This is a genomic window from Wenxinia marina DSM 24838, assembly GCF_000379485.1.
Taxonomy (GTDB): domain Bacteria; phylum Pseudomonadota; class Alphaproteobacteria; order Rhodobacterales; family Rhodobacteraceae; genus Wenxinia; species Wenxinia marina.
The window spans coordinates 110,667-166,855 of the sequence record NZ_KB902276.1; the positions used below are offsets into that span (position 1 = coordinate 110,667).

Consider the following 56,189-nt stretch of genomic DNA (forward strand, 5'->3'; position numbering starts at 1 on the left):
CGACGTAGATCACGCCGGCCGGCGTCTCGAGAACGACCGAGGCGTGGTGGACGGGATGCACGACCACCTGGCCGCCGTCGGTTTCGAACATGTCGCCTCCCATGTGTGCTTCGGCTCTGGCCCGGAACGGCAGGACCGTGATCGTGCCCGCCGCGGCCGCGGAGGCGAGGAATGTCCGTCTCGTCGTCATCTGTCTCTCCCTGTCTGTCGGTGGACAGGAGGATAGCGCCGCGGGCGCTGACGCAAAGTCAGCACACGAAGCCGTCAGAAGCGGCGAGTTCGGATGGGTTCTGCGGGAGGGAGCCCGGCGACGAGGTCGAGCCGGACAGAGGGCAGTGTCTGGCCGCGGGCAGACGCTCCGACGGTTGTGGTCAGCGATTTACGGCGCGCCCCGCACGACGTCTTTCGTCTCGCAGGTGGAGAAGAAGCGTCTGGCCGGGGGGCGGCCAGACGCTGCCCGGGCCGCTTCGCGGCTGCTTCCGGGCAGGGCGCATTGCAGCAAGGTGCCGATTATCCCGCCGAGCGCCGCGAAAGGGGCGCCGCATTGCCAGGGGACAGCGGGCGGAAGCCGACCCGGACGCGGCCGGCCCCGCTCAGCCCTCGGCGCGGGCCTCGGCCACCAGCTGCTGCATCGCGTCGAGGGGCACGTAGCCGCGCAGCATCTCGCCGCCGAGGACGAATGTCGGCGTGCCATTGATGCCGAGCTGGCTGGCGATGGCGTGGTTGCTCTCGATCACCGACATCACCTCCTCGCTCTCCATCCGGGCGAGGATCGGCTCGGCCTCGAACCCCAGGCCCTCGGCGAGGCGGGTCAGGGTGTCGGGCGTGGCGTCCCCCTCCAGCGTGATGAGCGCGTCGTGGGCGATCTTGTAGGCGTCGTCGCCGTGCAGCTGCTGCACCGCGAGGGCGAACTGGGACGAGATCAGGGACTGCTCGCCGAGGATCGGGAATTCCTTGAGGACGAAGCGAATGTTGCCGTCGGCATTCACCAGCGCCTCGACCTCGTCGAAGGCGCGCCGGCAATAGCCGCAGCGGTAGTCCATGAACTCGATCAGCGTCACGTCGCCGTCCGGATTGCCGCCGATCCAGCTGGTGGACTCGTCCTCCAGCATCGGCGCCAGCGCGGCGAGGGCCTCGGCGTCGGCGCTGGCCTGGGCGGCCTGCTCGCGCTGCTCCAGCACGCCGATCGCCTCCATGAGAACCTCGGGGTTCTCCAGCAGGTACGCACGGACCTCGGCGCGGAACGCCTCGCGCTCGGCGTCGGTCATGTCCTCCAGCCCCTGCGCCGCGGCAGGAAGGGCGACGGACATGGCGAGGGCGGCGGCGGCGAGGCGGCGGAGGACGGGCATGCGGCAGGGCTCCGGAAGAGGGGCGGGGGCGGGCGTTGACGCGGCCCCCCGGCTTGGCATCTGATCCGGGCGAGCATAGAGGGCAGGGCATGACAGGCACAAGACGGCTCTCCGCCAGGGGGGATGTCGATCCCTTCATCGTGATGGACGTGATGGAGGCCGCCCGCGCCGCCGAGGCGGCGGGGCGGTCGGTGATCCACATGGAGGTCGGCCAGCCGGGCACCGCCGCGCCGGTGGAGGCGCGGGCGCGGCTGGCGGCGGAGATCGCTGCGGAGCCGCTCGGCTATACCGTCGCGCTGGGTTTGCCGGAGCTGCGGGCCCGGATCGCGCGGCACTATGGGGAGTGGTACGGCGTCGACCTCGATCCCGCCCGCGTGGTGGTGACGGCGGGCGCGTCGGGCGCGTTCCTCCTCGCCTTCACGGCCCTGTTCGACACCGGGGCGCGGGTCGGGCTGGGGCTGCCCTGCTATCCGTCCTACCGGCACATCCTGTCCTCGCTGGCGCTGACGCCGGTGCCGCTGCGCACGCGGCTGGAGGACCGGCTGCAGCCGGCGCCCGGGGACGTGGCGGGGCTGGACGGGCTGATCGTCGCGGGGCCGTCGAACCCCGCGGGGACGATGCTGGACCGGGACCGGATGGCGGCGCTTGCAGGCGCTTGCGCCGAGGCGGGCGCGGCGTTCGTCTCGGACGAGATCTACCACGGCATCGACTACGGCCAGCGCGCCGTGTCGGCGCTGGAGGTCACGGACGAGGCGTGGGTCATCGGGTCGTTCTCGAAGTACTTCTCGATGACCGGCTGGCGGGTGGGCTGGATGGTCGTGCCCGAGCACGGGGTCCGGCAGGTGGAGCGGCTGGCCCAGAACATGTTCATCTGTCCCAGCCACGCCGGCCAGCGCCTCGCGCTGCATGCGATGGAGTGCGGGGACGAGCTGGCGGCGAACGTGGCGGTCTACGCCGAGAACCGCCGGCGGATGCTGGAGGCGCTGCCGGCGATGGGTCTGGACCGCTTCGCGCCGCCGGACGGGGCGTTCTACGTCTATCTGGACGTGAGCCGCTGGACGGACGATTCGCGCACCTTCGCGGCGGAGGTGCTGGACGAGGCGGACGTGGCGGTAACGCCGGGCGTCGATTTCGACCCCGGGGAAGGCCATCGCTGGCTGCGCCTCAGCTATGCCCGCTCCACCGCGGACATCGAGGAGGGGCTGGCGCGGCTCGGCCGCTTCATGGCCGGCCGGACGCCGGTGGAGACGTCGTGATGCGTATCTGGAGACATGCGAAGGGAGCGGGGCTGGTCCTTCTCCTCGCCCTCTGCGCGGGAGCGGCGGCGGCGCAGGACTTCTCGGCGCTGGCGCGGTTCGATCCGGCGCGCAGCCAGGTGCGGGACGCAGGCGAGGGGCTGTCGGTCGAGATCGGCCTGTCGATCCCGGTGCCCTGGCGGGCCTACACGCTGGACGACCCGCCGCGCCTCGTCCTCGATTTCCGCGAGGTGGACTGGCAGGGCGCCCGGCGCGAGGCGCTGATGAACGCCGACAACGCCACCGGCCTTCGGTTCGGGCCGGTCGCGACCGGCTGGTCGCGGCTGGTCGTGGACCTCGCCGGGCCGCTCGCCATCGACGAGGCGGGGATGCGGGTGGGACCGTCGGGCCGCGCCGACGTGACGGTCCGGCTCGCGCCCGCAAGTCCCGAGGCGTTCGCGGCGGCAAGCGGAGTGCCCGACGGGGCGGAGTGGGCGGTGGAGGCCGAAACCCCGCCGCCGCCCCCGCCCAAGGAGGGCCCGCTGGTGGTCGTCATCGACCCGGGCCACGGCGGCATCGACCCCGGCGCTGCCCGCGAGGGCGCGGTCGAGGCGGAGCTGATGCTGGCGCTGGCGCTGGAGCTGGCGGAGGCGGTGAACCGGACCGAGGGGATGACCGCGATCCTGACCCGCGACGCCGACGTCTTCGTCCCGCTCGCCCGGCGCATGAGCCTCGCCCGCGCCGCGAACGCGGACGTGCTGATCTCGCTCCACGCCGACGCGCTGGAGGAAGGGGCGGCACGGGGTGCGTCGATCTACACGCTGAGCGACGAGGCCGAGGACAGCGCTTCGGAACGGATGGCGGAGAGGCACGACCGCGGCGATCTGCTCGCCGGGCTCGACCTTTCGGGGCAGGACGACACGGTGGCGACGGTGCTGATGGACCTCGCCCGGCTCGAGACCCGCCCGGCGAGCGAACGGCTCGCCATCGCGCTGGTCTCGGGACTCGAAACGGTGGGCGCACCGCTGAACAGCCGCCCCCGCCGGGTGGCGCCGCTGGCGGTGCTGGCGGCGGCGGACTTCCCGTCGGTGCTGGTCGAGACGGGCTTCCTGTCCTCCGAGAGCGACCGCGAGCGGCTGTCGACGCCGGAGGGACGGGCGCCGCTGGTCGAGGCGCTGCTCCTTGGCCTGCAGCGCTTCGCGGCCGGAGAGGAGGCGCGCGCGCCCCTCGTCAGGCAGTGAGAGAGAGGCGCGCGCGGGCCAGCCAGACGGTGTGACCGGCGCAGTCGGGATCCTCGGCCACGTGGGCAAGGACGTCGAAGCCCGCATCGTCCAGACGCTCGCGGTACTCCTCGGTCGACAGGCTCTCGTGGAAGATCGGGCGCCCGCCGACCTCGCCGATGGCGGTGCCCGCCTCGGTGCCCGAGGTGAACATCAGCGCCGCGCCGGGCGCCGCGTGGGCGGCGAAGGTCGCGAACATGCCGCGCTGGTCGGCCGCCGAGAGGTGGAAGAAGCTGTCCCAGGCGAGGATCGCGTCGAACTGCCGGCCGAGGTCGAGGCGGCGCATGTCGCCCTCGATCGCCTCGGCCCGCGGCAGCCTCTCGGCGAACAGATCCAGCAGCTCGGGCGCGGTGTCGACGCCGGTCACCTCGGCGCCCCGCTCGGCGACGTAGGTGGCGATCGGGCGGCCGCCGCCGCAGCCGAGGTCGAGGGCGCGGATGCGCCCGGTGGTGCGGGGCGCCGCGGCGAGCCAGCGGTCCAGCCAGCGGCGCTCCACGAGGCGGCGGTCGCGTCCGGCGTCGAAGTCGGCGGCGACTGCGCGGTAGGTCTTGATCACGTCATCTGCTTGCATGGCGCATCAGGTGCGGCGGCGCCGCGCCGGCTGCAAGGCCTCACCTCACCGTGACCGCGGGATGGGCGTTTTCCGGCCGTCCGGGGGCCGGAGTCCTTTTGACCGGGCGGGGCCGCATCCGTATAAGCGGGAGACTTCTGACCCAGCGATCGGACTCCTCGCCGTGGTGCGTGCCTTCTTCTCCTTTTTCGGCAGCATCTTCTCGATGCTCACGCTCGGCCTCATCATGGGGGCCTTCACGCTCGGCGCGGTGTTCTACATCTATGGCCGCGACCTGCCGAGCCACGAGGTGCTCGCGAGCTACGCGCCGCGGCAGATCAGCCGCATCTACGACCGCAACGGCGAGATCATCGACGAGTTCGCGGTCGAGCGGCGCCTGTTCACCCCGGCCGAGGAGATTCCCGAGCTGGTGAAGCACGCCTTCGTCGCCGCCGAGGACCAGAACTTCTACACCCACCCCGGCTTCGACGTGCGCGGCATGGCGGCGGCCGTGGCCGACGCGGTGCAGAGCCGGGGACGCGACCTGCGGGGCGCCTCGACGATCACCCAGCAGGTGATGAAGAACTTCCTGCTCTCGTCCGACCGGACGGTCGAGCGGAAGATCAAGGAGCTGATCCTCGCGGTGCGGATCGAGAACGCGCTCGACAAGGAGCGGATCCTCGAGCTGTACCTGAACGAGATCTTCCTCGGTCAGAACTCCTACGGCGTCACCGCCGCCGCGCTGACCTACTTCAACGCGCCGCTGGGCGAGCTGACGGCCGGGCAGACCGCCTACCTCGCCGCGCTGGCGCAGCGGCCGGGCAACCTGCACCCGGTCCGCCAGCACGACGACGCGATCGCCCGGCGGAACTACGTCCTCGGCCGGATGCTGGAGGACGGGTACATCGACCAGGAGACCCACGACCGCGAGGTCGCGGCGCCCCTGGAGACGGTGCAGGGCGGCGAGATCGACAGCTTCCGCTCGGCGCTGCCGCCGCGGGACTACTTCACCGACGAAATCCGGCGCCAGCTGTCGGCCCGCTACACCGAGGAGGAGTTCTTCTCGGGCGGCCTGTCGATCCGCGCGACGGTGGACCCCGACCTGCAGATCGAGGCCGCGCACGCCCTGCAGCGGGCGCTGGAGGATTTCGACCATTCCCGCAGCACCTGGCGCGGCACCGGCAAGACGATCGACCCGTCCCTGCTGGACGACGAGGAAAGCTGGCGCGCCGCGCTCGCCGACGTCGAGGTGGCCCGCGACATCACGCTGGACGGGACCTGGTATCCGGCCGTCGTCCTGAACGTCGAGGACAGCCAGCTGACCCTCGGCGTCGAGGGCCGCGAGGAGCCGTCGGTGACGGTCCCGCGCGAGGACATCGCCTGGATGCGCGGCGACTTCTTCGAGAACTTCGAGGTCGGCGACGTGGTCCACGTCCGGCGCATGACGACCGGCGAGGACGGCACCGGCGACCTGATCCGCTGGACGCTGCGGCAGGTGCCGCTGATCGAGGGCGCGTTCATGGCGATGGACGTGAACACCGGCCGGGTCCTCGCGATGCAGGGCGGCTTCAGCTACCAGCATTCGGTCTACAACCGCGCGACGCAGGCCTACCGGCAGCCCGGCTCGGCCTTCAAGCCGTTCGTCTATGCCGCGGCGCTCGATTCCGGCTACAGCCCCGCGACGATCGTCGTGGACGCGCCGATCGAGATCGACACGCCCCAGGGGGTGTGGCGGCCGCAGAACGCGTCCCACCAGTATTACGGCCCCACGCCCCTGCGGACGGGGATCGAGCAGTCGCGGAACCTGATGACGATCCGTCTCGCGCAGGAGGTGGGCATGGACATCGTCGCCCGCTACGCCGAGGAGTTCGGCGTCTACGACGAGATGAACCACGTCCTCGCCAACGCGCTCGGCAGCCAGGAGACGACGCTGTACCGCATCGTCGCGGCCTACGCGATGTTCGCCAATGGCGGCGAGCGGGTGGAGCCGACGCTGGTCGACCGGGTGCAGGACCGCTGGGGCAACACGATCTACCGTCACGACCAGCGGATGTGCACCGACTGCTCGGTGCCGACGCTGCTGCCGGGCGAGGCGCCGAACATCGTCAGCAACCGCGACCGGATCATGAACGCCGTGACTGCCTACCAGCTCGTGTCGATGATGCAGGGTGTGGTGGAGCGGGGGACCGCCCGCGGCGCGATCAACCTGCCGGTGCCGATCGCCGGCAAGACCGGCACCACCAACGATGCCAAGGACGTGTGGTTCGTCGGCTTCTCCAACACCATCGTCGCCGGCTGCTACATCGGCTACGACCAGCCCGAGCCGATGTACGGGGCCTCCGGCGGCGGCGTCTGCGCGCCGGTGTTCCAGCAGTTCATGCAGAGCGCGATCGACGAGTTCGGCGGCGGCCCGTTCGAGGTTCCGCCCGAGTGCCAGTTCATCAAGATCGACCGCTTCTCCGGCGCCCGCCTGCCGGACAGCGCGTCGGGCCCGAACGTCGTGGCCGAATGCTTCCGCGCCGGGGAGGAGCCGGTCTTCGGCATCACCTTCGACGGCGGCTTCTCGGTGGCGGGCGACCTGCCGCTGGTGGACGAGGTCCGCGCCGCCTCGCGCAACGTGACCACCTCGACCGGCGGCACCGCGGTCGTCGGGCCGCGGGCGTCGTTCGGGACGCTGTCCTCGGGCGGGCTGTACTGAACGGAGATGGTGGAGGGGGGCTGTCTGCCCCCCGCGTGCTGGCGCACGCCCCCCCGAGAGGTATTTGAGGCAAGATAGGAGCAGCGGGTCGGCGCTTCTCAGACCCGCTCCGCGAGCTCCTTGACGTGGGCGGCGATGTCGCGGGCGTCGATGGCGGCGGATCGGATGAGCAGGTCGAAATGCTCCGACAGGGCGCGGATGCGCGAGCTCTCGCGGAACGCCAGGTAGAAGCTGCCGATGTAGATGACGCCGATCAGCGGGCCGAAGACGGTGACCGGCGCGCTGAAGATGCGGTGGGCGTCGAACAGGAACAGCCGCAGCGAGGGGTAGAGCTCGTCCGCCTGCCGGGCGAGCCAGTCCAGCTGGCGGCGCCGGACGTCCGCGTCGAGACCGGCGTAGTAGCCCTCGCCCCGGGCCAGCGCCTCCAGCTCGTGCAGGGGCAGGGCGATCTCGTAGTCCGAGCCGCCCGAGCGCATCCAGGCGATGCGGTCCTCCATGGCGCCAATCGCCTGATCGGGCGTCTTGCCGAGGAACGGCGCATATTCCCAGCGCAGTACCTCGCGCGTCTTCAGCATGTCGGGCAGCGTCGCGGGGACGTGGCGGATCTTGTAACCGCTCGCCTCGCGGTGCCAGGCGAGGAGCTGGTCGTCCGACACCGCGCGGGCGGCGCGGGCCATCTCCATCGAGGCGGCGACGATGTCGCCCGGCCGCTCGGGCCGGTCGGTGAGGCCGAGCAGCCAGTCGGCGCTGACGCCGAGGGCGGTCGCGCATTCGGCGGCGAGGTTGGCGTTCGGCAGACGGGCCGCGCCCTCGTCCAGCAGCTGCGAGATGGTGGAGCGGTTGACGCCGCCGGCGCGGGCCAGCGCGCTGCGGGTCAGGCCGGCGGTCTGCATCGCCTGCCGGACCCTGTCGCGGAAGATCGTCGCCCGGTCGCGCTTGTCCACTTAAGCCCCCGTGGTTGCGAATTGTGAACACGCGGCGAGTCCGGTTCACCAGATGCAGAATACAGGCCCACACGGCTGTGAGCTAGTGAGAGGGCGGGGAAGACACGGGGAACAAGAGCAAGATGGACACCACCGCACGCACAATCACCAAGGCCATCTCCTGGCAGGCCTGGGGCCTCGTCACGATGACGCTGATCGGCTGGCTGATGACGGGTTCGGTGCAGCAGGGCGGCGCGCTGGCGCTGACGCTCGCGCTGGTCGGCCTCGTCAGCTACATCCTGCATGAGCGGCTGTGGGCGCGGGTGCGCTGGGGCCGCACGAACGGGGCCGGGGGCTTCACCATCCCGTCGTGAGGGGCGGCCGCTTGCCGCCCGGACGGCTGCGCGATAAGACCGGCGGACCCCGATTACAGGACCGTTCGAGAGATGCGCGCCGAGACGCAATCCACCATCGAGGCGATCGAGAAATCGCTGCAGCTCGTGGCGAAGCGGATGAACTACGACACCGCGCCGCACCGGCTGGAGGAGTTCAATGCCCGCACCGAGGATCCGACCCTGTGGGACGATCCAGAGGCGGCGCAGAAGCTGATGCGCGAGCGGCAGATGCTGGCCGATGCGGTGTCGGGCTACGAGCAGATGCGCCGCGATCTGGCCGACAACGTCGAGCTGATCGAGCTGGGCGAGGCGGAGGAGGACGCGGACGTCGTCGCCGAGGCCGAGGCGGCGCTGCGCAGCCTGCGCGACCGGGCTGCGACGAAGGAGCTGGAGGCGCTGCTCGACGGCGAGGCCGACGGCAACGACACCTTTCTCGAGATCAACGCCGGCGCCGGCGGCACCGAGGCCTGCGACTGGGCCGAGATGCTGCAGCGGATGTACGTCCGCTGGGCGGAGTCCAAGGGCTACGACGTCGAGCTTCTGTCGGAAGAGGCGGGCGGCGAGGCGGGGATCAAGTCGGCCTCCTACAAGATCAGCGGCCCCAACGCCTATGGCTGGCTCAAGACCGAGAGCGGGGTGCACCGGCTGGTCCGGATCTCGCCCTTCGGCAAGGGCACGCGCGAGACCTCGTTCGCGTCGATCTGGGTCTACCCGGTGGTCGACGACAACATCGAGATCGAGGTGCAGGACAAGGACATCCGCCTCGACACCTTCCGCTCGTCCGGGGCGGGCGGGCAGCACGTGAACAAGACCGACTCGGCGGTGCGGATCACCCACCTGCCGACCGGGATCGTCGTCACCTCGTCGCTGAAGTCGCAGCACCAGAACCGCGAGATCGCGATGAACGCGCTGAAGGCGCGGCTGTACCAGATGGAGCTGGACAAGCGGAACGCCGCCACGATGGAGGCGCACGAGAACAAGGGCGACGCCGGCTGGGGCAACCAGATCCGCTCTTACGTCCTGCAGCCCTACCAGATGGTGAAGGATCTGCGGACCTCGTTCGAGACGTCGGACACGCAAGGCGTGCTCGACGGCGACCTCGACGGGCTGATGGCGGCGACGCTCGCCATGCAGGCTGCCGGCAAGAGCCGGGCGGAGGCCTCGGCCGAGGACTGATCCCGTGCCGGATGCCGCCGCCCCCCGCATCTACGTGACGGGCGCCAGCGGGACCGGGACCAGCACCCTCGGCGCCGCGCTGGCAGAGGCGCTGGCGGTGCCCCACGTCGATACCGACGCGCATTACTGGGCGCCGTCCGAGGTGCCGTTCACCGTCAAGGCGGCGATCCCGGACCAGCTGGAGACCATCGCCGCGGCGCTGGGGCAGGGGGGCTGGGTCTGGTCCGGCTCCGCCGACGGCTGGGGCGATCCGCTGATCGGTGACGCGACCCTGATCGTTTTCCTGACCCTGCCCGGGGCGCAGCGGCTGGCGCGGCTGAAGGCGCGCGAGCGCAGGCTCTACGGCGACCGGATCGCGCCGGGCGGCGACATGGAGCGGGTGCATCGCGAGTTCATGACCTGGGCGGCGGGCTACGACGATCCGTATTTCGGCGGGCGCTCGCTGCACCGGCACCGCACCTGGCTGGCGCGGCAGGCTGCGCCGGTGATGGAGCTGTCCGGGGCGGACCCGGTGACGGCGCTCGTGGCACGGGTGTGCGCCGACCTGTGAGCCGTCACGATCCGCGGGTTCGCCACATGCCCACCGCGGCGATGATCGCCGAGGCCGCGGCCAGCGCCGCGCAGACCTCGGCCAGCGCGCCGAACGCCTCGGTCATCGCGGCGACGTGGGCGCCGCCGCCGCCCGCGCCCCGCGCCTCGCCGTAGGAGAAGATGCCGCCCTCGCGGCGGTAGACGCCGGCGACGAGGGGGCCCATCGCGGCGACGGCGAACAGGCCGGCCACCCGGCTGACGGCGTTGTTCACGCCCGAGGCGACGCCGCCCGCGTCCTCCGCCGCGCTCGCCATGATCGCTGTCGACAGCGGGGCCACGACCATCGACATGCCGAGGGCGGAGACGAGGAGCGGCGGGATCACCCCGGTCCAGAATTCGCGGCTGATGACGGACAAAGACAGCCAGCCGTAGCCGAGCGCCACCAGCGCCGCGCCGCAGGCGATGAGCGGGAAAGGACCGATCCGGTCCGCCAGCTTGCCGAACCGCCCCGATAGCAGCGCGATGGCGAGCGACAGCGGCGCGAAGGCGACGACGGCCTCGATCTCGTTCAGGCCCCAGCCGGCGATCAGCAGCATCGGCAGGAAGAACAGGATCGCCGAAAGACCGAAATAGAGGGTGAAGGTGGTGAGGTTCGCGACCGCGAAGATGGGCTCGCGAAAGATGTAGAGCGGCATCATCGGCGCCCGGCTGCGCGCCTCGGTCACCAGGAACAGGACCAGCGCGACGGCGCCGCCGATCAGCATCCACAGCCACCAGTGCCCGACCTCCAGCCGGATGAAGCCCCAGGCGAGCAGGCCGAGGCCGGTGGTGGCGAAGAAGGCCCCCGCGAGGTCGAGGCCGCGGTCCGGGCGCGGCTTGTCCTCGCGCACGTTGCTCCACACCAGCCACAGGGCGACCAGGCCCAGCGGCAGGTTGATGGCGAAGACGCCGCGCCAGATGCCGTCCGGCCCGAACGACAGCGCGATACCGCCGATGACCGGTCCGAGCGCGGTCGTCAGCGCCGAGGCGCCGGCCCACAGGCCGATCGCGCGGCCCCGGCTTTCGCGCGGGTAGGCGCGGGCGATGATGGCGAGCGAGCCGGGCACCATGAGCGCCGCGCCCGCGCCCTGCGCCCAGCGGGCCCAGATCAGCGCCTGGGGCGAGGGCGCGACGGCGCAGAGCAGGGACGTGACGATGAAGATGCCGATGCCGGTGGCGAAGATCTTGGCGGTGCCGAAGCGGTCGCCGACCGCCCCGCCGGCGAGGACGAGGGCCGAGATGGCGACCATGTAGGCGTTGTTGATCCACTGCGCCTCGGCGAGGCTGGCGCCCAGCCCCTCGCGGATCGCCGGGATCGCGATGGCCACGACCGAGCCGTCGATGAAACCCATCGACGAGCCGAGGATCGCGGCGGCGAGGATGCGGCGGCGCGCCTCGGGGCGGCAGAAGCCGGAATCGAAACGGGGCACCCGGGCCCCGGGCGCCCCGCCTTTCGGTGCTATATCTGACAAAAGGCCGGCCTTCAGCCGCCCTGGCTCTCGGCCGCGGTCGGCTTCGGCAGGGTCTTGGGCGAGCCGGTGGCGTTCAGGGGGTCGTCCTGGCGCTGGACGGAGCCTTCGAAGTGGGCGCCGGATTCGATCGCGATCGTCTTGTGGATGATGTCGCCCTCGACGCGCGCGGTCGAGGTGAGGCGGACCTTGAGGCCGCGCACCCGGCCGACGATCCGGCCGTTGATGACGACGTCGTCGGCGACCAGCTCGCCCTTCACGGTGGCGCCCTCGCCGACCGTCAGCAGGTGGGCGCGGATGTCGCCGTCGATCTGACCCTCGACCTGGATGTCACCGGAGGTCTTGATGTTGCCCTTGATGTGCAGGTCCGCGGACAGGACCGACGCCGGCGGCTTGGATTTCGGCACCGCGGGGCGGTAGTCGGCCGCGCCCGTGCCGGAGGCGGACTGGCTGCTGGCAGGGGCCGGTGTCGAGGACTCCGTCCCCTTCTGCCCGGGCTGTTCGACTTTGCTCTTAGAAAACATCGCTTCCGGCTCTGATATAGATCATGGGGTTGACGGCTGTGCCACCGACGCGGATCTCGTAGTGGAGATGGGGCCCGGTGGAGCGTCCGGAATTCCCCATATCACCGATCCTCTCCCCGCGCGAGACCCTTTGGCCGACGTTGACGCGAATGGCGTTCAGGTGGCCGTAGCGGGTCTCGATGCCGAATTCGTGTTGAAGCTTGATGAGCCGGCCGTAGCCCGAGGACCAGCCGGCGTGGGTGACGACGCCGTCGGCGGTCGCGTAGATCGGGGTGCCGATCGGACCGGCGAAATCGGTGCCCTCGTGCATCCGGCCCCAGCGCATGCCGAAGCCCGAGGTCATCCGGTAGGCGTCGCGCAGCGGGAAGTCGAACGGCGCCCGCTCGGCCGCGATGCGGTACAGGTTGATCTCGTCGAGACGGTTCAGGATGCCGTTGGCGCGCAGCGTGTCCTCGTCCGGCTCGCCGCCCATGGTCGAGAAGGACAGCGGCGTCAGCGGGCCGCCGGTGCCGGAATAGCCGCTGCGCACGGCGGCCAGCATGTCCTCGGTATCCATCCCGGCGGCGCGGAACATGTCGTCCAGCGGCTCGACCGAGACGGTCATCGCCTCTTCGATCTGGCGGAAGATCTCGTCGTTGCGGTCGCGCATCAGGCGCAGTTCCAGCTCGAGATCCTGGGCGCGGGTCACGGCGAACTCGGCGTTCTCGGCGATCTCGTCCCGCTCTTCGGCGGTGTCGGCGAGGGCGTCGGCGAGGATGTCGAGCGTGCCCTGCAGCTCGCCCGACAGGGCGCCGGTGCCGGGGGCGCCGTCGCCCGTCTCCATCGCGGCGGTCAGCGCGGCGACCTGGCTCTCGCTTTCCTCGCGCTCGGTCATGGTGCGGCGCAGGGTCGCCTGCACGGCCTCGAGTCCGGTCTCCAGCTCGCGGCGGCGATCCTCGGTCCGCAGGAGCGCGGACTGCATCATCGACACCTGCTCGAGCGCCGAGGAGAATCGCTGCTGCGCCGCGACCGCCTCGGCCGCGCGGGCGTCACGCTCGTCCGAGATGGCGTTCAGCCGCTCCTCGTAGACCAGCTTGTCGCGCATCGCCTGCGCCCGGAAGTTTCCGGCGCCGATGGAATCCATCAACAGGATCGCGGTGGCGATGATCGTCCAGGCGACGGTGAGCGTGACCCCGGTCCAGGCGAGAAGCTGGGTGCCCGGCTTCAGTCGGATGAATCGCGTTTCGGTGTCGGACCTGAGAAAGAGCCGCCGCTCCGGAAAACGCTTCTCCAATGCGACCTGAAGTCGATGAGCCACCCGTGATCGCACGCGCCCTATCCCTGATTGCCTGTCCCGGCTGCGACCTAACAAAGGGTTTCGGGGCGCATCAAGAAATTTGCTCAAAAACGCACAGCCATGGGCGCAGTCCCGCCGGAACCGGCGAAAATTCGCCTATGACCCGCCAGGAATGCTCGAATGTTCCGACTGTTGCACGAAACTTGCAGGGCGGGGCGCGACGGTCGTATCCCGGTGACGCGTCCCAGCGAAAGAAAGTTGCCGCCCCATGTCCTTCCGTCTCCAGCCCGCGCCGCCGGCCCGCCCGAACCGCTGCCAGCTCTTCGGTCCGGGATCGCGCCCGGCGATCTTTCAGAAGATGGCCGCCTCGGCGGCGGATGTGGTGAATCTCGACCTCGAGGATTCGGTCTCGGCCGGCGACAAGGACGCGGCCCGGGCGACCGTGGTGGAGGCGATCGGCGGCATCGACTGGGGCCGCAAGACGCTGTCGGTGCGGATCAACGGCCTCGACACGCCGTGGTGGCACCGCGACGTGGTCGACCTGGTGGAGAAGGCGGGCGACCGGCTGGACCTCATCATGATCCCGAAGGTCGGGTGCGCGGCGGACCTCTACGCCGTGGACGCCCTCGTGACCGCGGCGGAGAAGGCGGCGGGGCGGGAGCGGCGTCTCGGCTTCGAGGTCATCATCGAGAGCGCGGCGGGAATCGCCCATGTCGAGGAGATCGCGAAAGGCTCGCCCCGGCTCCAGGCGATGAGCCTCGGCGCGGCGGACTTCGCGGCGTCGATGGGGATGCAGACGACCGGCATCGGCGGCACGCAGGAGCAGTACTACATGCTGCACGAGGGCACGCGGCACTATTCGGACCCCTGGCACTGGGCGCAGGCGGCCATCGTCGCGGCCTGCCGGACCCACGGCGTCCTGCCGGTCGACGGACCGTTCGGCGACTTCTCGGACGACGAGGGGTTCCGCGCGCAGGCGCGGCGGTCGGCGACGCTGGGCATGGTCGGCAAGTGGGCGATCCATCCCCGGCAGGTCGCGCTGGCCAACGAGGTCTTCACCCCGTCGGACGCCGCGGTCGCCGAGGCGCGCGAGATCCTCGCCGCGATGGAGGAGGCCAAGGCGCGGGGCGAGGGCGCGACGGTCTACAAGGGGCGGCTGGTCGACATCGCCTCGATCAAGCAGGCCGAGGTGATCGTGCGGCAGGCGGAGATGATCGCCCAGTAGTGAGAGCGCGCACCCGTCCTGCCGAAGCCCGTACCGGCTGGACACCGGAAGACGTGTGGCTCGATGAAAGCGAGGGGTGGGGGCAGCGGTCGCGCCCCGATGGGGGAGGGGGCCGGCGCCGGCACGTCCCGGCGCCGGACCGGTCGCTCACCGCATCCCGATCATGCCGAACTGGCACAGCTGCCGGCAGTCGCTGGCGTCCTTGCCGATCAGCTGCTCGCTGAGGGCGTAGGCCATGCCGAATCCCTCGAAGCGGATGTCGTCGCATTCGCCGTCGTTCGGGTACTCTCCGCTGTCGTCGCCGAAATCGACGGTGCCGCACTGCATCGCCTGCGTGGCGGCGGTGTGGTCGTAGAGCCGGGCCTGGCCGCTGTCGACGAGGCTGCGGCAGTCGGTGGCGTCGCCGCCGGTATTGTCCCAGTTCAGGTAGGACGCGGCCACGCCCGCGCCGGCGAAGCGGCGGTCGTCGCACTCGCCGTCGTTGGGGTACTCGCCGCTGTCGTCGCCGAAGTTGATGCCGGCCCCCTGGGGCACCGGAGGCGGGGTCGGCGTGTCCACGGCGGGCGGCGTGGCGGTGGGGGCGGGGCTGCCCTTCTGCGCAAGGGCCGGGGCGGCGGTCAGCGCGAGCAGTGCAGCGGTGAGAACAGTCAGACGCATCGGAAAAGTCCTGAAGCCAAGGTCACGAATGCGACGACTATGGCCGGGCGGCCGCACTCTGGCAATCGCCGCCGCCGTTGCATCCGGCCATCCGCCACGCCTATATCGGCCCCGCATGCGAGAGCCGGGAGCCGACCTTTGACCCATTACCTCGATTTCGAGAAATCCCTCGCCGACATCGAGGGCAAGGCCGAGGAACTGCGGACGATGTCCCGCGCCAACCCCGAGGCCGAGGTCGACAAGGAGGCCGCCGCGCTCGACCGCAAGGCGTCCGACATGCTGAGGAAGCTGTATGACGGCCTGACCCCCTGGCAGAAGTGCCAGGTCGCCCGCCACCCCGAGCGGCCGCATTGCCGCGACTACGTGGACGCGCTGTTCACCGACTGGACGCCGCTGGCCGGCGACCGCAACTTCGCCGACGATCACGCGGTGATGGGCGGGCTGGCGCGGTTCCGCGACGCGCCGGTCGTGGTGATCGGCCACGAGAAGGGCCACGACACCAAGAGCCGGATCGAGCGGAACTTCGGCATGGCCCGACCCGAGGGCTACCGCAAGGCGATCCGCCTGATGGATCTGGCCGACCGCTTCGGCCTGCCGGTGGTGACGCTGGTCGACACGCCCGGCGCCTATCCCGGCAAGGGCGCCGAGGAGCGGGGCCAGTCCGAGGCGATCGCGCGGTCCACCGAGAAGTGCCTGGCGCTGAAGGTGCCGATGGTCGCCGTGGTGATCGGCGAGGGCGGCTCGGGCGGGGCGGTGGCCTTCGCCACCGCGAACCGGGTCGCGATGCTTGAGCACTCCATCTACTCGGTGATCTCGCCCGAGGGCTGCGCCTCGATCCTGTGGAAGGACGCCGAGAAGATGCGCGAGGCGGCCGAGGCGCTGCGCCTGACCGCGCAGGACCTGTCGCGCCTCGGCGTGATCGACCGGGTGATCCGCGAGCCGCTCGGAGGGGCGCACCGCGACGCGGCCGCCGCCATCGCCTCGGTCGGCGACGGCATCGCGGCGATGCTGGGCGAACTCGCGGACCAGTCCCCGGACTCCCTGCGCGACAACCGCCGCCGCAAGTACCTCGGCATCGGGGCCAAGGGCCTCGCGGCGTGAGGGCGCTGGCCGTCGCGCTGGCGCTGCTCTCCGAGGCGGCGCTCGCGGAGGGTGGTCTCGAGGGCCGCACGGTGGTGTTCCGTGTCGAGAGCTACGACGATCCCGCCGCGCCCTATCTCGTCAGCGAGGACTACGTGGGTGCCGTCGGTCCCGGCCCCGAATTCTCGATGGAGGAGGAGGGCGGCCTCTGGGTCGACGTCGTGCCGGTGCGGATCGACCTGTCGGACGGCGAGATAGAGCTGACCTGGCCGTCGGTGGAGGCCGGGCCCTTCGCGACCTTCGCCTTCAACGGCTACGTCATGGAGTTCGCGGGCGACTGCGCGCTGATCGAGCGGGCCAAGGTCGTCGACTGGGAAACGACGCTGCCGCTGGCGGACGACGCGCTGGAGGTGACGCCGCTGCGGCTCGCCCTTGACGTGTCGGGGCTGGAGTACGGCCCGGACCAGCGCATCGTCATCGCGCTGCAGGTCGCGGACTGCCCGGTCTCGTAGGGGCCGAAGAGTTCACCGAAGACCCGCCCCGGCCCTGAGCCGGGGCCTCGAGGCGCGGCCTCCGATCGGGCCCTGGGCTCAAGGCGAACGGCGCCGCCCCGATGGCGACCCGCCCCGCCCCGGCCCCGAGCCGGGGCCTCGGCGCGACTGGGCGCTCTTTCCGATCGGGGCCCCGGCTCAAGGCCGGGGCGGGCAAGGGGAGGCGCAGGCCCGCCCCGACCCCCTCACATCGCCTTCACCGCCTCCAGCACCTCGTCCACGTGCCCCGGCACCTTCACCTTGCGCCAGACCCTGGCGATCCGGCCCTCGCCGTCGATCAGGAAGGTCGCCCGCTCGATCCCCATGAAGGTCCTGCCGTACATCTTCTTCTCGCCCCAGACGCCGTACCGCTCGGCGGTGTCCGAGCCCTCGTCGGACAGCAGCGCGACCTTCAGCCCGTGCTTGTCGCGGAACTTCTCGTGGCTCTTCACCGGATCCTTCGACACGCCGAGGACCGTCGCGCCCGCGGCCGTGAACTCCTCGGCCCTGGCGGTGAAGTCGAGCGCCTGGGTCGTGCAGCCGGAGGTGTCGTCCTTGGGGTAGAAGTACAGGACCACCGGCTTGCCGGTGAACGAGGCGAGCGAGACGCTGCCGCCGCCGTCCCGGGGCAGGTCGAACTCGGGCGCCGGGGCCCCCTCCGTCACGTCGGCAGTGGTCATTCTGCGCGCTCCTTTGCACAATGGGGTCCGCCCGGGTTTCTAGGCCGGGACCGGTGCGGGTAAAGGGGCGCGGATGGCGGACGAGGCGGAGCACGGCCCACGCGCCCGCGCGCCGCTCTCCGACGCGCCGGGCGAGGACGGGCCGTCAGGCGTGGGCGCGTCCGGGGCGGCGGAAGAGGCTGGCGAGCGCCCTACGGCTGGGGACGCGGCGGACGAGCAGGCGCCGGGCGGGGACGGACGCGCCTCGGACGGTCGTGCGGGGGCGGGCGCAGACGACCGCGCGCCGCCGGCGGACACCGGTGAGGCCGCGCAAGGCGTCGGAGGGACCGGCGCTGACCTGCCGGAGGGTGGAGCGGATGCCGTTCCTGCGACCTCGGCGGATCGAGCGGACGCGCCCGGCGCGGACGGTCCTGCGAGCGATGAGGGACCGGAAGGACCAGCCGACGCGGTCAGCCCCGACGAGACCGGTACCGGCGGTGGAGACCGAGGAGACGTTCAGGAGCCCTCCCTCGTCTCGATCCACGGGGGTGCGGCGCCGCACGGGACGCCGGGGCCCGGCGACCCCGCGGAGGCACGCCGCCTCCCGGAGGTGCTGGCCCCCATGGCGGCGCAGCCCCTTGCCATCGAAACCGAAGCGGACGAGGCCGCGGATGGCCCTGCGAGCGCTGCGGAGCCCCGTTCCGAGGAGACGTGGAGGGACGGCGCGCGAGCGGCGTCGTCCGGCGATTCCGCTGTGCCTTCGGCCGCTCCCGCCCCGCCTCCGCCGCCCCCGCGCCGCGGCAAGCTCGGCGCGACGGTGCGGCCGCTGCTCCTCCTGATCGCCGCGCCGCTGGTCTTCGTGCTGGCGCTGCCGGTCCTGATGCTGGGACAGGAGATCACGGCGCCATCCTGGATTACCTCGCGCGTGGAGGCGCAGGCCGCCGAGATGCTCGGCGGCGGAGCGATCGACGTGGGCGAGATCACGCTGACCGTCGGGCGCGACCTGCACCCGGTGATCCGCCTGCGCCACGGCCGCCTGATCGACGCGGCCGGGACCGAGCTGGTGCGCCTGCCGGAAGCGGAGATCCAGCTCTCGCCCCGTGGCCTGATCCTGCGGCGCGAGGTGCTGCCGCAGGAGATCCGCCTCGTGGGCGGCGCGCTCGCGCTGCGGCGGCAGGGGGACGGCCGGCTGGCGATGTCGTTCGAGGGGGCGGGCGAGGGGCCGGCCGTTGGCACGGAGGGCGCCCCGGGCGCCGTGGCCGTCAGCCCCGACGCGCTCGCGGCGCTGTTCGAGCGGCCGGCGCTGGAGGCGATCGAGGTGATCTCGGCCGAGGGGCTGATCGTGAACTACCTTGACGAGCGGGCCGGGCGGGCATGGACGCTGGACGCCGGTCGGGTGCGGCTCGACCGGCGCGGCGGCCTGGCTGTGGCCGCTTCTGCCTCGCTCATCACCGGACGCAGCTACGTCACCGACGTCGCCCTCTCGCTGGACCGGCCGGGCGGCGCGGGCGCGGCGCAGGTGGCGCTGACGGTCAGCCGCGCCGCCTCGCGCGATATCGCCACGCAGAGCCCGGCGCTGGCCTGGCTGGCGGTCCTCGACGCGCCGCTGTCGGTGTCGAGCCGGGCCGAGATCGCGGGCGATGGAACGCTCGGCGAGGTGTCGGCGACGCTGGAGATCGGCGCGGGCACGCTGCGGCCCTCGGGCGGCGCGCAGCCGTTGGGGTTCGAGGAGGCCAAGGCCTACCTGCGGTTCGACGCGGCCGAGGGGCGGGTGGAGTTCGACGAGGTGCAGGTCGCCTCGGACTGGGGATCGCTCGCTGCCTCGGGCCGGGCCACGTTCGGTGACCTGTCGGGCGGGTTGCCGAAGTCGCTGGTCGGCCAGTTCGCGTTCTCGAACATCTCGATAGAGCCGCCGGGCGTCTACCAGTCGCCGCTCCGGCTGCCGTCGGCCGAGGCGGACTTCCGGCTGCGGCTGGACCCGTTCCGGGTCGAGGTCGGACAGGTCCTGCTCACCGGTGAGCGCGGGACGCAGGTGATCGCGGACGGCGAGGTGACGGCCGGGCAGGACGGCTGGGCGGTCGCGGCGCAGGCGCGGATCCCGCGGCTCGGCGTGCGCCGCGCGGTGGAGCTGTGGCCCCCGGGCCTGCTGCCGGGGACGCGGGACTGGTTCGACCGCAATCTGACCGCGGGCGTCCTGACGGACGTGGCCGCCGTCCTTCGCCTGCGCTCCGGCGCGGCGCCGCTGATCTGGGTCAGCAGCGACTTCGAGGGCGCGACCGCGCGGCTCGTGCCGACGCTGCCGCCGGTGGAGGCAGGCGCCGGGCGGCTGACCTTCCAGGACCGTCGCATCGCCGTCGCGCTGGACCGCGGCCGGATCGAGGCGCCGCAGGGCGGGACGGTGGACGCGGCGGGGACGACCTTCGTGCTGGAGGATGCGGGGGCCCATCCCCTGATGGCGCGGGTCGAGCTGCGGACCGAGAGCACGATCACCGCGGCCCTGTCGCTGCTGGACCTGCCGCCCTTCGGCTACCCGTCGGGCGGCGGCCTCGCCACCGACGTCGCCGAAGGGCGGGCGCGGGTGGAGGGGCGGCTCGACTTCCCGCTCGGCGACGACCGGCCGCCGGAGCGGGTGGACTGGGACATCGCCGCATCCCTCAGCGGCGTGTCGAGCGCGGGCCTGCTCCCCGGCGGGCGGCAGCTGGCCGCGCAGGCGCTGACGATGGAGGTGGACCGCGGCCGCCTGTCGGTCGGCGGGCGGATGCGGATCGGCGCGGTCCCGGTGCAGGCGACGTGGAGCCGAGCGCTCGGCGAGGGCAGCGCGGGCACCGCGCGGATCGAGGGCGAGGTGACGCTGTCGCCGGAGTTCCTGGACGAATTCGGCATCGCCCTGCCGGACGGCATGGTCCGGGGCGAGGGGCAGGGGCGCGTCTCCCTGACCTTTCCGGCGAGCGGGCCGCCCTCCTTTGCCCTGTCCTCCGATCTGCGGGGGGTCGGCCTGTCGATCCCGGAGATCGGCTGGTCCAAGGCGCCCGCCGCGGTCGGCTCGCTGGAGGTGGCGGGCACGCTCGGCGACACGCCGCGCGTCGACCGCCTCGTGCTGTCCGCGCCGGGGCTGGACGCGGCCGGCTCGGTCACGCTGCGCGAGGACGGCGCGGGACTGGACCGGCTGGCGCTGTCGCGGCTGCGGGTCGGCGGCTGGCTCGACGCGCCGGTGACGCTGGTCGGCCGCGGCGGCGCGGCGCCGGGCGTGGTGCTGGACGGCGGCAGCCTGGACCTGCGCGACGCGGCCTTCGGCGGCGGGGGCGGCGGCGAGGTGGGGCCGCTCACGGTGACGCTCGACCGGCTGCAGGTGACCGAGGGGATCGCGCTGACCGCCTTCCGCGGCGAGTTCGGCGGGGCCGGCGGTCTGTCGGGCACCTTCACCGGCCGTATCAATGGTGGCACGGCGGTACAGGGGACACTGGTCCCCGAGAACGGCCGCTTCGCCGTCCGCGTCCGCTCGGCCGACGCGGGGGGCGCAATCCGGGACGCCGGCTTCCTGCCCAATGCGACGGGCGGATCGCTCGACCTCGTCCTGCGGCCCGTCGGCGGCGAGGGCACGTTCGACGGCACCGCCGTGATCCGGCAGGTGCGGGTGCGCGAGGCGCCCGAGCTGGCGCAGCTTCTGGACGCGATCTCTGTCGTGGGCCTGCTGCAGCAGCTGGACGGGCAGGGCCTCGCCTTCGACAGCGTGGACGCCGAGTTCCGCATCGCGCCCGACCGGGTGACGATCGCCCGTGCCGCCGCGGTCGGGCCGGGGCTGGGCATCTCGGTCGACGGCTACTACATGCCGGGGCCGGGGACGCTGGACCTGCAGGGGGTGGTGTCGCCGTTCTACTTCATCAACGCCATCGGCTCGGTCCTGACCCGGCCGGGGGAGGGACTGGTGGGCTTCAACTTCACGCTGCGCGGGCCGGTCGGCAGCCCGGAGGTCGGGGTCAACCCGCTGTCGCTGCTGACCCCCGGCATGTTCCGCGAGATCTTCCGCCGGGCGCCGCCGGAGCTGGGCCGATGAGGCTGTCCGACTTCGACTTCGACCTCCCCGAGGAGCTGATCGCGACCCGTCCGGCGCGGCCCCGCTCGTCCGCGCGGCTGCTGCATGCCGAGGGCGGACGGATCGCGGACCGCCGTGTCGCCGACCTGCCGCAGATCCTGCGGCCCGGCGACCTGCTGGTCCTGAACGACACGAAAGTGATCCCGGCGAGGCTGACCGGCATCCGCCGTCGCGGCGAGGCGGAGGCGCGGATCGAGGTGACGCTCGCCGCGCCCCGCGGCGACGGGCGCTGGAGCGCGCTGGTCAAGCCGCTGCGCAAGTGGGCCGAGGGCGAGACGGTCGTCTTCTCGCCCCGCCTGTCGGCGGTGATGGAGGGGCGCGAGGGCGACATGGCCGTGATCCGGCTGGCGGCGGAGGGCGACCTAGACGCCGCGCTGGCCGAGGCGGGGGCGATGCCGCTGCCGCCCTACATCGCGGCCAAGCGGGCCGCCGACGAGGCCGACGTGGCGGACTACCAGACGGTCTGGGCCGCCCGCGCTGGCGCCGTCGCCGCGCCCACCGCCTCGCTGCACTTCGATCAGGAGTTGCTCGCCGCCCTCGACGCGCGGGGCGTGGAGCGGACGCACGTCACGCTGCATGTCGGCGCCGGCACCTTCCTGCCGGTGAAGGTCGACGACGTGAGCGAGCACCGGATGCATTCCGAATGGGGCGAGGTCGGCGCGGAGGCCGCGGCGGCGATGGCGCGGGCCAAGCAGGAAGGACGGCGGGTGATCCCGGTCGGCACCACGGCGCTGCGCCTGATCGAGAGCTCGGGCGGCGCGGAATGGCGCGGCGATACCGATATCTTCATCACTCCGGGCTACGCCTTCCGCGTGGCCGACGCGCTGATGACCAACTTCCACCTGCCGAAATCGACGCTGATGATGCTCGTCTCGGCGCTGATGGGGCCGGAGCGGATCAGGCAGATCTACGCCCATGCCATCGCGGCGCGATACCGCTTCTTCAGCTACGGCGACGGGAGTCTGCTGGTGCCGGACGGTTCGTCGCGATAGACGCAGGCCGCAAGCGCGCCCCCCCGGGCGGCGCCGACCTGCAGATAGGGGGGACACCATGATCAGCGCCTTCTTCGCCTCCTGGGCCCTCTTCGTCGGCCTGTTCATGATCATGATCGGCAACGGCCTGCAGGGCACGCTGCTCGGCATCCGCGGCAATATCGAGGGCTTCTCGCCGCTCGAGATGTCGGTCGTGATGTCGGCCTACTTCGTCGGCTTCCTGTTCGCCTCGCACATGGCGCCGAAACTGATCCAGCGGGTCGGGCACGTGCGCGTCTTCGCCGCCCTGGGGTCCACTATCTCGGCCGTGCTGATCCTGTATCCGGCCCTGACCGAGGTCTGGGCCTGGACGATCGGGCGGGTCGTCATCGGCTTCTGCTTCTGCGGAGTCTACATCACCGCCGAGAGCTGGATCAACGACGCCTCCACGAACGAGACGCGGGGCAAGGCGCTGTCGCTCTACATGGTGGTGCAGACCGCGGGCATCTCGGTCGCGCAGTACATCCTGACGCTGGGCGACGTGTCGGGCTTCATCCTGTTCATCATCCCCTCGGTCCTGGTGTCGCTGGCCTTCGCGCCGATCCTGCTGTCGGCCTCGACCGCGCCCGCGTTCGACACGACCAAGGCGCTGCCGCTGAAGACGCTGATCGAGGCGTCGCCTCTGGCCTGCGTCGGCATGTTCCTCATGGGGGGCGTGTTCGCGGCGCAGTTCGGCATGTCGGCGGTCTACGGCACGCTCGAGGGGCTGAGCGTCGGGCAGATCTCCCTCTTCGTGTCGGTGATCTACATCGCGGCGCTGCTGACGCAGTACCCGATCGGCTGGCTGTCGGACCGGGTGGACCGGCGTCTCGTCATCCTCGGCCTGTCGGCGGCCGGCGGCATCGGCGCGCTGCTCGCGGCGGCGTTCGCGGGCTGGTACGGTGCGCTGCTGGTCGCGGCGGCGGTTCTCGGCGGCACGTCCAATCCGCTCTACGCGCTGCTGATCGCCTACGCCAACGACTACATCGCGCGCGAGGACATGGCGGCCGCGTCGGGGGGGCTGCTCTTCATCAACGGAGTGGGGGCGATCCTGGGGCCGGTGGTGATCGGCTGGCTGATGGGCGTGGGCGGGCCGCGCATGTTCTGGCTGGTGATCGCGGTCCTGATGCTCAGCCTCGCCGCCTATGCCGGCTGGCGGATGACCCGCCGCAGCCGCGCCGACATCGATCCGAATGCTGCGGCCAGCTACCAGCCGCTCGCCGTCACGACGACGCCTCTCGTCGCCGAAATGGCGCAGGAGATCTACGCTGACGAGACCCTCCAGCAGGAAGAGGACCGCGCCGCAAGCGCTTGACCGCGGGGGGGTTGCGGTCGCTTGCGCGCCGGGCCGGCGGCTGTCAGTCTGCCCCTCGGGGCGTGCGGCAGGGAGGCAGGCCGATGACGACACCGGCCGACGTTCTGGGATGGTGGGTCGAGGAGCTTGGCCCCGAAGGCTGGTATGCCGGGGGCGACGAGATCGACGCCGAGGTCCGCCGCCGGTTCGGCGACGCCTACGAGGAACTGCGGGAGGGCGGCTACGGCCTGTGGCTGACCGGCGCCTTCGGCACGCTCGCCTACATCGTCATGTGCGACCAGTTCACCCGCAACCTGTTCCGCGGCTCGCCCCGCTCGTTCGAGAGCGATCCGCTGGCCCGCGCGGTCGCCAAGGCGGCGATCGTCAAGGACTGGGACCTGAAGGTGCCCGAGCCGGAGCGGGTCTTCTTCTACATGCCGCTCATGCATTCCGAGAACCTCGCCGATCAGGACCGCTGCGTGCGGCTGATAAGGATGCGGATGGCCGGCACCGGCGCGGACTACCTGCTGCACGCGCGGGCGCACCGGGAGGTGATCCGCAAGTTCGGCCGCTTCCCGTTCCGCAACGAGGCGCTGTCGCGGCCGAGCACCGCGGCCGAGGCGGAGTGGCTGAGGAACGGGGCCTACGGCGCCGAGGTGCGGGCGCTGAAAGGCGGGGCCGAGACCGGGGGCGCGGAGGCCGCCTCTTAGGACTTACTTCAGGACTTTGGTGCATCATCGGCCGGGGCGATCCAGAGGGCCTTGTCCGCCGCACGGCGGCAAGAGATGCATCCGCGTGAAACACGATCCGGTCAGCGCCGCGGCGCCGGCGTCCGCCGATGCAGGCGCGCCGGACCCCGGCGCCGGCAATGCGGAGCGGATCGCGGACCGCACCGCGGACACCTCGGCGACCCTGATCGGCGAGATCCTCAACATCATGGAACAGGGCATCCTGTTCTGGTCGGCCGAGGGCGTGTGCGAGCTGCACAACAGCCGGATCTTCCGCGTGCTCGAGATCACGGCCAAGGACCTCGGGATCGGCACGCGGCGGACCGACTTCCGCGACCGCGCCGTCGCCCGGGGCGAGATGACGGCCGAGACCCGCCGCGCCAGCGAGGCGCAGATCGAGGCGCATCTGCCCTATTCGTTCGACCGGCACCTGCCCTCCGGCCGCGTCGTCTTCACCAACGGCCGGCCGACCCGCGGCGGCGGCTACGTCGTCACCTTCACCGACGTGACCGAGGCCCGTCTCGCCGCCAAGGAGCTCGCCCGCGCCAAGGCCGAGGCGGAGGAGGCGCAGGGCCGCGCCGTCGACCTCCTCGCGCAGGAGCGGGACCGCCAGACCGAGGCACGCCATCTCAGCCAGCTCGACGAGTGGCTGCAATCCTGCAAGTCCCTGCAGGAGCTGTACGCCGTCATCACCCACTTCATGGCGCGCCTGCTGCCCCGCTCGCAGGGGGAGCTCTACATCTACCAGCAGGGCCGCGCGGCGCTGGGCGGCATCTGCAGCTGGGGCGGCGCAGAGCTGCACCCCACGATCGAGGCGGACGCCTGCTGGGCGCTGCGCCGCGGACGGACCTACGAGTTCCACGCCGGCAACCTGTGCTTCCCGTGCGAGCACGTCGAGGCGCCGGAGGGTGGCGGCGCGCCGGAGGAGTATGTCTGCGTGCCCATCATCGCCCACGGCGATACGGTGGGAATGCTGCACATCCGCTTCGACCATGCCTCGGACGACGGCGCGCGGATCGACCGGTCAGGCGCCTTCGCGATCCGCTGTGCCGAGCATATCTCGATGGCGATCGCCAACGTGAAGCTGCGGGACGAGCTTCACGAGCGGTCGATCCGGGACGCGCTGACCGGCCTCTACAACCGACGCTTCTTCATGGACGCGATCCGCCGCGAGCTGGCTCAGGCGGGTCGCTCCGGCGCGCCGCTGGCGCTGGTCGCGATGGACGCGGACAACTTCAAGGCCTTCAACGACGGGCATGGTCACGAGGCGGGCGACGCGGTCCTGCGCGCCATCGCCGACCGGATCGCCGCGGCCGCGGGGCCGGGTGGGATCGCCTGCCGGATGGGGGGCGAGGAATTCGCGCTCCTCCTGCCCGGGCTGGACGCCGCATCCGCGGTGACGGTTGCCGAGGATCTGAGGGAGGCGGTCGGGAACCTGCAGCTGCGGCACCTCGACCGGTCGCTGCCCCGGGTGACCGTTTCGTCCGGCATCGCGGTCGCGCCGCGCGACGGCGCCGATCCGCAGGCCCTCATGCGCCTCGCGGACGAGGCGTTGTACCGCGCCAAGGCGTCCGGCCGCGACTGCGTGCGCATCGCCGGGGCATGACGGCCTTGCACCTCCGGCACTGGTAGGCCCGCGCCAACTCGTTTAGCTTCAACCCAATTTGCGGCGAGGAGGATCGAGATGGCCGACCAGCAGTACGACATGATCGTGATCGGCGCCGGCCCCGGCGGCTATGTCGCCGCGATCCGCGGCGCGCAGCTCGGCCTCAAGGTCGCCTGCGTCGAGCGCGAGCATCTGGGTGGCATCTGCCTCAACTGGGGCTGCATCCCGACCAAGGCGCTGCTGCGCTCGGCCGAGGTGTTCCACCTGATGGAGCGGGCCAAGGATTTCGGCCTCAAGGCCGGCGACATCGGTTTCGACTTCGAGGCGGTGATCAAGCGCTCGCGCGGGGTGGCCAAGCAACTGGCCGGCGGGATCGGGCACCTGTTCAAGAAGAACAAGGTCACCCCGGTGATGGGCGAGGCCCGTCTGGCCGGCAAGGGAAAGGTCGTGGTGAAGACCGACAAGGGGGAAGAGACGCTGACCGCCCCCGCCATCGTGCTGGCCACCGGCGCCCGCGCGCGCGAGCTGCCGGGGCTGGAGGCCGACGGCGACCTCGTCTGGACCTATCGCCACGCGCTGCAGCCGCCGCGGATGCCATCGAGGCTCCTGGTGATCGGCTCCGGCGCCATCGGGATCGAGTTCGCCAGCTTCTACAACACGCTCGGCGCCGAGACGACTGTGGTCGAGGTGATGGACCGCATCCTGCCGGTGGAGGATGCCGAGATCAGCGCCTTCGCGAAGAAGCAGTTCCAGAAGCAGGGCATGACGATCCGCGAGAAGACGCAGGTCAAGAGCCTGGACCGCGGCAAGGGCAAGGTCACCGCCACCTTCGAGGCGGACGGCAAGACCGACACGGCCGAGTTCGACACCGTCATCTCCGCCGTCGGCATCGTCGGCAACGTCGAGGGGCTGGGGCTGGAGGAGGCGGGGGTCAAGCTCGACCGGACCCACGTCGTCGTCGACGAATACTGCCGCACCGGGGTCGAGGGTCTGTATGCCATCGGCGACATCGCCGGCGCGCCATGGCTGGCTCACAAGGCATCCCACGAGGGCGTCATGGTGGCCGAGCTGATCGCCGGCCAGCACGCCCACCCGATCAAGCCCGGCACGATCGCCGGCTGCACCTACTGCCAGCCGCAGATCGCCTCGGTCGGCCTGACCGAGGCGAAGGCCAAGGAGGCGGGCCTCGACATCAAGGTTGGGCACTTCCCCTTCATCGGCAACGGCAAGGCCATCGCGCTGGGCGAGCCCGAGGGCATGATCAAGACGATCTTCGACGCCAAGACGGGCGAGCTACTCGGTGCGCACATGGTCGGCGCCGAGGTGACCGAGCTGATCCAGGGCTACGTCGTCGGCCGTACGCTGGAGACGACCGAGGCGGAGCTGATGGAGACGGTGTTCCCGCACCCGACGCTCAGCGAGATGATGCACGAGAGCGTCCTCGACGCCTATGGCCGGGCGATCCACTTCTAGCGTCGGACGATGGGGTGAGCACCCGTCCTGCGGGTTCGGTCGTGACCGTGGTGGAACTCCGACGGCGACCGGTCGAAGCCTCGTAGGATGAGGCTTCGACCCATCTTCGACCGCTATTCCACCGTGAACGGCATCGTCGCGACGACCGTATTGCCCTGATTGAGAACGTAGCGCAGCTCGTAGGTGCCCGGCTCCTCCGGCAGGTCCACCTCCAGAGGGTTGCCGTTGCGGGTGTAGGCGTAGTCCACGCTCCGGTCCTCGCCCGGCACCGCGATGGCCACGTAATCGTTCGGGTAGTCCGGGCCGTCCCAGCCCACCGTGACCGTCCCGCCGGCCTCGCCGGAGGGCGGCGCGACCAGCCGGACGGAGAGCGGCGTCACCGCGATCGGAAGCCGCCCGATCACCGTGTTGCCCTGGGCGAGGACGTAGCGCAGCTCGTAGTCGCCCGGCTCCACCGGCATCGTCACCTCGGCCGGGTTGCCGTTCCGGGTGTAGGTGTAGTTGATCGAGCGGTCCTCGCCGGGGGTCGCGACGGCGATGTAGTCGTTGGAGTAGTCCGGTCCCTCCCAGCCCACGGGAATCGTTCCTCCGGCCGGCGCGCTCTGCGGCGCGGACAGGGTCGCCTTTACCTCGGACACTTCGATCGTCTGTGACGCGACGACCGTGTTGCCCTGGGCGAGGACGTACCGGAGCTCGTAGGTCCCCGGTTCCGTCGGCATCACGACTCCGGCGGGATTGCCGTTGCGGGTGTAGGTGTAGTTGACAGACCGGTCCTCGCCGGGGACGGCGACGGCGATGTAGTCGTTGGGATAATCGGGCCCGTCCCAGCCGACCATGACCGTCTCGCCCGCGATGGCGGTCTGCGGCGCCTCCAGCGTCGGCTTCACGTCAGTCACCGTGATCGTGGTCCGCGCCGCCACCTCGTTGCCCTGGGCGAGGACGTAGCGGATCTCGTAGGTGCCCGGCTCGGTCGGCATCACGACGCCGGCGGGGTTGCCGTTGCGGGTGTAGGTGTAGTTGACCGAGCGGTCCTCGCCCGGCTCGGCGACTGCGATGTAGTCGTTCGAGTAGTCGGGGCCGTCCCACTCCACCATCACCGTTGCGCCGGCCACGGCCTCCGCCGGGGCGGTGACGCTGACGGCGAGGTCGCTCACCGTGATCGGCGCCGTGGCCGCGATCTCGTTGCCCTGCGACAGGACATAGCGGATTTCGTAGTCCCCTGGTTCGGTCGGCATCTGGACCATCGCGGGGGTGCCGTTGCGGGTGTAGGTGTAGTTGATCGACCGATCCTCCCCCGGCACGGCGACGGCGATGTAGTCGCCGGCGTAGTCCGGTCCGTCCCAGGCCACGGGCACCGTGTCGCCCGCGGTCGCCTCGGCGGGCGGCACGACGCTGACGGCGAGGTCGCTGACGGTGATCGGCGCCGTGGCGGCGATCGCGTTGCCCTGCGACAGGACGTAGCGGACCTCGTACTCGCCCGGCTCGGTCGGCATCTGCACCATCGCGGGGCTGCCGTTGCGGGTGTAGGTGTAGTTGATCGACCGATCCTCCCCCGGCACGGCGACGGCGATGTAGTCGTTCGCGTAGTCCGGTCCGTCCCAGGCCACGGGCACCGTGTCGCCCGCGGTCGCCTCGGCGGGCGGCACGACGCTGACGGCGAGGTCGTTGACCGTGATCGGCGCGGTGGCGACGACGGTGTTGCCCTGGGAGAGGACGTAGCGGACTTCGTACTCGCCCGGCTCGGTCGGCATCACGACGCCGGCGGGGTTGCCGTTGCGGGTGTAGGTGTAGTTGATCGAGCGCTCCTCGCCGGGCACGGCGACGGCGACGTAGTCGCCGGCATAGTCCGGGCCGTCCCACGCGACGTGGACCGTGTCGCCCGCCGTCGCGGTGTCCGGCGGCAGGACGCTGACGTCGAGCGCGGTCACGGTGATCGGGGCGGTCGCCGCGATCTCGCCGCCCTGGGACAGGACGTAGCGGACCTCGTACTCGCCCGGCTCCACCGGCATCTGCAGGTCGGCCGGGGTGCCGTCGCGGGTGTAGGTGTAATTGATCGAGCGGTCCTCGCCCGGGACGCCGACGGCGATGTAGTCGCCCGCGTAGTCGGGGCCGTCCCACGCGACGGGCACGGTGTCTCCGGCCACGGCCTCGGCGGGGGGAGAGACCGTGATCGAGACGTCGGTGACCGTCACCGCGGCGGTGGCGATGACGGTGGTGTCCTGCGCCATCACGTAGCGGATCTCGTAGTCGCCCGGCTCCGTCGGCAGTTGCAGCATCGCGGGCGTGCCGTCGCGGGTGTAGGCGTAGTTGATGGCGCCGTCCTCGCCGGGTGTGGCCACGGCGATGTAGTCGGCATCGTAGTCCGGCCCGGTCCAGTCCACCGGGACCGTGGCGCCCGCGGGCGCCGGATCGGGGGCGGTGACGGAGGCCGGGACCGGCTCCACCACGATGCTGGACGTGGCGAGCGGGACGCTGCCCTCGCCGCGGATGTAGCGCAGCTCGTACGTGCCCTCGGTCGGCGGCATCTGCAGGGCCGCGGGGGTGCCGTCGCGGGTGTATGTGTAGTTGATGGAGCCGCTTTCGCCGGCAGTGCCGACCGCGATGTAGTCGCCGTCCTCGTCGGGGCCGGTCCAGGAGACGTCGACCGTGTCGCCCGCGACCGCGGTCGCGGGGCCGGAGACGGTGGCGGACGGCAGCAGCTCGGGGAAGACGGCGACGACGCGGACGTCCTGCTCGCCGGTCACCTCGACCGTGGCGACGGCGCTGTCCTCGGCCTCCACCCGGTAGGCGGTGGCGGTCCAGGTGCCGTCCTCGATCTCGGTGACGAAGGGGTTCTGCTCGACGTCGACCGCGGCGGCGACCTCGCCCTCGGACAGCGTCCAGCGGACCAACCCCTCGACCAGCGGGCCGCCCTCGTCGCCGATGCGGGCCTCGAAGGTGGCGGTGACCGGCTCCGGCGCGGGGCCGGTGGCGGCGGCGACCACAACGGTCAGCGCCTCGCCCAGCTGGTCGGCGTCGTCGGCGGCGAGGAACAGGCCGCCGGTCTCGTCGGCGATGCACTGCATCTGCGCCAGCGCCTCGGGCTCGTTCGCGACGTCGAAGCCGATGACGTGGGCCGTGAAGTTCACGCCCGTCTCCTCCAGCACGCGGGCGGCGGCGCAGGGGTCGGGGTTGCAGGTCTCGATCCCGTCGGAGACGAGGATGACGGTCGCCGGCGCGTCGGTGAAGCGCAGCGCCTCGGCCGCGGCGACGACGCTGTCGATCATCGGCGTCTTGCCGCGGGGGTTGATCGAGTTGACGACGCCGAGGATGGCGTCCGCGGTGCCCTCGGCCGGTTCGATCACCGTCTCGATGTCGGTGCAGTCGCCCTCGACCCGGTGGCCATAGACGGTGAGGCCGAGGCTCTCGTCCGCGGGGAAGCTCTGCAGGATTTCCCCCACCGCCTCGCGCGCGATGACGATCTTGTTCACGCCGTCGATCTGCCCCCACATCGAGCCCGACCCGTCGAGGACGAGGATCGTCGCCGGCCTCTCCTGCGCGGTGGCGGTCACGGCGGCGCTGGCGGCGAGGGCGAGGCAGACGACGAACGTCGCGAAGCGGCGGATCATGAAAGTCTCCCGGGTCGGCTTGAAATGCCGCCGGATAAGAGCACACGACCTTGCGTCATGCCAACCCCGGGCCGCACCGGCCCGGGTCGGGAATTCCTCTATTCCGCCGCGACCTTGCGGGTCTTGAGCATCGGCGCGAGGTAGCGGCCGGTATGGCTTTCGGCGACCTGCGCGACCTCTTCCGGCGTGCCGGTGGCGACCAGCGTGCCGCCGCCGTCGCCGCCCTCGGGGCCGATGTCGATGATCCAGTCGGCGGTCTTCACCACGTCGAGGTTGTGCTCGATCACGACGACGGAGTTGCCCTGTTCGACCAGCTCGTGCAGCACCTCGAGCAGCTTGCGCACGTCCTCGAAATGCAGGCCGGTCGTCGGCTCGTCGAGGATGTAGAGGGTTCGGCCGGTGGAGCGTTTCGACAGCTCCTTGGACAGCTTCACGCGCTGCGCCTCGCCCCCCGACAGGGTCGTCGCCTGCTGGCCGACCTTGATGTAGCCGAGGCCGACGCGAACGAGGGCGTCCATCTTCTCGCGGATGGAGGGCACCGCCTTGAAGAAGTCCTGCGCGTCCTCGACCGTCATGTCGAGAACGTCGGCGATGGACTTGCCCTTGAACTGAACCTCGAGCGTCTCGCGGTTGTAGCGGGCGCCCTTGCAGGTCTCGCAGGTGACGTAGACGTCGGGCAGGAAGTGCATCTCGATCTTGATGACGCCGTCGCCCTGGCACGCCTCGCACCGGCCGCCCTTCACGTTGAAGGAGAAGCGGCCCGGCTTGTAGCCGCGCGCCTTCGCCTCGGGCAGTCCGGCGAACCAGTCGCGGATCGGGGTGAAGGCGCCGGTATAGGTGGCCGGGTTGGACCTGGGCGTCCGGCCGATGGGGCGCTGGTCGATGTCGATGACCTTGTCGAGATGCTCGAACCCCTTGATCGTCTCGCAGGGGGCCGGCGTCTCGCGGGCGCCGTTCAGCTTCATCGCGGCGTTCTTGTAGAGCGTTTCGATGGTCAGCGTGGACTTGCCGCCGCCGGAGACGCCGGTGACGCAGACGAACTTGCCCAAGGGGAAGTCGACGGACAGGTCCTGAAGGTTGTTGCCCACCGCCTTGACGACGCTCAGCTTCTTGCCGTTGCCCTTGCGCCGCTCGGCGGGCACGCCGATCTCGCGCCGGCCGGCGAGGTAGTCGCCGGTGACGCTGGCGGGGTTGGCCATGATCTGCGCCGGAGTGCCGTGGGCGATGACCTCGCCGCCATGCACGCCCGCGCCGGGGCCGATGTCGAAGACGTAGTCCGCCTCGCGGATCGCCTCCTCGTCGTGCTCCACCACGATCACCGTGTTGCCCTGGTCGCGCAGGTTCTTGAGCGTGCCGAGCAGGCGGTCGTTGTCGCGCTGGTGCAGGCCGATGGACGGCTCGTCGAGGACGTAGAGGACGCCCGTCAGGCCGCTGCCGATCTGGCTGGCGAGGCGGATGCGCTGACTCTCGCCCCCTGACAGGGTGCCGGCGTTGCGGCTGAGGGTCAGGTATTCGAGGCCCACGTTGTTGAGGAAGCCGAGCCGCTCGCGGATTTCCTTGAGGATCGCGCGGGCGATCTCGTTCTTCTGCGCCGACAGCTGGTCCGGCACCTCGCCGATCCAGGCGAACGCCTCCTTGATCGACATCTGCACGACCTGGCCGACATGCAGTCGCTGCTCGGGCTTGCCCTTCGCCGGGCCGATCTTCACCGCCAGCGCCTCGGGCCGCAGGCGGTAGCCGCCGCAGGTGCCGCAGGGGCGGTTGTTCTGGTACTGCTCGAACTCCTCGCGGATCCAGCTGGAGTCGGTCTCGCGGTAGCGCCGCTCCATGTTCGGAATCACGCCTTCGAAGGCGCGCTTCACCTGGTAGACGCGGCCGCCCTCGTCGTAGCGGAACTGGATCTCCTCCTTGCCGGAGCCGCGCAGGAACACCTGCTGCACATGCTCGGGAATGTCCTTCCAGCGGGCGTTCTTGGGAAAGCCGTAATGCTTGGCGATCGCCTCGATCGTCTGCAGGAAGTACGGGGTCTTGGACTTGCGCCAGGGCGCGATGGCGCCGTCGGCGATCTTCAGCGTGACGTCGGGCACGACGAGGCGCTCGTCGAAGAACAGCTCCACCCCGAGGCCGTCGCAGTCGGGGCAGGCGCCGAAGGGGGCGTTGAACGAGAACAGGCGCGGCTCGATCTCGGGGATTGTGAAGCCGCTGACGGGGCAGGCGAACTTCTCGGAGAAGGTGGTCCGCTCCGGCGTCTCGCCCTCGGCCACCGCGGTCTCGAAGATGGCGATCCCGTCGGCGAGGTCGAGCGCGGTGCGCAGGCTGTCGGCCAGCCGCGTCTCCAGCCCCTCGCGCACGATGATGCGGTCGACGACGACGTCGATGTCGTGGCGGAACTTCTTGTCCAGCGTCGGCGGGTCGTCCAGCTCGTGGAACGTGCCGTTCACCTTCACCCGCTGGAAGCCCTGCTTGCGCAGCTCCAGCATCTCCTTGCGGTACTCGCCCTTGCGGTCGCGCACGATGGGCGCCAGCAGGTAGCCGCGCGTGCCCTCCTCCATCGCCATGATCCGGTCGACCATGTCCTGCACCTGCTGCGCCTCGATCGGCTGGTCGGTGGCGGGCGAGTAAGGGGTGCCGGCGCGGGCGAAGAGGAGGCGGAGGTAGTCGTAGATCTCGGTCACCGTGCCGACGGTGGAGCGAGGGTTCTTCGAGGTGGTCTTCTGCTCGATGGAGATCGCGGGCGAGAGGCCCGTGATGTGGTCGACGTCCGGCTTCTCCATCATGTCGAGGAACTGCCGCGCGTAGGCCGACAGCGACTCGACGTAGCGGCGCTGGCCTTCCGCATAGATCGTGTCGAAGGCGAGCGAGGACTTGCCCGAGCCGGAGAGGCCGGTGATGACCACCAGCTCGTCGCGCGGAATGTCCACGTCGATGTTCTTGAGATTGTGCTCGCGCGCACCGCGAACCGATATGGTCTTCAGCTCGGCCATGAGACACCTATGGGGGCAACCCGCGACACATAAGGCATCGCGGGCGGACCGCAAATCCGTTTACGGAACATTGGTAGAACACCGGCAGAGATTCGTCACGTCCCGTCTGCCTCTGCCGCGTCGCGCGGCAGCGGCCGTCAGCCGGCGTCCGGCCTTGCGGGCAGGAAGACGTCGACAAGCGCCCGGGTGACGCGGGTGAGGGCCTCATCATGGCTCGCGCCGTCCTCGACCGCCGCCTCGTAGGTTCGCCGCTGCAGGTCGGCGCCGGTCCCGTCGGCGAGGATGTCCCGGGTCCGCCACGCCTCTTCCTGCGAGCCGAGCGACTCGATGTCGGGGGCGATCAGCTCCAGCAGCTCCTCGACGAGCTGGGGGAACGACACGATGGCCCCGCGACCGAAGTCGATCAGCCCCTCGGAGGTGCCGTAGCGCTGGGCGCGCCACCGGTTCTCCATGATGAGGAAGGGGTCGTAGGTCCGCCAGCGCATGTTCGAGGCGCGAAGCCGCCACAGCATCCGCATCAGCCCCTGCACCAGTGCCGCGATGGAGATCGCGTGGTCGAGCCTGGGGCAGATGTCGCAGATCCGGACCTCGAGCGTGGGAAAGAGCTCGGCCGGGCGGATGTCCCACCAGATGTGGGTGGCGTCCTGCATCTCGCCGGCGTTCACAAGAAGGCCGATGGCGCGGCGGTACTCGGACCACGAACCGAAGCGGGCGGGCAGTCCGGTCCGCGGCATGTTGTCGAACACGGCGAGGCGGTAGGAGTTGAGGCCGCTGTCGCGGCCCTGCCAGTAGGGCGACGACGTGGACAGGGCGAGGAGGTGGGGCAGGAAGTACGACGCCTGGTTCATCAGGTCGATCCGCAGATCGTCGTCGTCCAGCCCGACATGGACGTGCATGCCCGAGATAAGCATCCGCTCCGCCACGCTCTGCATCCGCCGCGCGTGATCGGCGTAGCGGGCCTTCTTCGTGATCGTCTGGTCCCGCCAGTTCGCACTGGGGTGCGACGAGGCGGCGATGGGGGACAGCCCGTGTTGCCCCGCGAGGCGATGGACCGCGTGGCGCAGGCGCGTCAGATCCTCGCGCGCCTCGGAGATGTCGGCGCACTTCTTCGTGCCGACCTCCAGCTGGCAGCGCAGGAACTCCGGCCCCGCCTGCTCGCCGAGCTCGTCCTCGGCCTCCTTCATCAGGTCGGGCGGCGCCTCGGCGAGCGCGAGGGTCTCGGCATCGACCAGGAGATACTCCTCTTCGATGCCGAGGGTGAAGCTGGGTTCCGTCACCATGCCGGGGAGCCTAGCGCGAAACCGCGGCGGCTGTCCGGATCAGATCGAGGATCTCGTAGCTGGCGTCGTCGAGCGCCACGATGGTCCCGTTGATCACGGCGTACCGCTGGCCGTCGGGCAGGGCGGGCAGGTCGAAGACGTCCGGGTCCTCGATCCAGAGCAGGGCCTCCTCGGGCGCGACGTCGCCGGCGCCGTAGCCGAGCCACTCCTCGGTGGTCACGCCCTGCGCCGCCTGACCGGGCGGGACGCAGGCCGGGTCGCGGTCGGCAAGGCCGGGCGGGCAGAAGAACGGCGACGCGCCGGTGAGGATCAGCGGCCGTCCCTCCGCCTCGGCGGCGGCGATCTGGTCCTCTACGGTGGTGACGGCCTGCGTGGCGCGGATCAGGTCGAGGATCTCGAAGCTTTCGGCGTCGAGGGCGACGAGCGTGCCGTTGATGACCGCGTAGCGCTGGCCATCGGGCAGGGCGGGCAGGTCGGGATCGTCCTCGGGCTCCAGCCAGACGACCTCGCCCTCCGGGGCGGTGTCCCCCTCGGACCAGCCTTGCCAGACGGCGCGGTCGCCGTCGTCGCCGCGCACCTGTCCCGGCGGCACGCAGGCCGGGTCGCGATTTGCGAGGCCGGGCGGGCAGAAGACGGGCGTGGTGCCGAGGAGGCGCCCCTCGACGCGGGCCGGACGGCCGTTGGCGTCGCCGGCTCCGTCGGGGCCATTGTCGGCGCGGGGGCCGTTGCCGTTTCCGTTTCCGGGGTTGGCGCGGGGGCCGTTGCCGTTCCCCGGCTCGCTGGAGGGGCCGTGGCCGTTGCCGTTCCCCGGATTGGCGCGAGGCCCGTGGCCGTTGCCATTGTTGCCGTGCCCGCCGTTGCCGTTGCCGTTGCCGTTGTTGCCGCCCTTGGCGAGAAGCGCAGGGGCCGCATCCGCGGTCGGTGGCGCGGCGTTCGCGGCGGCGGGCAAGGTCAGCGCGGCGGCCAGCGCCAAAGTCGAAAGTCGAAGCATGGGAGCCTCCCGAGGTCGGTCTGGCGCCTCAACCCTCCGGCGGCCTCTGCGTTCCTGCGGTCGGCGGCGACCGGCCGGTTCGTGCCTCAGGCGGGCCGCTTGGTCAGCTCGGCGAAGCTGCGCTCCGGCTCTCCCAGCACTTCGAGCGTGCCGGCCTCCGTCTCCTGCACGCGGGTGACGACCGACGGGATGTGCGCCCACGACCGCTGGATCAGCGCCGCCATCTCGCGGCTCTCGGCGGTGGGGGCGTAGTAGACGATCAGCGTCTGCGTCGCGCCGGTCCCGAACTCGCCCGCCTTCTGCGCCTGCAGGCGGATCAGCTTGACGAAGTCGCGGTCGAACCCGGTCACGCCGGACAGGTCGACGAGCTGCCGCTGCCCGGGGCGGAAGTCGGGATGGGCGGCGTAGGCGGCGAACGCCTCGGCGGTGCCATCGAGGTCAGCGAACCCCTCGTACCGGACGTAGACCAGCCCCCTTTCGGGAAAGATGCGGAACGTCATGGACATCGGCCGGCCTTTCGTCTGCGGATCGTCCGGGTCGGCAGAAGGGTCGTGCGCTCAGTCCGCGCTGGCGAGGAGGTCGGCGAAGCTCCTCTCCCGCAGGCCGAGAAGGGCAAGAAGCTCGCCCTCGTCCTCGCCCATGACCACCACCGCGCCATCGACGCTGTCCCACGAGGCGCCGGCGAGCCCGGCCATCTCGCGCCCGACGGCCGTCGTCGCGTAGAAGGCGATGAAGATCGACCGGTCGGGCCTATAGGCCATCCCGGCGATCCGCGCCTGCATGGCGATGAACTCGGCATAGGCCTTTTCGTAGCCGGTCACGCGAGAGACGTCGATCAGCTGCATCTGGCCGGGGCGGAAGTCCGGGTGGGCGGCGTAGCTCCGGAACGACGACTCCGTCTCGGCAACGCCGGCGATGCCGTCGTAGCGCACGTAGACGAGGTTGCGGCCGGGGAGAATGCGGAACGAGACGGGCATGGGACCGGACGTGAGACTGATACGAGGACGCCGGGGCAGCCCCCGCCCCGGTCCGTCCGACGACAGCACAGGTGGCGGTCCGGTTCAATGCCGGAGCACGCCCCGGCCGGATCGACCGGGGCGGACGAACAACAGACCGGACCGCGGCGGGGGCAGCGGGCGAGCCATGGTGGCCCGCCCGCCGACCTCAGTCCATCTGCTTGAAGTTGAACTCGCCGCCTTCCTTGATGCCCGAGAACCAGCGCGCCGTGACGGTCTTGGTCCGGGTGTAGAAGCGGAAGGCGTCGGGGCCGTACTGGTTGAGGTCGCCGAAGCCCGACTTCTTCCAGCCGCCGAAGGTGTGGTAGCTCAGCGGCACCGGGATCGGGAAGTTGATGCCCACCATGCCGACGTTCACGCGGTGCGCGAAGTCGCGGGCGGTGTCGCCGTCGGCGGTGAAGATCGACGTGCCGTTGCCGTAGGGGTTGTCCATCACCAGCTTCAGCGCCTCGTCGTAGCTGCCGGCGCGGACCTGGGAGAGGACGGGGCCGAAGATCTCCTCGCGGTAGATCTCCATGTCCGGGGTCACGTTGTCGAACAGGGACGGGCCGACGAAGAAGCCGTCCTCGTAGCCCTGCATCCGGAAGTCGCGGCCGTCGACGACGAGCGTCGCGCCCTCCTCGACGCCGCGGTCCACGAGGCCGTTGATCCGATCCTTGGCCGCCCTGGTGATGACGGGGCCGTAGTCGATGTCCTCGCCGGCGGTGTAGGGGCCGACCTTCAGCTTCTCGATCCGCGGCACCAGCCGCTCGATCAGCGCGTCGGCGGTCTTCTGGCCGACCGGCACGGCGACCGAGATCGCCATGCAGCGCTCGCCCGCCGCGCCGTAGCCGGCGCCGAGCAGGGCGTCCGCCGCCTTGTCGAGGTCGGCGTCGGGCATGACGATCATGTGGTTCTTGGCCCCGCCGAAGCACTGGGCGCGCTTCCCGTTCGCGGTCGCGCGGGAATAGATGTACTGCGCGATCGGCGTGGAGCCGACGAAGGCGACCGCCTGGATCGTCTCGTTGTCGAGGATCGCGTCCACCGCCTCCTTGTCGCCGTGGACGACCTGCAGCACGCCGTCGGGCAGGCCGGCCTCCTGGATCAGCTCGGCCAGCATCATCGCGGTCGAGGGCACCCGCTCGGACGGTTTCAGGATCATCGCGTTGCCGCAGGCCAGCGCGCCGGCCATCTTCCACAGCGGGATCATGGCGGGGAAGTTGAACGGTGTGATGCCGGCCACCACGCCGAGGGGCTGGCGCATCGAATACAGGTCGATGCCGGGGCCGCCCGAGTCGGTGAACTCGCCCTTCAGCATCTGCGGGGCGCCCATGCAGAACTCCACCACCTCCAGCCCGCGCTGCACGTCGCCGCGGGCGTCGGGCAGGGTCTTGCCGTGCTCGCGGCTGACCGCTTCGGCCAGGCGGTCGAGGTTCTCGTTGATGAGGGCGCCGAACTTCATCATCACCCGCGCCCGGCGCTGCGGGTTGGTGGCGCCCCACTCCTTCTGCGCCTCGGCGGCGCGGGCGACGGCGGCGTCGACCTCGGCCCTGCTGGCGAGCGCCACCTTCGCCTGCACCTCGCCGGTCGCGGGATTGTAGACGTCGGCGAAGCGGCCCGATGTGCCGTCCGTCACCTTGCCGTCGATGAAGTGGTGGATCTCCTGCATGTCGTCCTCCCGGGGATGCGTCGGGTGCCGGTCTAGACGGGGCGGGGGGCCGGATAAAGGGCGTTTGCAGCGCCGCCGCCGCCGCGACGCGGCGACGCTCCGGGCCGAAGCCGGCGTGCATCCGCTTGGAATCACGGGCGGCTTGACAGGTGGCGGGGCGAGGGAGGACGGTTTCTCCAGAAGTCTTGTCCGAGGGAGAGCCGCCATGCTGGTCCGCCAGATCCTGAAGTCCAAGCCGGAGACGGGCGTGCTGTCGCTCGCCCCCGGCGCGAAGGTCTCCGAGGCGGTCGCGATCCTGTCCGACAAGCGGGTCGGCACCGTCGTCATCTCGTCCGACGACGGCGAGACGGCGGACGGCATCCTGTCCGAGCGCGACATCGTGCGCGAGCTGGGCCGCCGCGGCGAGGGCGTCCTCAAGGACAACGTCGAGGCGCTGATGACCCGCAAGCCGGTCACCTGCACCGAGGACGACGACGCGGTCGACATCCTGCAGAAGATGACCGACGGGCGCTTCCGACACCTGCCGGTGGTGCGCGACGGCAAGCTGGTCGGCCTCGTCTCCATCGGCGACGTCGTGAAGGCGCGCCTGGCCGAGCTGGCGATGGAGAAGGACGCCCTCGAAGGGATGATCATGGGGCACTGACCCCGCGTGGCCGGGCTGTTTGACAAGCCGGCGCAATATCGTTCTCGTGCCGCGAGCGAACGGCGGAGGGCGCGGGAATGCGGACTGGCCTTTATCCCGGGACCTTCGATCCGGTCACCCTGGGGCATCTCGACATCATCCGGCGGGGCTGCCGCCTCGTCGACCGGCTGGTGATCGGCGTCGCGATCAACCGCGACAAGGGCCCGATGTTCCCGCTCGAGGAGCGGGTGGAAATGGTGCGCGAGGAGACCGCCGCGATCGGGCAGGAGACGGGCTGCGAGATCGTCGTGCACCCGTTCGAGAACCTGCTGATCGACTGCGCCCGCGATGTCGGCGCGCAGGTCATCGTGCGCGGCCTGCGGGCCGTCGCGGATTTCGAGTACGAGTTCCAGATGGTCGGGATGAACCGCGCCCTCGACGCCAGCGTCGAGACCGTCTTCATGATGGCGGACGTGAAGCACATGGCCATCGCGTCCAAGCTGGTGAAGGAGATCGCCCGCCTCGGCGGCGACGTGTCCAAGTTCGTCCCGCCCCGGGTGCATGCCGCGCTGGAGGCGAAGCTCGGGCGCTAGAGACACGAAAGCCGCCCCGCGGGGCGGCCGAGTGTAGCGGGCCCGTGGGCCCGTCCGGACGGGGCGGCGGCTCAGTAGCCGTAGACCGCCCGCGCCGCGATGCCGTGGGCATCGTTCCGGTCGATATCGAGGTCGAGCGCCACGTCGAGCGGCATCGTCTCGATCTCGCGCCGGGTCCGGAGGTACGCGGCACGCTGTTGCATGCGCTGCCGCAAGGTCTGCATCATGGTCATCTTGCGAACTCCTTGGATGACTTTCTTTCGCCTCCCACGCCGACGAACCTAGTCATGCTGCAGTGCAGCACAACGGCTCATCGCGAAAGGGTGCCTTGCACCGGTTGCATGAAAGTCCCAACGGTCCGACCGGACGCGACCCCTGGGGAGCCGACGGGCCGGCTGTCGCGTTGCCGGCCCGAGCAGACGAGACAAGAAACGACGAGGCAGACCGTATCATGCGACCCTTTCCCCTGATCCTGCTGGCCCTTGCCGCCCACGGCGCGGCGGCCCAGAACGCCGCCCCGACCCTCGACGAGATCCTCGACGCCTTCGAACGCGCGCCAACCTCGGACCTCGCCCCCGCGCCGGCCCCCGCCGCCGCCCCGCCGCAGGCGCCCGAGGTTGTCGCGGCGCCGCAGACGGCGCCCGCCGCCCCGGAGGCGGCGACCGACCGGATGCCGACGCCGGCCGAGATCGAGTCGGTGACCTACGCGGGCGGCCCGCTCCCCGAGGGGCGCTCGGCCCTGACGGTGAAGCTGCAGATCCTCCTGGACCGTTCCGGCATCTCGCCCGGCGTCATCGACGGCTGGCGCGGCGGCATGTCCGAGAGCGCGATCGCGGCCTTCGAGACGCGGGCCGGCCTGCCGGTGGACGGCATCCTCGATCCGGAGGTCTGGGCGCAGCTGGGCGGCGACGAGCCGGGTGCGGTCCTGGCGTCCTATACCGTGGTACCGGCGGACCTGGAGAACCTCTCGGGCGAGCTGCCGTCGGACTACGCGCTGCTGGCGCAGCTGCCGCACCTCGGGCACGAGCGGGCCAGCGAGCGGATCGCCGAATTCTTCCACATGACCGAGGAGTTCCTGATCGGCCTCAATCCCGGCGCCACCTTCCAGCCCGGAGAGACGCTGACCGTCGCCGCCCTCGGCGCCCATGCCGCGGAGCCGGTCGCCGCCATCGTCATCGACAAGACGACGCGCCGGCTGACTGGCTATGACGCCGCGGGCAACCTCGTCGTGAACTATCCGGTCACCGTCGGCTCGACCGACACGCCGTCGCCCTCCGGCCACGTGACGGTGGAGCGGATCGCCCTGATGCCGGAATACAGCTACAACCCCGAGAACTTCATCCAGGGCGACAACATGAGCCGCCTGACCCTGCCGCCGGGTCCGAACGGGCCGGTCGGGTCGGTCTGGATCGCGCTGTCGAAACCCAGCTACGGCATCCACGGCACGCCGGAGCCGTCCAGCCTGTTCCGCAGCCAGAGCCACGGCTGCGTGCGCCTGACGAACTGGGATGCCGAGGAGCTGGCGGGGCTGGTGACGCCCGGCGTGTCGGTCGTGTTCCAGGACTGACGGCGTCCGGCGCTCGCGTCCGCCTGCGGCGGCGCATCGCCCCGCCCGCCGTCCCCGGCGGCGGGCGCCGGGGCCTCGGACCGTTCGCCCGGCGGCAAGGGGACGCCTATGCTTGGGAAGCGGTTCAGGGGCAGGTGTGCGGCCTTATGTATCAATAGCACCAAGCGGATTCCGGGTGAATCCCGTAGCTTCGGGCCATGCGCCTCGACCGCTACTCCGAAGCCACCATCACGGCGTCGCTCGTCTGCCTGCGAGCGCGGATCGTCCGCGACGACCTGGACGGGCTGGCGCACGTTGAGGCGCTGCTACGCCTGCGGGACGTAGACCCGGAGACTCTGCGGGTGCCGCCCAAGGTGCCGAAGCAAGCGCGGCGAGATACAGCGGATGGTGATGGAGGCGCTGCGGGACGGCGCTGAGACGGTGTGCGAGGTCAGGGACGCGGTGCACCCACGGATGCCGCATCTGAGCAAGCGCGAGGCGTACGAGCGGGTGCGGCAGTGTATGGGTCGGGCGGGGAGGCTGGCCCCGTAGGGCCAGCCGAGCCAGTCAGGCAGCGGTCTTGGGGAGCAGCTTCGGGAGGTGGGGCAAGGCGGCAGGATCGCGGTCGTTGAAGTAGTTTTCCGCGTGCTGGGGAATCCAAACCGTGTCCACAAACTCGATGTAAAGAGCGAGCATGTCGTGCGGGTACTGCCGCGCCTCGCCCTCCCACTCTTTGGTTTTGTGCATGTAGAACTTGTGACGGTTCGCGTGCTCGGGGTGGTGCTTTCGCAGCCAATCCGCGAAGCGCCGACCGACGCTGACGTCAGGACGGTTCTCGCAGCCGTTCGGAGCCTTGTCCGCCATAATGTGGCCGACCATTTCCAACCTGCCCCAGAGCCGGTAGGCCAGCTCAGATATGACCGAGAAGTACCCCGCGTCCACGCGGTCCCAGTTCTCGTTGAAGCGCCGGATGAAGGCCGGGACGCGGCCGCCGTAGCTTCCCGTCTTGCGGATCGACTGCAAGACTTCGGAGGTGATCCACTTCTTGAACCTCTTGGCTTCCGGTTTGGTGGACCGGAGGACAAGGGAGTACAAGCCGGACTCGTTGATAATGTTGAGCTTTCTAGCCCCACCCTTCCGGCCCGGTTGACCCTCGGAAATTCCGAGGGTCATTACTTCGTCCGCATCCAAGCGAGATGCTGCATCGCTTGGGTTCGCTATCCCCAACTTCTTGCAGACATCGAACAAGACGAACCAAGGCTCGCCGTTGCGGTCGATCACTCGGAAGTCTGTGTCGTCTTCGTACTGGAAGACTTGCATTGCGTACTGCATCGCATCGCCCCTCCTTGGGCATTTCTGCGCCGCAGCACGACTTGACGACTCTGCGCCAGAGGCGCATTGTAGTCCGACAGGGAGGACGCCGCGCTGCGGCAGATTTCTTTCGAGCCGGGGGTTAGTTCTGTGGAAGGGACGCCCCCGCGCTCACCCTGTGAGCCCCAATCTACGGCAGATTGTCGCACCCGTCGAGTCCCGGGACGTTCCCGTCCCGTACTCGGGTTGTTCGCTCACGCCGCCCGCTGCCAGTAGCCCGCCCAGTTGCGGCTGACCGGCGACCCCATCGCGTTCGCCACCAGCCGCCGGCCCAGCCCGCCGTTGTCGGTGCGGCGGTTGTCCTCCAGCCACGCCGCATGGGTGGCGTACTGGTGGAGGTACTGCGGGCTGACGTGGTGGTGCTGACCGGCGACCATGCGGCGCAGGCGCGAGAAGTAGCTTTCGACCCAGTTGGTGTGCTTCCCGTGGTCGCTGTAGACCAGCGAGTGATTGACCCGCTGCACCGGCCAGCCCGCGTGGAGCGCATCCCAGTGCGAGGCTTCGTCCGCCAACATGGTGGCGAGGCGATGCACATGCTCCAGCGCCAGCGGAACGCCTTCGGCCTCGGCGCGGACGACGATGGGCAGGGTCCGACCGTACCGCTCGCGGAAGGCGACGACGACGCGGCGGCGCGGGCTTTGGTTCTCCTTGAGGCGGCGGTCCTTCCGGTCCTCCTTGCGGTTCTCCGGGCGGACGTGACCGCCGAAGTACGCGCCATCGACCTCGACGTGACCGTCCAGAACCTCGCCCGTGTGAACCTCCAGCGCCATCGCCTCACGCAGCTTGTGGGCGAGGACGAACGCGGTCTTGTATTGGCAGTCCAGGTCGCGGGAAAGCTGGAGCATCGACACGCCCTTGGCGGCGTTCACGGTGATGCAGATCGCCGCCAGCAGGTCCACGAACGCCATCTTGCGGCTGGCGAAGATCGTGCCGGAGGTCACGCTGAACTGGTGCAGGCACCGCTTGCACTTGAACTTGCGGCGGGTGGCGATGTCGTACGCCTCGTCATGCCCGCAGCGCGGGCACACCGCCTCGCCGTCCGTGTCCTGCCAGCGCATCTTGCGGAAGGTGTCGTACGCGGCTTCCTCACCGGCTTTGTAGATTGCGCGGAGGCTGAGGGTGCGGGCCGCTGCGGAAAGGAGGAAGTGCTGTGCCATCTTATCGTATCCAGTAGGTTCATACCGGATATAGTAAGGTGACATACTGCCCGCAAGAGGTTATCTATCGATTATAGTAGTTTTCTAGCGAGGACGACATGCCGACGCAGACGCAGTGGGAGGCCATGGCCGCCAACCTTCTGAAGGCCGAGCTGAAGCGCAAGGGCGTGACATACGCGCAGCTTGTCGAGAAGCTGGCGGCCATTGGAATCAGTGAGAAGGAAGCGAACGTCGCGAACAAGCTCTCACGGGGCAAGTTCAGTGCGGTGTTCCTGTTGCAATGCCTCTCAGCCGTTGGATCATCGCAGTTGCGCTTGGATTAATTGTCGCAACTTCAGGGCAAGCCCAAGAGCAAGCACAGCCCGGAGAGGGGCAGCCCGACGAACAGCAAGAACCAGCCAGTTCTTACCCTCTGCCGTTCCCGGTTGAAATTGTCGAGGATGAGGCCGCCGCCGATGCCCGCCAGCGCAGCGAGGAAGAAGCCCGCCAGCGGGAGATAGAAGACCTTGCTGCCCAGCAGGGTATGAACGACGCCACACGCGCGATGAACGCGGCCACGCAAGACATGCGTGACTACGCGCTCTATTCCACAATACTCGTCGGCGTTGGTACGGTCCTGCTGTTCGTCACCCTCTTTTTGACCTGGCAAGCCAATAAAGCTGCGAGGGATGCTGTCGAGGTGACCAGAGAAATCGGCGAGGCTCAGGTCAGAGCCTACCCCATATTCCAGATCAAAGAAGTTCTGATATCCAACACGGACGAATTTGGCAATGTCGTCGTTTCGTTTCGCGGAAAGGTCAAAAACACCGGGACTACGCCGGCTTATGGACTCGGATTCCGGATCGAAATCACCAAGGTATCGGGACAGGCGCATGGCGAAACTAACGCCGACGGTCTCGGCATGTTCGATACGGGAACGTCGCTGAGCACTCTCGCGGCCGAACAGGAGGTCAACCAGAAGCTCGAAAGACGAATGGAAGCCGATATTGAGAAAGTTCGATCTGGCCAAGAGGGGTTTCGTCTCACCTATGTCCTGACCTACATCGACGTTTTCGGCAAAAAACAGACTAGTCCCATCGTCTCTGGAACTACTGGCATCGACCAAGACGCCGGAAAGATCATTTTTATGCCGGATATCCTGACCGGACATGATGAGGAAGAAGACTAGCAGCTTAATCACCGCTCAACCCTCCGTCCGAGGGTTGGTGCGTTTGATACATAAGGCCGCAGGTGTGCCCCTGAACGCGCTTCATCCAGCGTGCTGCGATTCGCCTGAGCCTCAAGGATTCCCGGCTTCGCCGGCGCCTGCGGCGTCCTTGACCCTCCGCCGAATCGCGAAGGGGGCGCGGGTGGCGGTCGGGTGCGCGGGGGCCGGCGCCTTTCGGGGGCGCCGGCCGCCTTCTTCAGATCAGCTTGCCCATCGCGACGGCGGTGTCGCTCATCCGGTTCGAGAAGCCCCACTCGTTGTCGTACCAGGTCAGGATGCGGACCATCGTCCCCTCCATCACCTTGGTCTGGTCCATGTGGAAGATCGACGAGTGCGGATCGTGGTTGAAGTCGGACGAGACGAGCTTTTCCTCGGTGTAGCCGAGGATTCCCTTCAGCGGGCCGTCCGCTGCCGCCTTGATCGCCGCGTTCACCTCCTCGACCGAGGTCTCGCGCGCCGCCTCGAACGTGAGATCCACGACCGAGACGTTCGGCGTCGGCACGCGGATCGCCACGCCGTCGAGCTTGCCCTTCAGCTCGGGCAGGACGAGGCCCACGGCCTTGGCCGCGCCGGTCGAGGTCGGGATCATCGACAGCGCCGCTGCGCGGGCGCGGTAGAGATCCTTGTGCATCGTGTCCAGCGTCGGCTGGTCGCCGGTGTAGGAGTGGATCGTCGTCATGAAGCCCTTGGCGATGCCGATGGACTCGTTCAGCACCTTCGCCACCGGCGCGAGGCAGTTGGTCGTGCAGGAGGCGTTCGAGACGATGCGGTCGTCGGCCGTCAGCGTCTCGTGGTTGACGCCGTAGACGATCGTCTTCTCGCCCTGGGTCGGGTTCGACAGCGGGGCCGAGACCAGCACCCGGCTCGAGCCGTTGTCGAGGTGGGCCCGCGCCTTGTCGGGCGAGGTGAAGATGCCGGTGCACTCCATCACGATGTCGACGTCGCCCCAGGGCAGGTCGGCCGGGTTGCGTTCGGCCGAAACCTTGATGGCGCCGCGGCCGACGTCGATCGTGTCGCCCTGGACCCGGACCTCGGCTGGAAAGCGGCCGTGCACGCTGTCGTAGCGCAGGAGGTGCGCGTTGGTCTCGACCGGGCCGAGGTCGTTGATCGCGATCACCTCGATGTCGGTGCGCCCGGACTCGATGATCGCCCGCAGCACGTTCCGCCCGATCCGGCCGAAGCCGTTGATTGCCACCTTGACTGCCATGCGAGAGCCCTTTCGCCTGTTGCCTGTGCCTCCGCGCGGGGGCGGGGGCCGTCGCCCGTCACCAAGCCCATTCCGGGCGGCACGTCAACCTAGCGCCAGAAGGCGAGGCTGCGGATCAGGTCCGTGAAGCGCCGGGCCGCGAAGAGCGTGCCGCCCCAGCCCATCCAGATGTCCAGCGCGACGAGAAGCGCGAGCGCGAGGAAGAGCAGGAGGGCGAGGCGGGTCGTCATGGCGGCGGAGGCTAGACCGGGTCGGCCGGGTTGGGAACCGTCGGCCGGGCTCCGGGTTGCCCGGCGACGGTGGCGCGGTATCTTTGCCGCACGGCAAACGACGCGCGGGACGAGATGAGCGGACTACTGGCCCTACTGGACGACGTGGCGGGCATCGCCAAGGTGGCGGCCGCCTCGGTCGACGACGTGGCCGCCGCCGCGGCCAAGGCGGGCACCAAGACCGCCGGCGTCCTCATCGACGACGCCGCGGTGACGCCGAAATACGTCACCGGCTTCAGCCCGCAGCGCGAGCTTCCGATCATCTGGAGGATCACCCGCGGCTCGCTGTTCAACAAGATCGTCATCCTGCTGCCGATCGCGCTGCTGCTGTCGAACTTCGCGCCGTGGGCGATCACCCCGCTCCTCATGCTGGGAGGGTCTTACCTGTGCTTCGAAGGGGCGGAGAAGGTGCTGCACGCGGTCGCGCCCCATGCGTCGGAGGCGGTGAAGGCGGATCTCGACATCAAGGATCCCGGGCACCTCGAGGAGAAGAAGGTTCGCGGCGCGATCAAGACCGACTTCATCCTGTCGGCCGAGATCATGACCATCGCCCTGTCGGTGATCCCCGAAAGCACGATCTGGATGGAGGCCGCGACCCTCGCGGTCGTCGGCATCGGGATCACGATCATCGTCTACGGCTCGGTCGCGCTGATCGTGAAGGCGGACGACGTGGGGCTGAAGCTGGCCGAGATCGGCCGGCTGGGCGTCACCCGCGCCTTCGGGCGGGGGCTGGTGCGCTGGATGCCGGTCTTCCTCAAGGTCCTGTCGGTGGTCGGCACCGCGGCGATGCTGTGGGTCGGCGGGAACATCGTGGTCCACGGGCTGTCCGATCTGGGCTGGCCGCTGATCTACGACTGGATCCACTACCGTGCCGAGTGGCTGGCGGAGCAGGCCCGCACCTGGCACGATGCGGTCGCCTGGGCGGCGACGGCGGCGATGGACGGCGTCCTCGGGCTCGTGTGGGGCACGGCGCTGATCCCGGTCGCCACAGGCCTCGTCGGGCCCTTGATCGGCGCGGTCACCGGCAACCGGGCGGAGAGCCATTGAGGGGCGAGGCCTCCGCGCTTTTCGCCGCGCGGGTGCTGGTGGGGACGCTGTTCCTCGCCGGGGCGGTGCAGAAGGGGGTGTCGCCCGGCAACGTGATCGACTTGCTTGCGGGGCGGGGCTGGCCGGAGTGGCTGGTCTGGCCGACGCTGGTCTACGACGCGGGCGTCGCCCTGCTGCTTTTTGCCGGCATCGCGGTGCGCCCCGTGGCGCTGTCGGCGGCGGCCTATTGCGCGGTGACGTCGCTGTTCCACTTCGTCCCGGAGGATGGGTGGCAGATGAGCATCTTCGTCAAGAACTGGGCCATCGCCGGCGGATGCCTCGCGCTGGCCGTCGCCGGAGCGGGCCGCTGGCGGCTCGGCGGCGGGTAGGTTGCCGCGAAACGAAGGCAGCTGCCCGGGGTCACGTCCCGCCCCGCGAGCCCGGGCGGCCTTGCGGGGCGGGACATCGGACGGGTGGCTCTAGCCCAGAAGTGCCCGCACCTTTTCGGCTGTCGCCTCGGCGGTGATGCCGAACTCCTCGAACAGCACCTCCGCCGGGGCCGAGGCGCCGAAATCGGTCATGCCGACGAAATCGGCCTTCTGCTCGCGCCCGCGCTCGCCGAGGAGGAGGCGGTCCCAGGGCGCGCGCACGCCGGCCTCGATGGCCACGCGCACCGGTCCGGCGGGCAGGACGCGCTTCCGGTAGGCCTCGTCCTGCTCCATGAACAGTTCGATCGAGGGGACCGACACGACGCGGACGCCGATCTCCTCGGCCTCCAGCAGCGCCTTCGCGGCCAGCGCGACCTGCACCTCGGAGCCCGAGGCCATGAGGATCGCCCGGCGCTTTCCCTCCGCCTCGGCCAGGACGTAGGCGCCCTGGGCGGTCAGGTTCTTGCCGGTGTGCTTGCGGCGGACGGCCGGCAGGTTCTGCCGCGACAGGGCGAGGACGGTGGGCCGCGTCACCTCGGCCAGCGCCAGCTCCCACGCCTCGGCGGTCTCGACCGTGTCGGCGGGGCGAAGGACGGTGAGGTTCGGCATGGCGCGCAGCGCGGCGAGATGCTCGACCGGCTGGTGCGTCGGGCCGTCCTCGCCGAGGCCGATGGAATCGTGGGTCATCACGTAGATCACCGGCGCCTTCATCAGCGCCGACAGCCGCATCGCCGGGCGGGCGTAGTCGGTGAAGCACATGAAGGTGCCGCCGTAGGGGCGCAGACCCCCGTGCAGCGCGATCCCGTTCATCGCCGCGGCCATGCCATGCTCGCGGATGCCGTAGTGGATGTAGCGGCCCGAGCGGTTCTCGGCGGAGAAGACGCCGAGGTCGGAGGTCAGCGTGTTGTTGGAGCCGGTGAGGTCGGCGGAGCCGCCGATCGTCTCCTTCATCACCGGGTTGATGACCTCGAGGACCATCTCGCTCGACTTGCGGGTGGCGACGGTCTTGCCCTCGTCGGCGGCCTGCTTCTTGAGCGCCTTGATCCGACCGGACAGCGCCTTGGGCGGCTCGCTGGCGTAGATCCGCTCCAGCTCGCCCCGCTGGCGGTCGGACAGGGCCTCGAAGCGGGACTGCCACGCCTTGTGCGCCTCGGCGCCGCGGGCGCCGAAGCCTTCCCAGCGCTGCTTCACCTCGTCCGGGATCTCGAAGGGGCCGTAGTTCCAGCCGTAGGCCTCCTTCGCGGCCTGCAGCTGCTCGGCGTCGGTGAGGGCGCCATGGCCCTTGGCGGTGTCCTGCGCCTTGTGGCCGAGGGCGATGTGGGTGTGGCAGTCGATCATCGACGGGCGCGGGTCGGCCTTGGCGGCCTCGATCGCGGCGTCGATGGCCTCGGGATCGTGGCCGTCGACCTCCTGCACGTGCCAGCCGGAGGCGGCAAAGCGGGCCTGCTGGTCGGTGGAATCGGCCAGGTCGGTCTTGCCGTCGATGGTGATCTTGTTGTCGTCGAAGAAGACGGTGAGCTTGCCGAGCTTCAGGTGCCCCGCGAGCGCGATCGCCTCCTGGCTGACGCCCTCCATCAGGCAGCCGTCGCCGGCGAAGACCCAGGTGCGGTGGTCGACGACCTTGTCGCCGAAGCGGGCGCGCAGCGATTCCTCGGCGATGGCGAAGCCGACCGAGGTCGCGATGCCCTGGCCGAGCGGGCCGGTGGTGGTGTCGACGCCGTCGATGTGGCCGTATTCGGGGTGGCCCGGCGTGCGCGAGCCCCACTGGCGGAAGTCCTTGAGCTGCTGCAGCGTCGCCTGCTCGTACCCCGTCAGGTGCAACACGGCGTAGAGCAGCATCGAGCCGTGGCCGTTGGACAGGAGGAACCGGTCCCGGTCCGGCCAGGTGGGCGATTTGGGGTCGAACTTCAGGTGCTTGCCCCAGAGGACTGTGGCGATGTCGGCCATCCCCATCGGCATCCCGGAGTGGCCGGAATTGGCGGCGGCGACCGCGTCGAGCGCGAGGGTGCGGATGGCGGCAGCGTTCATCCAGTGATCGGGGTGCGCGGCGCGCAGGTCGGCGATGTCCAAGGCTCGTCCTCGTGATGCGGGGGCAGGATCGGTCGCCTGCGTCATAGCAGCGCCGGGACGCCGTGCAAACCGCCGCCGCGTCACCGGATCAACGCAGCCGCGCAAACCGCTGACGGGGCAGGGGAACCGCCGATTGCCACCGGGGCGGCCAGTGGACTAGGCTTCCGGCCCAAGGGCACGATTCGCCCACGCGCCGCAAGAGCGCGGGCAGGATCGCACACAGGCAAAGGCAGTGGCACATGCCGGACAGTACCGACATCTCGGATCTCGAGCGGCGGATCACCGCCGCGCTCGACCGTATCCGCCGCGGGATCGACGCCATTCCGGAGCCCGCTCCCGCGCCGGAGATCTCGGCCGAGGACCATGCCGCCCTCAGCCAGCGACTGGAAGAGGAACGCACCGCCAACGCGCAGCTGGAAGAGCGCGTGCGGGTTCTGAAGGAGCGGCAGGAGGGGCGCATCGCCGCGCTGGAGCGCGAGGTCGCGGCAGAGCGCGAGCGGGCAGGCCGGCTCGACGGGGACCTGCAGGCCCTGCGACAGGCGAACGCGGAGCTGTCGGACACGGTGGCCCAGCTGCGGGGGGCGCTGGAGGAGGGGCTCGACGATCCCGCCCTCGTCAACCGCGCCATCCTGGCCGAGCTGGAGGGCCTGAAGGCCGCCCGCGCCGCGGACCGGACCGAGATCGAGGAAATCCTGGCCGAGCTGCGGCCGATCATCGAGGAGGCGTCGTGATGCCGCAGGTGACGATCTCCATCGGCGGCCGCACCTTCGACGTGGCCTGCCAGGCCGGCGAGGAGCCGTTCCTGCAGTCCGCCGCGCAGATGCTGGACACCGAGGCGTCGGCCCTGTCCGACCAGATCGGGCGGATGCCCGAGGGGCGGATGCTGCTGATGGCCGGGCTCATGCTCGCCGACAAGACGGCCGGGGTCGAGGACCGCCTTCGCGAGGCCGAAGGCCGCGTCGCGGAACTGACCGCCCGGGTCGAGGAGTTGGAAGCAAGACCGGCCCCGGAAGCGGAGCGGGTCGAGGTGCCGGTCGTGCCGGATGCCGTGCTCGAGACCCTGGCCGAAATCGCGGCCCGGGCCGAGGCGGTGGCGGACAGCGTGGAGGAGCGGGCAGGGTGATGCCGAGGATCATGGTGACGGGTGCGGCCTGTCTCGCCGCGACGGCGGCCGCTGCCGACGCGGACATGCGCCGCATCGACTATACCTGCGACAGGGGCGCGCTCATCGAGGCCGCCTACTTCGACGTCGATGGCGAGCCGGAGGCGGTCGCGCTTACGCTGGAAGGCCGTCTCATCGGTCTGTTCGCCGAGAACACGGGCGCCCAGGTGCGCTATGGCTGGCCGTCGGACGGCTCCAACTACGTCTGGCTGATCGAGGGGGGCGCGGCGCAGCTGCTGTGGTCCAACGGAGCGGAGCAGTCGGAGAGCGTGCTGCTGCAGGAGTGCCTGCCGGAATAGGCCCGTGTCCGTCGTTCCGCGGTTCGCGGCCGGCCGGTTCCGAGCCTCGATCTGGCCGATCGCGGAAACATTAGCGTCGCCCGAGGCCGTCGTCCGCACGGCCGCGCGCGTCCGCCCGACCAGGGCCGTGCCCGCGGGCGCCGAGTCGAGCCCGCCCCCTGCCTGATGAAAAAAAGGGCCGCCTCGCGGCGGCCCTTCCAAGCGGTCGTCGGGTGAGGCGCCGTCAGGCGTCCTCGTCCTCGTCGCGGTCCTTGCGGCCGGCGCCGACGGCGTCGAGGATGTCGTCGACCGAGGCGCTGTCCTGACCGGCCGAGCCGATGTCGTCGAACAGCTCCTGGATCTCGAACTCCGCGGCGGCCTCTTCCTCGGCGGCGGCTTCCTGGATCGACTTGCCCGACGCCTGAAGCTCGGCCTCTTCGGGCGAGCGGGCGACGTTCACGGTGATCTCGGCCTCGACCTCGGGGTGCAGGCTGACGGTGACCTTGTGCAGGCCCAGATCCTTGATCGGGCCGGTCAGCACCACCTGGCGCTTGTCGACCGTGACGCCCGATTCGGCGGCCGCGTCCGCGACGTCGCGGGGCGTGACCGACCCGTAGAGCGCGCCGCCGTCCGACGCCTGCCGGATGATGACGAAGCTCTCGCCGTCCAGCTTGGCGGCCAGCGTCTCGGCCTCTTTCCTGGTCTCGAGGTTGCGGGCCTCGAGCTGGGCCTTCTGACCCTCGAACCGGGCCATGTTGGCCTCGTTCGCGCGCAGCGCCTTGCCCTGCGGCAGAAGGAAGTTGCGGGCGTAGCCCTCCTTGACGGAGACGACCTCGCCCATCTGGCCAAGCTTGGCCACGCGTTCCAGTAGGATGACGTCCATTGTGAGGGTCTCCTTACTTCACGGCGTAGGGCAGCAGCGCCAGGAACCGGGCACGCTTGATCGCCTGGGCGAGCTTGCGCTGGTTCTTGGAGCCGACGGCGGTGATCCGGGAGGGGACGATCTTGCCCCGCTCGGAGATGTAGCGCTGCAGGAGCCGGGTGTCCTTGTAGTCGATCACCGGGGCGCCTTCGCCCTCGAACGGATCGGTCTTGCGGCGGCGGAAGAACGGCTTGGCGGCCATGTGCTTATCCTTTCCTGATCAGCGGCGGTCGCGGCGACCGTCCCGGTCGTCCCGCTTCTGCATCTGCGCCGAGGGCAGTTCCTCGTGCGCGTCGACCTTGACCGTCAGCACGCGCATGACGTCGTCGTGCAGGCGCATCAGGCGCTCCATCTCCTGCACGGCGGGGGCCGGGCTGTCGGAGCGCAGGAAGGCGTAGTGCCCCTTGCGGTTCTTGTTGATCTTGTAGGCCATGGTCTTCACGCCCCAGTATTCGTGATCGACCAACTTCCCGCCGTTGTCGGCGAGGACCTGGCCGAAATGCTCGATGAGCCCTTCGGCCTGCGCGTTGGACAAGTCCTGACGCGCGATGAACACATGCTCGTAAAGCGGCATGCCCACTCCATTTCTGTCACGGCGCATTTCAAAGGGCGGGTCCTGCTCTTCCGCTCCCGCCCACGAGAGTCTGCGCGGATGATAAGGTGCGTCCGCGGAAGATCGCGGCCTTATACAGGTTCCGCCTCGCGGGGCAAGGGCGGCGCCCCGGGCGCCGGGCGGGTCACCGACTTTCCCGCCCGGCGCCCCGTTCCGGCCAGAATCGGGGCGCCATCCTGCGGGACCAGGACCCTGGAAGGTGCTTGCCCGTGACCGCGATCCCCGACACGCCCGACTCCACCGACGCTGCCCGCCGGACCCTGGCGGGCGTCGAAGGTCCCGGCCTCGATCTGTCGGAGACCTACTGGGGCTACATCGTCCGATCGACCGAGCCGGCGTCGCCGGTCTTGGTCCTGCTGCAGGCCGCGGCCCTGCTTCTCGGTGCGGCCTTCGCGGCGGCGACGGCGGGGATGTGGCTGTTCCCCGCCGGGACCGGCGTGGCGGGCGTGATGACCATGAAGCTTGGCGCCTCGGTGGTCACGGGGGCGATCGCGGTGCTCCTGCTGTGGTTCGCAAGCCGCGGCGACCGCGCGGAATACCAGATCGACACCAGCCTCGGCGAGGTGCGCGAGGTCGTGCGCAACCGGGCCGGGCGCCCGTCGCTGACCGCGCGCTACGGGTTCGACGCGCTCACCGGCGCGAGCGCCGTCCCGGTGGGGCGCCGCCGTGGCCCGCCGCTCGGCTGGCTGACGGTGACCACCGCGGAGGGGGAGGAGCTGGCGCTTCTCCGGGCGCCCGAGGCGACGGTCGAGTGGCTGGCGGCGCGGATGGAGCGCGACATCGCCCTCGGCTCGCGCAAGGTCCGGACCTTCGATGCGGTGCATCCGTTCGAGCTGTCGATCCGCGAGGCCGGCCGGGCGGCGTAGCACCGGCCGCACCCCCGCCGTCGCTTGTCGGACCGGGGTCCAGCCTGTAAAGGCGGGCCCGACACCGCAAGTGGGGGGGGGGCGATGCGCGCATTCGTGTTTCCGGGGCAGGGCGCCCAGACGATCGGCATGGGCAGGGCGCTGGCCGAGGCCTATCCCGACGCCCGCGCAGCCTTCGACGAGGTCGACGAGGCGCTGGGCGAGAGCCTGTCCTCCCTCATCTGGGAGGGCGACGCCGAGACGCTGACCCGCACCCGCAACGCCCAGCCCGCGCTGATGGTCACCTCGATCGCCGCGATGCGGGCGCTGAAGGCCGAGGGCGTGACGCTGGCCGCCGCGGACTTCGTCGCGGGGCATTCGCTTGGAGAGTATTCCGCGCTGTGCGCCGCGGGGGCGCTGTCGCTGGCCGACACGGCGCGGCTTCTGCGGATCCGGGGCGATGCGATGCAGGCGGCGGTGCCGGTGGGCGAGGGCGCGATGGCCGCGCTCCTCGGTCTCGACCTCGCGGCGGCGGAGGCGGTTGCGGCCGAGGCGGCCGAAGGTGACGTCTGCGAGGCGGCGAACGACAACGACCCGGCGCAGGTCGTGGTCTCCGGCCACCGCGCAGCGGTGGAGCGGGCGGTCGGGATCGCCAAGGAGAAGGGCGCCAAGCGGGCGCTGATGCTGCCGGTGTCGGCGCCGTTCCACTCCGCCCTGATGCAGCCGGCGGCCGAGGCGATGGAGGCGGCGCTCGCCGACGTGGCGATGGCGGCGCCGCAGGTGCCGCTGATCGCGAACGTGACCGCGGCGCCGGTGACCGACCCGGCCGAGATCCGCCGCCTGCTGGTGGCGCAGGTGACCGGCCGCGTCCGCTGGCGCGAGAGCGTCGAGACGATGGCCGGCCGCGGCGTCGGCGCGTTCTGGGAGATCGGCGCCGGCAAGGCGCTGTCGGGCATGATCCGCCGCATCGCAAAGGAGGCGGAGACCCGCGCCGTCGGCACGCCCGAAGACGTGGCGGCCGCGGCGGAGAGCCTCGGCTGACCGGGCGAAACAGGATAGGGGAAGAGACATGTTCGACCTGACTGGCAGGACGGCGCTGGTGACCGGCGCGAGCGGCGGCCTCGGCGGGGCCATCGCGACGGCGCTGCACGAGGCGGGGGCGACGGTCGCCCTGTCCGGGACGCGGGAGGGGCCGCTGCAGGAGCTGGCGGCGCAGCTGGGCGAGCGGGCGCACGTCCTGCCCTGCAACCTCGGCGATGCGGCCGCGGTGGCCGAGCTGCCGAAGCAGGCGGCCGACGCGATGGGCGGGCTCGACATCCTGGTGAACAACGCCGGCGTGACGCGGGACAACCTGTTCCTGCGGATGTCCGACGAGGAATGGGCCGAGGTCCTCGACATCAACCTCACCTCCACCATGCGGCTGTGCCGCGGGGCGCTGCGCGGGATGATGAAGGCGCGCTGGGGCCGGATCGTGAACATCTCGTCCATCGTGGCCCAGACCGGCAATCCGGGGCAGGCGAACTACGCCGCCTCCAAGGCCGGGATG

Annotated in this window: 53 protein-coding genes (2 of these 53 cut by a window edge); 28 read left to right on the forward strand and 25 right to left on the reverse strand. The window is 70.4% G+C overall.

From position 1 onward, the window contains the following. Positions 1-190 carry the beginning of an MBL fold metallo-hydrolase gene (locus A37W_RS0100535; protein ID WP_018301066.1) on the reverse strand. Its footprint begins 599 nt before the window's first position, so only the first 190 of its 789 coding nucleotides appear in the window; it begins with the start codon at positions 188-190; the stop codon falls past the left edge of the window. Positions 191-593: 403 nt separating this feature from the next. Next, a complete protein-coding gene (locus A37W_RS0100540) occupies positions 594-1,349 on the reverse strand; it encodes a DsbA family protein (protein ID WP_018301067.1) in 756 nt (251 codons plus the stop codon). Between the two features lie 143 nt (positions 1,350-1,492). Between A37W_RS0100540 and A37W_RS0100545 the strand changes: the two genes are divergently transcribed. Both A37W_RS0100545 and A37W_RS0100550 read left to right on the forward strand, forming a co-directional pair. Further along, positions 1,493-2,605, forward strand: coding sequence for a pyridoxal phosphate-dependent aminotransferase (locus A37W_RS0100545; protein ID WP_018301068.1), 1,113 nt, complete (start codon positions 1,493-1,495; stop codon positions 2,603-2,605). Further along, complete coding sequence (locus A37W_RS0100550; RefSeq protein ID WP_018301069.1) at positions 2,605-3,825, forward strand: N-acetylmuramoyl-L-alanine amidase; 1,221 nt, start codon at positions 2,605-2,607, stop codon at positions 3,823-3,825. The genes A37W_RS0100545 and A37W_RS0100550 overlap by 1 nt, the downstream gene beginning before the upstream one ends. Here A37W_RS0100550 and A37W_RS0100555 read toward each other — a convergent pair. After that, a complete protein-coding gene (locus A37W_RS0100555) occupies positions 3,815-4,435 on the reverse strand; it encodes a class I SAM-dependent methyltransferase (protein ID WP_026198208.1) in 621 nt (206 codons plus the stop codon). The two genes, A37W_RS0100550 and A37W_RS0100555, sit on opposite strands and share 11 nt — an antisense overlap. A 163-nt stretch (positions 4,436-4,598) precedes the next feature. Here A37W_RS0100555 and A37W_RS0100560 point away from each other — a divergent pair, with 163 nt between their 5' ends. After that, positions 4,599-7,112 carry a penicillin-binding protein 1A gene (locus A37W_RS0100560; protein ID WP_018301071.1) on the forward strand — a complete coding sequence of 838 codons (2,514 nt, stop codon included), beginning with the start codon at positions 4,599-4,601 and terminating at the stop codon, positions 7,110-7,112. A 98-nt stretch (positions 7,113-7,210) separates the two neighbouring features. On the opposite strand, the gene A37W_RS0100565 is transcribed toward A37W_RS0100560, so the two are convergent. Then, positions 7,211-8,056 carry a helix-turn-helix domain-containing protein gene (locus tag A37W_RS0100565; protein WP_018301072.1) on the reverse strand — a complete coding sequence of 282 codons (846 nt, stop codon included), beginning with the start codon at positions 8,054-8,056 and terminating at the stop codon, positions 7,211-7,213. Positions 8,057-8,178: 122 nt separating this feature from the next. Between A37W_RS0100565 and A37W_RS0100570 the strand changes: the two genes are divergently transcribed. The 3 genes from A37W_RS0100570 (at position 8,179) to A37W_RS0100580 (ending at position 10,156) form a co-directional block, all read left to right on the forward strand. Continuing rightward, positions 8,179-8,409 (forward strand): DUF2061 domain-containing protein, encoded by a 231-nt coding sequence (locus A37W_RS0100570; RefSeq protein ID WP_018301073.1) that lies wholly within the window; start codon positions 8,179-8,181, stop codon positions 8,407-8,409. 72 nt (positions 8,410-8,481) lie between these two features. Then, entirely contained in the window at positions 8,482-9,606 is a 1,125-nt protein-coding gene (prfB, locus tag A37W_RS0100575) for a peptide chain release factor 2 (RefSeq protein ID WP_018301074.1), read from the forward strand. A 4-nt stretch (positions 9,607-9,610) separates the two neighbouring features. Continuing rightward, positions 9,611-10,156, forward strand: a complete 546-nt coding sequence (locus A37W_RS0100580; RefSeq protein WP_018301075.1) for a P-loop NTPase family protein — start codon at positions 9,611-9,613, stop codon at positions 10,154-10,156. 4 nt (positions 10,157-10,160) lie between these two features. Here A37W_RS0100580 and A37W_RS0100585 read toward each other — a convergent pair whose 3' ends face one another. From A37W_RS0100585 to A37W_RS0100595, 3 genes are read right to left on the reverse strand one after another with little or no spacing between them, the layout of a single operon-like run. Beyond that, entirely contained in the window at positions 10,161-11,606 is a 1,446-nt protein-coding gene (locus A37W_RS0100585; protein ID WP_018301076.1) for an MFS transporter, read from the reverse strand. Between the two features lie 53 nt (positions 11,607-11,659). Continuing rightward, entirely contained in the window at positions 11,660-12,169 is a 510-nt protein-coding gene (locus A37W_RS0100590; protein ID WP_026198209.1) for a bactofilin family protein, read from the reverse strand. Next, complete coding sequence (locus tag A37W_RS0100595) at positions 12,159-13,478, reverse strand: M23 family metallopeptidase (protein WP_026198210.1); 1,320 nt, start codon at positions 13,476-13,478, stop codon at positions 12,159-12,161. Before A37W_RS0100595 ends, A37W_RS0100590 begins: the two co-directional genes overlap by 11 nt. Positions 13,479-13,713: 235 nt before the next feature. Here A37W_RS0100595 and A37W_RS0100600 point away from each other — a divergent pair, with 235 nt between their 5' ends. Next, positions 13,714-14,670 (forward strand): L-malyl-CoA/beta-methylmalyl-CoA lyase, encoded by a 957-nt coding sequence (locus A37W_RS0100600; RefSeq protein ID WP_018301079.1) that lies wholly within the window; start codon positions 13,714-13,716, stop codon positions 14,668-14,670. A 147-nt stretch (positions 14,671-14,817) separates the two neighbouring features. Here the strand turns inward: A37W_RS0100600 and A37W_RS20575 are convergent, their stop codons facing one another. Continuing rightward, positions 14,818-15,327 carry a hypothetical protein gene (locus A37W_RS20575; RefSeq protein ID WP_018301080.1) on the reverse strand — a complete coding sequence of 170 codons (510 nt, stop codon included), beginning with the start codon at positions 15,325-15,327 and terminating at the stop codon, positions 14,818-14,820. Positions 15,328-15,465: 138 nt separating this feature from the next. Between A37W_RS20575 and A37W_RS0100610 the strand changes: the two genes are divergently transcribed. Together A37W_RS0100610 and A37W_RS0100615 are read left to right on the forward strand one after the other, a co-directional pair. After that, positions 15,466-16,428 carry an acetyl-CoA carboxylase carboxyltransferase subunit alpha gene (locus A37W_RS0100610; RefSeq protein ID WP_018301081.1) on the forward strand — a complete coding sequence of 321 codons (963 nt, stop codon included), beginning with the start codon at positions 15,466-15,468 and terminating at the stop codon, positions 16,426-16,428. Further along, positions 16,425-16,919 carry a hypothetical protein gene (locus A37W_RS0100615; RefSeq protein WP_018301082.1) on the forward strand — a complete coding sequence of 165 codons (495 nt, stop codon included), beginning with the start codon at positions 16,425-16,427 and terminating at the stop codon, positions 16,917-16,919. The genes A37W_RS0100610 and A37W_RS0100615 overlap by 4 nt, the downstream gene beginning before the upstream one ends. A 224-nt stretch (positions 16,920-17,143) precedes the next feature. Here A37W_RS0100615 and bcp read toward each other — a convergent pair whose 3' ends face one another. Then, the gene (gene bcp / locus A37W_RS0100620) at positions 17,144-17,617 is read right to left on the reverse strand and encodes a thioredoxin-dependent thiol peroxidase (protein ID WP_018301083.1); all 474 of its coding nucleotides are present in this window, start codon (positions 17,615-17,617) and stop codon (positions 17,144-17,146) included. Between the two features lie 796 nt (positions 17,618-18,413). On the opposite strand from bcp, the gene A37W_RS20580 reads away from it, so the two are divergent. From A37W_RS20580 to lpdA, 6 genes are all read left to right on the forward strand, one after another. After that, on the forward strand, positions 18,414-21,650 hold the full coding sequence (locus A37W_RS20580) for an AsmA-like C-terminal region-containing protein (protein WP_157236456.1): 3,237 nt from the start codon (positions 18,414-18,416) through the stop codon (positions 21,648-21,650). After that, positions 21,647-22,681, forward strand: coding sequence for a tRNA preQ1(34) S-adenosylmethionine ribosyltransferase-isomerase QueA (gene queA / locus A37W_RS0100630; RefSeq protein WP_018301085.1), 1,035 nt, complete (start codon positions 21,647-21,649; stop codon positions 22,679-22,681). Before A37W_RS20580 ends, queA begins: the two co-directional genes overlap by 4 nt. Before the next feature lie 58 nt (positions 22,682-22,739). Next, complete coding sequence (locus A37W_RS0100635) at positions 22,740-24,014, forward strand: MFS transporter (protein ID WP_018301086.1); 1,275 nt, start codon at positions 22,740-22,742, stop codon at positions 24,012-24,014. Between the two features lie 83 nt (positions 24,015-24,097). Then, positions 24,098-24,703, forward strand: a complete 606-nt coding sequence (locus tag A37W_RS20585; RefSeq protein ID WP_018301087.1) for a DUF924 family protein — start codon at positions 24,098-24,100, stop codon at positions 24,701-24,703. A gap of 85 nt (positions 24,704-24,788) precedes the next feature. Beyond that, positions 24,789-26,327 carry a sensor domain-containing diguanylate cyclase gene (locus A37W_RS20590; protein ID WP_018301088.1) on the forward strand — a complete coding sequence of 513 codons (1,539 nt, stop codon included), beginning with the start codon at positions 24,789-24,791 and terminating at the stop codon, positions 26,325-26,327. Between the two features lie 78 nt (positions 26,328-26,405). Beyond that, on the forward strand, positions 26,406-27,800 hold the full coding sequence (lpdA, locus tag A37W_RS0100650) for a dihydrolipoyl dehydrogenase (protein WP_018301089.1): 1,395 nt from the start codon (positions 26,406-26,408) through the stop codon (positions 27,798-27,800). Positions 27,801-27,913: 113 nt separating this feature from the next. Here lpdA and A37W_RS0100655 read toward each other — a convergent pair whose 3' ends face one another. The 7 genes from A37W_RS0100655 to A37W_RS0100685 form a co-directional block, all read right to left on the reverse strand. Continuing rightward, positions 27,914-31,408 (reverse strand): VWA domain-containing protein, encoded by a 3,495-nt coding sequence (locus tag A37W_RS0100655; protein ID WP_018301090.1) that lies wholly within the window; start codon positions 31,406-31,408, stop codon positions 27,914-27,916. Positions 31,409-31,506: 98 nt separating this feature from the next. Continuing rightward, positions 31,507-34,392: an excinuclease ABC subunit UvrA gene (gene uvrA / locus A37W_RS0100660; RefSeq protein WP_018301091.1), complete on the reverse strand. Its 2,886-nt coding sequence runs from the start codon at positions 34,390-34,392 to the stop codon at positions 31,507-31,509. 137 nt (positions 34,393-34,529) lie between these two features. Then, on the reverse strand, positions 34,530-35,672 hold the full coding sequence (locus tag A37W_RS0100665) for a carboxylate-amine ligase (protein ID WP_018301092.1): 1,143 nt from the start codon (positions 35,670-35,672) through the stop codon (positions 34,530-34,532). A 10-nt stretch (positions 35,673-35,682) separates the two neighbouring features. Next, the gene (locus A37W_RS22595; protein WP_156169266.1) at positions 35,683-36,663 is read right to left on the reverse strand and encodes a hypothetical protein; all 981 of its coding nucleotides are present in this window, start codon (positions 36,661-36,663) and stop codon (positions 35,683-35,685) included. A gap of 86 nt (positions 36,664-36,749) precedes the next feature. Continuing rightward, complete coding sequence (locus A37W_RS0100675) at positions 36,750-37,163, reverse strand: hypothetical protein (RefSeq protein ID WP_254656006.1); 414 nt, start codon at positions 37,161-37,163, stop codon at positions 36,750-36,752. A gap of 57 nt (positions 37,164-37,220) precedes the next feature. After that, on the reverse strand, positions 37,221-37,640 hold the full coding sequence (locus A37W_RS0100680) for a hypothetical protein (protein ID WP_018301094.1): 420 nt from the start codon (positions 37,638-37,640) through the stop codon (positions 37,221-37,223). A gap of 187 nt (positions 37,641-37,827) precedes the next feature. Beyond that, complete coding sequence (locus A37W_RS0100685) at positions 37,828-39,327, reverse strand: CoA-acylating methylmalonate-semialdehyde dehydrogenase (RefSeq protein WP_018301095.1); 1,500 nt, start codon at positions 39,325-39,327, stop codon at positions 37,828-37,830. Between the two features lie 205 nt (positions 39,328-39,532). Here A37W_RS0100685 and A37W_RS0100690 point away from each other — a divergent pair, with 205 nt between their 5' ends. Together A37W_RS0100690 and coaD are read left to right on the forward strand one after the other, a co-directional pair. Then, positions 39,533-39,970, forward strand: a complete 438-nt coding sequence (locus A37W_RS0100690) for a CBS domain-containing protein (protein ID WP_018301096.1) — start codon at positions 39,533-39,535, stop codon at positions 39,968-39,970. 77 nt (positions 39,971-40,047) lie between these two features. Next, positions 40,048-40,542 carry a pantetheine-phosphate adenylyltransferase gene (gene coaD / locus A37W_RS0100695; RefSeq protein ID WP_018301097.1) on the forward strand — a complete coding sequence of 165 codons (495 nt, stop codon included), beginning with the start codon at positions 40,048-40,050 and terminating at the stop codon, positions 40,540-40,542. Between the two features lie 71 nt (positions 40,543-40,613). Here the strand turns inward: coaD and A37W_RS23975 are convergent, their stop codons facing one another. Beyond that, positions 40,614-40,775, reverse strand: a complete 162-nt coding sequence (locus tag A37W_RS23975; RefSeq protein WP_018301098.1) for a hypothetical protein — start codon at positions 40,773-40,775, stop codon at positions 40,614-40,616. A gap of 218 nt (positions 40,776-40,993) precedes the next feature. On the opposite strand from A37W_RS23975, the gene A37W_RS20600 reads away from it, so the two are divergent. After that, positions 40,994-42,109 carry a L,D-transpeptidase family protein gene (locus tag A37W_RS20600; protein WP_018301099.1) on the forward strand — a complete coding sequence of 372 codons (1,116 nt, stop codon included), beginning with the start codon at positions 40,994-40,996 and terminating at the stop codon, positions 42,107-42,109. Between the two features lie 546 nt (positions 42,110-42,655). Here the strand turns inward: A37W_RS20600 and A37W_RS20605 are convergent. Both A37W_RS20605 and A37W_RS0100720 read right to left on the reverse strand, forming a co-directional pair. Continuing rightward, complete coding sequence (locus A37W_RS20605) at positions 42,656-43,420, reverse strand: BRO-N domain-containing protein (protein ID WP_018301101.1); 765 nt, start codon at positions 43,418-43,420, stop codon at positions 42,656-42,658. 233 nt (positions 43,421-43,653) lie between these two features. Then, a complete protein-coding gene (locus A37W_RS0100720; protein ID WP_018301102.1) occupies positions 43,654-44,616 on the reverse strand; it encodes an IS1595 family transposase in 963 nt (320 codons plus the stop codon). Between the two features lie 98 nt (positions 44,617-44,714). On the opposite strand from A37W_RS0100720, the gene A37W_RS23980 reads away from it, so the two are divergent. Further along, complete coding sequence (locus A37W_RS23980; RefSeq protein WP_018301103.1) at positions 44,715-44,939, forward strand: DUF6471 domain-containing protein; 225 nt, start codon at positions 44,715-44,717, stop codon at positions 44,937-44,939. After that, complete coding sequence (locus A37W_RS0100735; RefSeq protein WP_169337566.1) at positions 44,897-45,784, forward strand: hypothetical protein; 888 nt, start codon at positions 44,897-44,899, stop codon at positions 45,782-45,784. Before A37W_RS23980 ends, A37W_RS0100735 begins: the two co-directional genes overlap by 43 nt. Positions 45,785-46,019: 235 nt before the next feature. Here the strand turns inward: A37W_RS0100735 and gap are convergent, their stop codons facing one another. Both gap and A37W_RS23515 read right to left on the reverse strand, forming a co-directional pair. After that, entirely contained in the window at positions 46,020-47,030 is a 1,011-nt protein-coding gene (gene gap / locus A37W_RS0100740) for a type I glyceraldehyde-3-phosphate dehydrogenase (protein ID WP_018301106.1), read from the reverse strand. Positions 47,031-47,119: 89 nt separating this feature from the next. Further along, entirely contained in the window at positions 47,120-47,260 is a 141-nt protein-coding gene (locus tag A37W_RS23515) for a hypothetical protein (RefSeq protein ID WP_018301107.1), read from the reverse strand. Between the two features lie 114 nt (positions 47,261-47,374). On the opposite strand from A37W_RS23515, the gene A37W_RS0100750 reads away from it, so the two are divergent. Both A37W_RS0100750 and A37W_RS0100755 read left to right on the forward strand, forming a co-directional pair. Next, entirely contained in the window at positions 47,375-48,346 is a 972-nt protein-coding gene (locus tag A37W_RS0100750; protein ID WP_018301108.1) for a DUF808 domain-containing protein, read from the forward strand. Then, positions 48,343-48,714 carry a DoxX family protein gene (locus A37W_RS0100755; protein ID WP_018301109.1) on the forward strand — a complete coding sequence of 124 codons (372 nt, stop codon included), beginning with the start codon at positions 48,343-48,345 and terminating at the stop codon, positions 48,712-48,714. The genes A37W_RS0100750 and A37W_RS0100755 overlap by 4 nt, the downstream gene beginning before the upstream one ends. A gap of 90 nt (positions 48,715-48,804) precedes the next feature. Here A37W_RS0100755 and tkt read toward each other — a convergent pair whose 3' ends face one another. Then, positions 48,805-50,823: a transketolase gene (gene tkt / locus A37W_RS0100760; RefSeq protein ID WP_018301110.1), complete on the reverse strand. Its 2,019-nt coding sequence runs from the start codon at positions 50,821-50,823 to the stop codon at positions 48,805-48,807. A gap of 239 nt (positions 50,824-51,062) precedes the next feature. Here tkt and A37W_RS0100765 point away from each other — a divergent pair, with 239 nt between their 5' ends. From A37W_RS0100765 to A37W_RS20610, 3 genes are read left to right on the forward strand one after another with little or no spacing between them, the layout of a single operon-like run. Continuing rightward, positions 51,063-51,554, forward strand: coding sequence for a hypothetical protein (locus tag A37W_RS0100765; protein ID WP_018301111.1), 492 nt, complete (start codon positions 51,063-51,065; stop codon positions 51,552-51,554). Next, a complete protein-coding gene (locus A37W_RS0100770; protein WP_018301112.1) occupies positions 51,554-51,946 on the forward strand; it encodes a cell division protein ZapA in 393 nt (130 codons plus the stop codon). Before A37W_RS0100765 ends, A37W_RS0100770 begins: the two co-directional genes overlap by 1 nt. Continuing rightward, a complete protein-coding gene (locus A37W_RS20610; RefSeq protein WP_018301113.1) occupies positions 51,946-52,284 on the forward strand; it encodes an MliC family protein in 339 nt (112 codons plus the stop codon). Before A37W_RS0100770 ends, A37W_RS20610 begins: the two co-directional genes overlap by 1 nt. A 223-nt stretch (positions 52,285-52,507) precedes the next feature. On the opposite strand, the gene rplI is transcribed toward A37W_RS20610, so the two are convergent. From rplI to rpsF, 3 genes are read right to left on the reverse strand one after another with little or no spacing between them, the layout of a single operon-like run. Then, on the reverse strand, positions 52,508-53,146 hold the full coding sequence (gene rplI / locus A37W_RS0100780) for a 50S ribosomal protein L9 (RefSeq protein WP_018301114.1): 639 nt from the start codon (positions 53,144-53,146) through the stop codon (positions 52,508-52,510). Between the two features lie 13 nt (positions 53,147-53,159). Beyond that, positions 53,160-53,387 carry a 30S ribosomal protein S18 gene (rpsR, locus tag A37W_RS0100785; protein ID WP_018301115.1) on the reverse strand — a complete coding sequence of 76 codons (228 nt, stop codon included), beginning with the start codon at positions 53,385-53,387 and terminating at the stop codon, positions 53,160-53,162. 18 nt (positions 53,388-53,405) lie between these two features. Further along, complete coding sequence (gene rpsF, locus A37W_RS0100790; protein WP_018301116.1) at positions 53,406-53,759, reverse strand: 30S ribosomal protein S6; 354 nt, start codon at positions 53,757-53,759, stop codon at positions 53,406-53,408. A gap of 248 nt (positions 53,760-54,007) precedes the next feature. Here rpsF and A37W_RS22600 point away from each other — a divergent pair, with 248 nt between their 5' ends. The 3 genes from A37W_RS22600 to fabG all read left to right on the forward strand — a co-directional run. Next, a complete protein-coding gene (locus A37W_RS22600) occupies positions 54,008-54,664 on the forward strand; it encodes a hypothetical protein (RefSeq protein ID WP_018301117.1) in 657 nt (218 codons plus the stop codon). A gap of 84 nt (positions 54,665-54,748) precedes the next feature. Beyond that, positions 54,749-55,684, forward strand: coding sequence for an ACP S-malonyltransferase (gene fabD / locus A37W_RS0100800; protein WP_018301118.1), 936 nt, complete (start codon positions 54,749-54,751; stop codon positions 55,682-55,684). Positions 55,685-55,712: 28 nt separating this feature from the next. Next, positions 55,713-56,189, forward strand: partial view of a 3-oxoacyl-[acyl-carrier-protein] reductase gene (fabG, locus tag A37W_RS0100805; protein ID WP_018301119.1) — the 5' portion only. 261 nt of this gene lie beyond the right edge of the window; only the first 477 of its 738 coding nucleotides appear in the window; its start codon is at positions 55,713-55,715; its stop codon lies beyond the right edge, outside the window.

Coding starts and splice junctions, on each gene's coding strand:
- A37W_RS0100540 (WP_018301067.1), bottom strand. CDS start 1,349: ATGCCCGTCCTCCGCCGCCTCGCCGCCGCCGCCCTCGCCATGTCCGTC.
- A37W_RS0100545 (WP_018301068.1), top strand. CDS start 1,493: ATGGACGTGATGGAGGCCGCCCGCGCCGCCGAGGCGGCGGGGCGGTCG.
- A37W_RS0100550 (WP_018301069.1), top strand. CDS start 2,605: ATGCGTATCTGGAGACATGCGAAGGGAGCGGGGCTGGTCCTTCTCCTC.
- A37W_RS0100555 (WP_026198208.1), bottom strand. CDS start 4,435: ATGCAAGCAGATGACGTGATCAAGACCTACCGCGCAGTCGCCGCCGAC.
- A37W_RS0100570 (WP_018301073.1), top strand. CDS start 8,179: ATGGACACCACCGCACGCACAATCACCAAGGCCATCTCCTGGCAGGCC.
- prfB (WP_018301074.1), top strand. CDS start 8,482: ATGCGCGCCGAGACGCAATCCACCATCGAGGCGATCGAGAAATCGCTG.
- A37W_RS0100590 (WP_026198209.1), bottom strand. CDS start 12,169: ATGTTTTCTAAGAGCAAAGTCGAACAGCCCGGGCAGAAGGGGACGGAG.
- A37W_RS0100600 (WP_018301079.1), top strand. CDS start 13,714: ATGTCCTTCCGTCTCCAGCCCGCGCCGCCGGCCCGCCCGAACCGCTGC.
- A37W_RS20575 (WP_018301080.1), bottom strand. CDS start 15,327: ATGCGTCTGACTGTTCTCACCGCTGCACTGCTCGCGCTGACCGCCGCC.
- bcp (WP_018301083.1), bottom strand. CDS start 17,617: ATGACCACTGCCGACGTGACGGAGGGGGCCCCGGCGCCCGAGTTCGAC.
- queA (WP_018301085.1), top strand. CDS start 21,647: ATGAGGCTGTCCGACTTCGACTTCGACCTCCCCGAGGAGCTGATCGCG.
- A37W_RS0100635 (WP_018301086.1), top strand. CDS start 22,740: ATGATCAGCGCCTTCTTCGCCTCCTGGGCCCTCTTCGTCGGCCTGTTC.
- A37W_RS20585 (WP_018301087.1), top strand. CDS start 24,098: ATGACGACACCGGCCGACGTTCTGGGATGGTGGGTCGAGGAGCTTGGC.
- lpdA (WP_018301089.1), top strand. CDS start 26,406: ATGGCCGACCAGCAGTACGACATGATCGTGATCGGCGCCGGCCCCGGC.
- A37W_RS0100655 (WP_018301090.1), bottom strand. CDS start 31,408: ATGATCCGCCGCTTCGCGACGTTCGTCGTCTGCCTCGCCCTCGCCGCC.
- uvrA (WP_018301091.1), bottom strand. CDS start 34,392: ATGGCCGAGCTGAAGACCATATCGGTTCGCGGTGCGCGCGAGCACAAT.
- A37W_RS0100665 (WP_018301092.1), bottom strand. CDS start 35,672: ATGGTGACGGAACCCAGCTTCACCCTCGGCATCGAAGAGGAGTATCTC.
- A37W_RS22595 (WP_156169266.1), bottom strand. CDS start 36,663: ATGCTTCGACTTTCGACTTTGGCGCTGGCCGCCGCGCTGACCTTGCCC.
- A37W_RS0100675 (WP_254656006.1), bottom strand. CDS start 37,163: ATGACGTTCCGCATCTTTCCCGAAAGGGGGCTGGTCTACGTCCGGTAC.
- A37W_RS0100680 (WP_018301094.1), bottom strand. CDS start 37,640: ATGCCCGTCTCGTTCCGCATTCTCCCCGGCCGCAACCTCGTCTACGTG.
- A37W_RS0100685 (WP_018301095.1), bottom strand. CDS start 39,327: ATGCAGGAGATCCACCACTTCATCGACGGCAAGGTGACGGACGGCACA.
- A37W_RS0100690 (WP_018301096.1), top strand. CDS start 39,533: ATGCTGGTCCGCCAGATCCTGAAGTCCAAGCCGGAGACGGGCGTGCTG.
- coaD (WP_018301097.1), top strand. CDS start 40,048: ATGCGGACTGGCCTTTATCCCGGGACCTTCGATCCGGTCACCCTGGGG.
- A37W_RS23975 (WP_018301098.1), bottom strand. CDS start 40,775: ATGACCATGATGCAGACCTTGCGGCAGCGCATGCAACAGCGTGCCGCG.
- A37W_RS20600 (WP_018301099.1), top strand. CDS start 40,994: ATGCGACCCTTTCCCCTGATCCTGCTGGCCCTTGCCGCCCACGGCGCG.
- A37W_RS20605 (WP_018301101.1), bottom strand. CDS start 43,420: ATGCAGTACGCAATGCAAGTCTTCCAGTACGAAGACGACACAGACTTC.
- A37W_RS0100720 (WP_018301102.1), bottom strand. CDS start 44,616: ATGGCACAGCACTTCCTCCTTTCCGCAGCGGCCCGCACCCTCAGCCTC.
- A37W_RS23980 (WP_018301103.1), top strand. CDS start 44,715: ATGCCGACGCAGACGCAGTGGGAGGCCATGGCCGCCAACCTTCTGAAG.
- A37W_RS0100735 (WP_169337566.1), top strand. CDS start 44,897: ATGCCTCTCAGCCGTTGGATCATCGCAGTTGCGCTTGGATTAATTGTC.
- gap (WP_018301106.1), bottom strand. CDS start 47,030: ATGGCAGTCAAGGTGGCAATCAACGGCTTCGGCCGGATCGGGCGGAAC.
- A37W_RS23515 (WP_018301107.1), bottom strand. CDS start 47,260: ATGACGACCCGCCTCGCCCTCCTGCTCTTCCTCGCGCTCGCGCTTCTC.
- A37W_RS0100750 (WP_018301108.1), top strand. CDS start 47,375: ATGAGCGGACTACTGGCCCTACTGGACGACGTGGCGGGCATCGCCAAG.
- A37W_RS0100765 (WP_018301111.1), top strand. CDS start 51,063: ATGCCGGACAGTACCGACATCTCGGATCTCGAGCGGCGGATCACCGCC.
- A37W_RS0100770 (WP_018301112.1), top strand. CDS start 51,554: ATGCCGCAGGTGACGATCTCCATCGGCGGCCGCACCTTCGACGTGGCC.
- A37W_RS20610 (WP_018301113.1), top strand. CDS start 51,946: ATGCCGAGGATCATGGTGACGGGTGCGGCCTGTCTCGCCGCGACGGCG.
- rplI (WP_018301114.1), bottom strand. CDS start 53,146: ATGGACGTCATCCTACTGGAACGCGTGGCCAAGCTTGGCCAGATGGGC.
- rpsR (WP_018301115.1), bottom strand. CDS start 53,387: ATGGCCGCCAAGCCGTTCTTCCGCCGCCGCAAGACCGATCCGTTCGAG.
- rpsF (WP_018301116.1), bottom strand. CDS start 53,759: ATGCCGCTTTACGAGCATGTGTTCATCGCGCGTCAGGACTTGTCCAAC.
- fabD (WP_018301118.1), top strand. CDS start 54,749: ATGCGCGCATTCGTGTTTCCGGGGCAGGGCGCCCAGACGATCGGCATG.